Below are 57671 nucleotides of genomic sequence, written 5' to 3'. Positions count from 1 at the left end.
ACTAACTGTTTTCTTGTCTAACAAACTTAAGAACGTAAAGTTGTAAGCTGCATTTTTAGTAATAGTAATTTCATCATGAGTTGTAGCAGCAATATCAGCATATTGTACTTTATAATCATTTCCACTTCTTAAGATTCTAACTTTTTTCCATCCTCTTGAAGGTCCATTAGCACTACCCTCATTTCCAGTTTCCGGCTTAGTTGTCCCTGGGTTACTTCCCATATTAATCACATAAACTTTATTCTCACTGTCAGTAGCTGAGACAGCCGCAATAGTGGTTTTAGTAATATCTCCAGTTGGGTCATCTACTTGAGTTATGCTACCAGATCCTTGATTGAAAATCATAGTTGCATCTTCTGGCTGAACTTCGTCAATATTGATACTGGTCGTTTGTTTAGCAGACATTTTTACAGTATGGTTTATTATTACTCTAAAATCTGTTCCAGAGTAAAATCCTAAATCCCAAGAAACTCTAGGAACAGCTGTCATTTTTCCACTGCTCAAGTCAACAAAAACCTGATTTGGTTCAGTAGGCCCTCCAACCTCAGGAGCCAAAGCATTTCCTAAAGAAGCAGTTTCGTTAAAGTTTACCTGAATAGATTTGTTTTCAGAAATCACGGCATTAATCGTAACGCTGCTGATAGTGAAAACCACATTTTTTACTTCACCTTCTATAGCTTCTTTTAATTTTTTGAAAGTAAAAGATACAGTAGATACATTTTTCTCGAAAGGAACTATTACTTTACTAGCAGCTATTGCAGGTGTTGTACTATAATCTGTACCATTTGCAACGGCTGTTTCAGTGTAAGTTAAAGTTAAAGATCCTGCTACTGCAGTTGGAGATGCAAATTTAATCTCGATCGGAGTAGTTTCCGCAGATAAATTTAACGAAGTCGAAGCAAAAGCTACAGCATTTGGCTGAACCACTTCATCATCGCTACTACAAGCTCCAAGAGCAAGTAATACAAAAGATAGTATTAGAATAAAGTTCTTTTTCATGTTATTGATTTATTAATTAAAATTTAGATTATATGAAAGTTTTAAGAAGTAAGATCGACCATACCCCAGCATCATATCAGAACTTGTGCCCCCTCCATGAGCACCTCCAGACGCATCGCCACTGCCTCCGTTTATAGCTGACTGCAAGTTGGTAACATCGAACAAGTTCCTAGCACCTACTGTTACTTCAAATTTATTTTTAAAGAATGCTTTACGGATAGAAGCATCCATCCAGCTAAACGCGTCAAGTTGATTCAGAAAGAATCCTGTTTTTCCATCGGCGCCAGTTGCTGCTACATATTGCTGTTGCTTTCCATTATATTTGTAAAAAACAGCCAACAAAGTATTCCATTTAGGGATATTATAAGAGATACTTGAATTTAATCTGAACGAGTAGAAAAATTTATCATCAGATACTAGATTTTCAGCTGCAAGATCAAGTCTTCTGGAGATACCTACTACCGCCGCTCCTAACATTACATTCCAGTTTTTATACGTATATTGCTCAACGGTTGAAATGTTCCACATCTTATATTTATTAATGTTGAGATATTTATAATTCCAACTAGGAATCGTTTGTGTTACTACCAAATCAATTCTGTCATCAACATCTAAGAAAGTGACCGCTAGGTTGTTTGCAATCTGAGCACCAGAATCAAAAGTACAGGCTCTTTTAAAACTCACTTCGTAAGAAGTACTGTTTTCAGGAATCAAATCTGGATTTCCCTGCATATTATGATTAGAGTCAACAAAATAAGTGTATAATTCATCAAAATTTGGGGTACGATACGATTTACCCAAAGAAGCTCTAGCCTCTAGTCCTTTATCAAAAAGATATCTTAAGCCTAATGAACTTGCATATTGGTTTTCGAAAGCAGTTTGAAATGAAAATCGAAGTCCCGGACGAATTGAGAATTTATCACTTACACCTATTTCAGCAACAGAATAAACATCATAGTTCTCCAATCTTTTTCTAATATTTTGACCTACCTGATTGTCATCTCTAAAAGCTCCCACTGATGAATCATAAAATCCGTTTTCATTGGTAATTTCATATCCTAGCTGAAAATCAACTTTTTTATTATCAAAGAAATTACTCAGTGTACCTGTTGAGTAAAATACTTCTTTTGACTGGTAAGTTTTCCTTTTGTTGTCTATCTCTTGTTTTGTATCCAATTTATAAACAAAATTCTCCAAGTCACGTTCTTGTTTCTGCTGAGAAACTGAGACATTATATTTTAATTTTGAGAAAATATTTCCACTGGCATTTAAATGGTGGTAATAACGGTTTGTAATATATCTTTTGTCACGAGCAAAATAGGTGTCTGCAAATGGATAATTATCTTGGATATTTATAACTGGATTGTAATAATGAACATCTTCTCCATAATAGTCAAATTTGTAAAAAATTCTAAACGCATCTTTTTGGTAACCCAAAATTGCATTTCCTACCCATTGTTCTTTCGGAAGCTGTGTATATCCTCTAAGTCCATCATTTTGATCATAATCTTTTCCTTGTCTGTTATCATAATAACCGGCCATCGCATTGCGATTTCCTCCTATATTAACAAACCAGTTTTCATTAAAATTATGACCAATTTTAGCCGATTGAATATGACGTCCTTTATCAAAAAAACCAAATTCTTTACCAACTGTTTCTTCTTGAACAGCAGCACCAATCTGCCATTTATATCCACCACCTTTTTTAGTAATAATATTTAAGATTCCGGTAACAGCATTTGCTCCGTGAGTAACCCCCATTGATCCTTCAATGATTTCGATTCGCTCAACATCATCGAGATTAACCTGCGTTAAATCAACATTTGTCCCCATCCCTGTATCACTTACTAAAGGTATATTATCAACCAAAATCTTAAAATACTGCGCATCTAATCCGAACATTGAAACCTTAGAACGCCCATCATCACCATTGGATGTTACACTAATATTTAAATACTGATTTAAAACATCAGCTAAATTATTTGCTGCCAACTGTTTTATATTTTCTTTAGAAATCACTCGAACATTAAAAACTGACTTCTTAATTGACTGAGGTTCTAACTGTCCTGTAACAACCACTTCAGAAAGTTTTTCGTGCGATTTTATAGTATCTCTCTGCTGGGCAAAAGAATAAGTACTAAATAAAAGCACAGCAAAAAGAGTAATTTTAATTTTCATTATTTTTATTGAGTCTTAATAATCGATGCAAATATATAACTATTTTTAACTATTCTAAATTAAATTTATATATTTGCAAAAAATTTAAAAACAAAACAATAAGTTATGATTTCGAAAAGTCTTTTAATGTCAGCCGCTATGGCTTTAACATGCAGTCTTGGTTTTAGTCAGGACAAGAAACAACAAGATATTAAGTCTATTAAATCTATGTGCGGTTGTTATGAAGTGAAATTTAATTTCACAGAAACATTCTCATACCCAAAAGACTCTCTTACTTATAAACCATCTGAGACAAAACATGAATCGGCTTTAGAATGGGTACAATTATTAGAAGACACTCCTAACAAAATTGTAATGCAGCATTTACTTATTGTAAGTCCTGATATGATTATCAAACACTGGAGACAAGACTGGCTATACGAAAACACAGACTTATATTCTTTTGACAAAGGAAATTCCTGGAAATATAAAAAATTAGATAAGAAAGCTGTTAAAGGCCAGTGGACTCAAAAAGTATATCAGGTAGATGATAGTCCAAGATATGAAGGTTCTTCAACCTGGGTACATGTTGATGGAAAAGATTACTGGGCAAACGTTGCTGATGCTCCGCTTCCTAGAAGAGAGCAAACAAAACGTAACGATTACAATGTTTTAAAAAGAAGAAACATTCACGAAATTACAGCTACAGGATGGAATCATGAGCAAGATAACGATAAACTGGTTCGTGACGATGCCGGAAAAGATGTTTTGTTAGCACAAGAAAAAGGATTTGATGTTTACACTAAAGTAGATGATTCTAAATGTATCGCCGGACAAAAATGGTGGGCTGCAAACAATGTTCTTTGGAAAAACGTACGTGACAAATGGCAGACTCTTTTTGACAGACATAAAGACTTAAACTTAGAAGCTAAAGTGGATAGAAAAGCGCTTTATTCCCTATTGTTTGACCTAAAACCAGATACTGCAAAAGCAGAAACGGATAAAATCATTGACAAGTTTGTTAAATAATTAGAATTAGTTGTTATAAGAAAGCCGGAAGTTTTTAGACTTCCGGCTTTCTTTGTTTAAAAAAATTATTTAGGGAATACTATTATCTAGTACCTCCTGCCCACCAAACATTTTCTTTATAAACATAAGTACCATCTCCAAATGCTTCTTTTAAATTCTTGTTAGCAGACACATCAGAATTCCCGTAAGTTAATCTAAGCGGAAACTTAGTGGCATTAAGCGAATTTGACAATTGAATTGGATGTGCGGCGAATGAACCATACATTGCCAACAAACGTCTGTAATCATTATAAGCTTCCACACATTCGTTTTCATAGAATGAAAAATATTTTTGTACAGCAATTTCTTTTAATAAACCAGCATTAGTTGTAATATTTAATCCTGCAACATAACTTGCTGCATTTGTGGTTGAAAAATTAATAGCTTCATCTTTGTTAAAAGCGGCGGTTACAGCAGCAGTTAAACTAGTTGTACTAGTAACGGCAGCCGAACTTCTTGCTTCCGCTTCTGCTTTAATAAACAATAATTCATGGTAGCTCAACATAAATATTGGATTATTTTGATTCATTAATGCAGAATATGAATAATTTTGACTTTGTGGGCTTTCACCGTTTACAAAAAATTCATAGGTAAAAGGTGCTCCCGTTGTTTTTTGAATTTTTTGAAAATAACCAATAGCACGTGGATCATTCGCTCTGGCATTTAATTTGTCAGATAAACTTTTACTTGCAAATAAATATGCTCTGGCAATTTTTAATTGGTAATAAGGATTTGGTATACCAGAATTTTTCATCTTAAATTCGTCACTTTTGCTAGTGAAAGATTTACTAACATAATTTAAAACTTTTGCATAGTCCGGATTCTTAAAAGAAAGACGTAAAGTATATCGCGCCAATAATCCATTAGCCGCCTTTATCCATTTCGCTTTATCACCATTGTATATTAAGTCCTGAGTTCCTAAAACTTGATAAGTTGATGTTTTTTCTAAATTAACAATAGCGTCTTGCAAAGTCGCAAATACAATTTTGTAAAGATCTTCCTGGCGGTCTATTTTAGGTTGAAAAATTATCCCTGGATGAAGAGCTTCAGCGAAAGGAATATCTCCATAGACATCAGTCATCAAAGCTAAATTATAAGCATATAGGATTTGTGCTATTCCTAATGTAGTATAGTTACCCTTTTCTGCCCCAGTTGTACATTTATCGATTATCAGCTTTAAATTATACATTGTCTGATATTGACTGGTCCAGGAGTTATTATAGGTTGTCTGACTTATAGGTTCACCATTTCTTGTTTCAGCATTGTACATCTGCCCCGAACCACCTGCATTTAATTCCATATATACTCCCGCGTAGAAAGATAAATCTGAACCAGTATTACTAAATGCAGTTTTTGTCATCGCATCAGTGATAGCAAAACGAGTTGGCACATCTGTTGGATTGTTTACATTTTTGTTAATATCGTCCATTTTATCCTCCGAACAAGAATTTAATGAAATCGACGCTATCACTAAAAGTAAAATGACTTTATATTTTTTCATGATTTTTAAATTAAATTAATTGATTGTTAGATTCATTCCAACTCCAATGCTAGTTGTTTGTGGAATAGATAATCTTTCAAAGCCTCCAGCCATATTGTTATTTCCTTGTGATGATTCAGGATCTAAATTTGGCATCTTAGCCCATAATAAAACGTTTCTGGCGAATGCTGAAAGGCGTATATCAAACCCTGAAGAAAATTTTGGTAGAGTATATCCTAAAGACAGTTCTCTTAGTTTCACAAAAGAAGCGTCATATATAGCAGTTTCTGCAATATTTGAATATACAGTATAAGTAGCTTCTTTTGTTGCCCCTTTTGTATTTATCTCCCCAGTTTCTGTTACTCCTTGTTGAACCATTAATTCATCGCGGTTGCCTGTTTTAGAACTCAATCCGTAAAGATCTAACAGTGAATTTGTTCCACTATACATTTTACCTCCGTTTTTCCAGTCAAAAGTAGCCGCAAGTGTTATTTTTTTGTATCTAAAAGAAGTTGTTCCTCCTAAGTTAAATTTTGGAGCTACTTCGCCAAGTGATTTAGTTTCTCCCGCAATAGCTAATCCATTTTTATCAACCAAAATATTACCTTTATCATCTCTTGCAAACGAATTTCCGTAAATTACAGGGAAACGTTCTCCAACACTTGCTCTAACTTGGGGAGTAACAAATCCACCTAACATAATATTTGGAACCCCCTCTTTCAATTCATCAACAAAATTATCTATTTGTGTATAATTTGCAGATATCGTCCAATCAAAATCGGCAGTTCTAACTGGGCTAACACTTACAATCAATTCATGGCTGTTAGTATGAATTTTCCCTCCATTCATCACTAAAGATGAAGCTCCTGTTGAACCAGCTAATGGCACTGAAAAAATTTGATCAATTACATTTTGTCTAGAATAGGTATAATCAATACTTACACGATCATTAAATAACCTAACTTCTCCTCCTACTTCATAAGATCTTGTATTTTGAGGTTTTAAGTTTGGATCATACATTATATTGTTTGGTATATATGAATTTACCCCACCTGGAAGCGAATAGCTTATAGGAGCACTTGCCCAAAAACCACCCCCGTAAGTTGGTACTGAATAATAATTGGCATAATAAGTTCCAGCTTGACCTACCTCTGCCCAAGATGCTCTAAGTTTAGCAAAAGATAATGTTTGGTTTCCTTTTAAAGCCTCTAATTCGGTTAGCACTACGCCCAATGAAACTGAAGGGTATACAAATGAACGGTTGTTTCGTGGCATTGATGACACAATATCATTTCGTATTGTACCACCTAAATAAATAAAGTTTTTATATGAAATGTTTACATTTCCAAATAAACCAAAAGTCCTATTTTTATAAACCTCATCTGTAGCAATGGTTTGCTGTGTATTAGCTAAATTAGCCCAGCCGCCAAAATTGAGATTGTTGCCAATCATATCATATACTTTTTCATACTTATCGTTAATTTCATTACCAACCATAGCTGTTAGGTTTAGGTTATCTGAAATTTTATATTCATAATTCGCCGTGAATAATGAATTTATTGTTCTCGATGATATGCCGTAGATATATAAGTGACCAGCCGTAGTTTGTTTGTTGCCATACTCTTCTATATTTCTATAATTAGTACTGTAAGTATCTGCTCCAAGCTGGTAACGCAATGTTATTTTGTGCTGGTCATTTGATGAAATTTTTGGTGTAAATTCAATGAAACTGTTTCCGTAAAAACGATCCGTTTGTTCATCAAATATATTGTGCTTAGCTGCCCAGTAAGGATTGTTCCATCCTGTCGATCTGTAGTAAATTTGTTTGTAAGGATCCGTTGGATTTTCGAATCCATTTCCTTTTAAATCGTAGCTTATTGGAGCCGCAAATGCACCTGCAACAGACGAATCATTTGCTCCTGTAGCCTTTTGGATTTTAGTATTAATATAGTTTCCTACAAACCCTGTTTTCCATTCATCACCTAACTTTGTGCTAAACGATGCTTTTGCATTATAACGATCCATTCCCGTTCCAGGAACAAAACCGTCTTGATTTGATGAGCCTAAAGCAAACGCATAATTACTTTTTTCAGTTGCTTGTGTTATGCTCAAAGAATTATTTACTGTTATTCCTGTTTTAAAGAAATCACCAAAATTATCATATGATCTAGGAGTTACCCAAGGATCTAAACCTGCTGTCGCTCTTTGCGGGACATAATATTTCCCTGCGTGAGCTGTAGTATTCATTCCATTCAAAGTATTGGCAACATTCCCACCGTATTTTGTATCATTTGGTAAGTCAGAAATTTTAGGGCCCCAAGATAATGAGTTTGTTGGATCAAATGCACCTTTAGTTCCTTGCGCATATTCATTTTGGAAATCAATATTTCTAGAGATATTATCTGCTGTAACAGAACTGTTAAAATTGATTGTAGGTTTTCCATTTTTAGAAGCTCCTTTACCACTTTTTGTGGTAATTACTATTACTCCATTTGATGCCTTAAGTCCATAAATTGCCGACGCAGCTTGTCCTTTCAGAATATTGATAGATTCAATATCATTTGGGTCAAGATCAACAGCCCTATTTGCACTGTCTGCTCCTGTAACACTGTTACCTGTACTGAAATCAGCTGTTGAAGCTACAGGCATACCATCAATTACATACAAAGGAGTATTGTCTCCCGTAAATGAACGAGCTCCACGAATTACAATTCGGGAAGAAGCTCCGGGAGCACCACTTGAAGGCGTAATATTTACCCCAGCTAATTTCCCTTGAAGAGCCCCTGCTAAGCTATTATTATTTCCTTTTGTTAATTCTTCGGCTTTAATTTCTTGAGTAGCATATCCTAATGCTTTTTTCTCTTTCTTAATTCCCATTGCTGTCACAACAACACCCTCTAGTTCTTGTGCACCAGCATCCACCATTTTTACATTAATCGTAGAAGAGCTTGCCGCTAATTCCTGAGTTTTCATACCAATGTAACTAAACACCAGAACTTGATCCGAGCTGGCACTAATTACATACTTTCCATCAAAATCAGTTTGAGCTCCCGATTTTGTTCCCTTGACCAAAACGCTAACACCAGGTAAAGGCATTCCTGCATTGTCTGAGACCGTTCCTGTAATTTTTTTCTGTTGCGCAAAAGTAAATTGCATCGCAAACACAAAAAAAAGCACGATTAATCCTTTTAAGTTTTGTTTCATTATTTTTTTGTTTTGAGTTATTAGGGTTCGAACTTAGAGAATTAAAATATTTTTAACAAGAATTTTATACTATTTAACATTATAAAAAGAAGCTTTTATACTACAAATAATACTAACTAATAATTAAAAAGAAATAAATAACCTACAAAAACAGGCAAAACAATAGTAAAAAGTAAGAAAAAAGAAAAATTACCTACTATTAAAATAATTTTTGCAGTACATCTTTGAAAGATCTTAACTGAACGTATTAATGCAAAAAAACCATCTAAATTATTTTAGACGGCTTTCTAATTCCCTACCATTTTAGACTAAACAGGGTACTAATTCAAAATAGTTAAAAATGAATATAAGGAAGATATTTTCAGATAGTGCCGTTTAACAAAGAATCACTATTCTCAATTTGAAATTTATAGTTTGTGAAGAAGTTCTAAGTATCAAATTGAAAGAAATAAACTTTACAATATTTTAAGGAGTGGTATATTGTTTTTCAGAATTCGTAGACAAACATAAACAAAACGAATGTATTTTCTTTCAAAAAAGGGAATTCCTACGTAAATATGTCTTATGATGATACTTCTCTATTTTTTAGGGGTAATTCTAAAATCAAAAAGCCGATAGTAAAATAACTATCGGCTTTTTTTATCTGATTACGTAAATATTTAGTAAATAATATTATTTAGATTCAGCACATTCTGAATAAGTAATCGCATGTTTAGTCAAATCTGTCCATTTTGGTTCAGGAGTTGATGAAATCAATTTATCACAGCCTCCCCATAGTGGTGCAAATTCTTTTTTGTATTCTTTTTTCTTTAATAAGAATGCCGGCGAATCTTTTTTAGCAACGTAATAAGATTTAGCATCTCCTCCAACAAATTTAACTCCACCAATTCCTAAAGAAGCCGTTTCTTTTGCATACGGGTCGCAGTAGATTTTGATTTCTTTACTGAATGCAGGGTTTAATAACTGCATTAATAGTTTTGAAGTTTTTTTCTTAATTTTCACATCAGCTGTTTCAAAATAAGCATAACCTTCTTTGATGTATTCCTGGTTCAATTGATTATCATTCCATTGTTTAAAATCTGAAATAAAATCTAACTTTTTACCTAAATTATCCAATCCGCTTGGTGGTAAATACATATGCTTAATATCTTCCGGTTTTAGTTTGTGTTTTTTTCCGGCTGCATCTTGTAATTTAATAAATTCGATTAATCCTTTGTCTCTGTCAATGTCTCTGATAGTTCCGCTAAGTTCTGTTCCGTCTGCCAGAGTAATGTAAGCTGTTTTATTGTGTGAAAATCCATAAGATGGATTAATTAAATCCTGAGCATTCATTGCAGTAAATGCAAAAAGAAGCATCATTAATAGTAAAGTTTTTTTAATCATTATTTTTGGGTTTAAAATTTTGCCTACTCTTACGATTTTCGGCTTCCTCGCTTATTTTTTAACAGTAAAACAATATTTAGTTCCCTGTATTTATTGACTTTACAAACAGTTATTACTAAAATTTTTCTTACTGTAAACATAAATATAAAAACGATATTCCCAAATGTTATTTATTATTTTTTACACGAAAATTCATTCATTGAATTCCTTTACATTATAATGACATTCTCTTTATTTTTCATTAAAAACAAAATCACATATCTAGATGCATTAATAAAAAAAAGAGCCGATAATTATTTTAATTATCGGCTCTTTTATAATGTATGTACAAAAACTACATTCTCTCCGGCACTTCAATTCCTAATAACTGGAATGCAGATTTTATTACTTCTGCTACCTTTTGAGAAAGCTGTACTCTGAATATTTTTTTAGTCAAATCTACTTCTCCTAAAATATGAACAGATTGATAGAACGAGTTATATTCTTTTACCAAATCATAAGTATAATTGGCAATTAAAGCAGGACTATGATTTTGTGCCGCATTTTGAATGACTTCCGGGAAAAGCTCAATTTGTTTTACCAATTCCTTTTCTTTTTCGTGAAGTTCCTCAATTTCAATTTTAGCAGAAAAATCAAAATCTGCTTTTCTTATAATGGACTGAATCCTTGCATAAGTATATTGAATAAACGGACCTGTATTTCCGGCAAAATCAACAGACTCTTCCGGGTTAAACAAAATACGTTTTTTAGGATCTACTTTTAAAATGTAATATTTTAAAGCTCCAAGACCAATAGTCTTATATAGTTTAGCTTTTTCTTCGTCAGAATAACTGTCTAATTTCCCTAAATCCTCAGAAATCTGTTTTGCGGTATCTGTCATGTCCTGCATTAAATCGTCTGCATCTACAACAGTTCCCTCACGACTTTTCATTTTTCCTGAAGGTAAATCTACCATTCCATATGACAAGTGGTATAAACTTGAAGCCCAGTCGAATCCTAATTTTTTCAGGATTAAGAATAACACTTTAAAGTGATAATCCTGCTCATTTCCAACTGTGTAAACCATTCCGCCAACATCCGGCATATCTTTTACACGCTGAATCGCAGTTCCAATATCCTGAGTCATGTAAACAGCAGTTCCGTCAGAACGTAATACAATTTTACGATCAAGGCCTTCATCCGTTAAATCAATCCAAACAGAACCATCCGGATCTTTTTCAAAAACACCTTTGTCAAGACCTACCTGAACAACATCTTTTCCTAATAAATAGGTATTGCTTTCGTAATAATATTTATCAAAATTAACTCCAAGATTGGTGTAAGTTGTAGCAAAACCGTCATAAACCCATTGGTTCATTTTTTTCCAAAGTGCAATCACTTTTTCGTCACCGGCTTCCCATTTCTTAAGCATGTCCTGTGCTTCCACAATAATAGGAGCTTGTTTTTTAGCCTCTTCTTCTGTTTTACCAGCTTCAATTAAACCGTTAATTTCAGATTTGTAAGCTTTATCAAATTCTACATAATACTTACCCACCAATTTATCTCCCTTCAAGCCAGAAGTTTCAGGAGTTTCTCCGCTTCCGAATTTCTCCCACGCCAACATCGATTTACAGATATGAATTCCTCTGTCGTTGATGATTTGTGTTTTGTAGACTTTTTTACCTGAAGCTTTTAAAATTTCTGCAACAGAATATCCTAACAAGTTATTTCTAACATGCCCTAAGTGCAAAGGTTTATTGGTATTTGGTGAAGAATATTCTACCATCACAGCTTTTTCAGCAGGATTTGACTGAACAAAACCAAATTGTTTACCGTCTTTGATTCCGTTAAAGAAATTCACATAATAACTATCCGAAATTACAATATTCAGGAAACCCGAAACTACATTAAAGCGAGCTACCTCAGAAACATTCTCGACTAAATAATTTCCGATTTTATTTCCTAATTCTGCCGGATTACTTTTAATCACTTTCAACAGTGGAAAAATTACCATTGTAATATCGCCTTCAAACTCTTTTCTGGTAGTTTGAAACTCGATTTTTTCAACAGTAACATCAAATAATGCTTGTATTGCTTTTTGTATAGAAGGTGTTAGAATTTGTGCTAATGACATGTAAACTTATTTTAAAGTGAGCAAAGATACTGCTTATTCATCAATTAGAGAAAATCAAAAACATATTAAATTCAGGAAAAGAATTAGAATTTGCTAAAAAAGTTATTTTTTCATTTGTTAAAATTATCAAAAAATCAAAACCTTAATCTCTTACCTGACAGGGAATGAGAAAATTTTCATGAATTTTTCTTCTATTTCCTGTAACATATCTAATACCAAAGAGTCTTAATAGAGACTTCAAATTTTGTTTGAAGTAATAAAAAGACAAAAAAAGAAAAACTAACAAAACAAAATCATCATCAATCAAATCAAAACAATCAACAAGGAAATTATGAAATTAAAACTCTTTCTGTTCGCGTTATTGGGGGTAATTGCGACAGCACAAGCTCAGAATTCGGGAACCGTTTCCGGAAAAATTACCGAAAAGTCAAACGGTATGCCCATTTCTTATGCAACAGTTTCGCTTAAAGAAAACGGAAAAGTAGTTTCTGGAGTAAATACAGATGACAATGGAGACTATTCATTTAAAAATATTGGTTTAAAGAGCTACACGATCGAAATTCAATATATAGGATTTAGAAAATATATTGGTTCTGTTCTTTTAAGCGAAAACAAAAAAACTGCAACTATAAATATTGCGCTTGAAGAAGAAGCAACACAGCTTAAAGGCGTAAACATTGTAGCAGAACGTTCTACAATTGAACAAAAAATTGACAGAAAAGTGGTAACCGTTGGAAAAGACTTAACCACTGCCGGAGCTTCTGCATCAGACATTATGAACAATATTCCTTCTGTGAATGTGGATCAGGATGGAAAACTTTCGTTGCGCGGAAATGATAATGTTCGTGTATTGATTGACGGACGCCCTTCTAACATTGACCCGGCGCAATTACTGAAACAAATTCCGTCAACTTCTATTAAAAAAATTGAACTGATAACGAATCCAAGTGCCAAATACAACCCTGAAGGAATGTCAGGGATTATTAATATCATTTTGCACAAAAACACGAATACAGGTTTTAATGGTACTTACAGCGGTGGAATCACTTTTGGAGAAACTGCAAAATACAATCAGTCTTTAGATTTAAATTATAAAACAGGGAAAGTAAATTTCTTTGGAAATGTGGGGCAAAACTTTGGAACTTACTTCAATGATGGTTTTATTAGAAGATTTGACCAAAATATCGTTCAGAATATTGATGTTATGAATGATAATGATTCTTATTTGTATAAAATTGGAATGGATTATTTTATTGACGATCACAATACATTGTCCATTTATACCAACCAAAATAAAAATACAGGAAAAGGTTTTGTAGATACTGACATCGATTATAACAATGTAACGAATTCAGACATTTCGAATATTTTTCAAAAATCAAGATACTGGGGACCTGATCAGGTTGGAACTTATAATCTGGCATACAAACATATTTTCAAAAAAGAAGGACATACTTTAGATTTTGAAGGTAATTACAGTGACAATAAAGAAACACAAAATGCTTCTTTTGATACTAAAACAACAAATACTGATAATACCAGTTCAGATTTAGTATACAATGATTTCTTAAAAGGAACTCGAAAGTTAACTACACTTAACATTGATTACGTGAATCCTTTAAATGAAAAAACAACTCTTGAAGCCGGTGCCGAAGCGAGAATTACCCGAACAGGAAATAATTATACCACAGGAAATCCTTTACTTCCTGTTTCAGCCCAGGCTACTAACTATACTTATGATACTGATATTTACTCCGCTTACGTAACATTTGGACAGAAATTCAAAAAATTAAGCTATCAATTAGGTGCTCGTTTTGAAAGTTATAAAATGCAGGCAAATTTAAATAACGGTCAATTTATGTATGACGATGATTATTTAACTTTATACCCTTCTGCTTATTTGACTTATAACTTAAATGAGAAAAACACTTTACAATTAAGCTACAGCCGTCGTGTTGACCGTCCGAGTTTAGAGCAAACTAAGCCTATTCGTGAATTTGCGACTCCATTGGTTACATCTTTAGGAAATCCTGATTTAAGACCTCAGTTTACGAATTCTGTAGAAGTAAATTATACTAAAACACTTGAAAAAGGAAGTTTTACGGCTGGTGTTTTTGTGAGAAGCATCAATGACCAGATTAGCAGAATTTTATATCCTGATGCTGCAGATCCGAGCAATGAAAAACAGATTATGTCTTTTACAAACTTTGATCATAATACCGCTTATGGATTTGAAGTTTCCTTGAACTACAAAATTACAAAGTGGTGGGATATTCAGCCATCGATCGATTTCTCTAGCATTAATCAGGAAGGAATTGTTTACAAATTTGTACCGGGTGAAGAAAGCATACCAGAACAAAAAACGGTTACTGTTGCAGCATTTAATGGACGTATGAACTCTAACTTTAAAGTAAACAAACGTTTAAGTTTCTTATTATTCGGATTTTACAGAGGTGCCGTTGACGGGCTTCAAAATAATAGCCATGAAATGTACAAAATGGATATTGGTTCACGCTACACCCTGTTAGACAACAAAATGAACATCAGTGTACGTTTCAATGATGTTTTCAATACCATGAAATACGCTTTTGATACAATGTCTCCTTATCCGCAAGCCGGTCAGTTTACATGGGAAAGTCAAACTGTTTATTTAGGTTTAACATACAACTTTGGTGGAGGAAAAATCAAAAATTTACAACGTAAACAAAGAGATGACAATACTAATAAAGGTGGAGGAGGAATGTTTTAACCTTTCTTCTTAAAAAGATTTTTTAAATAATTTTTGAATAATTTCTTGTAGAAAAAAAGTCCGGAGTACGCCAACTCCGGGCTTTTCTATTTTATAGCCTACAGAAAATTTTTAAGTTCTTTTATTTCTTCAGGATTTGCAATTTCAGTATTATCTGTAATTGCAGACGAATGATAAAAAGTCAAATCCAGTTTTTCCTGTAACAATTTTATATTTGAAGATCGCAACCCGCCGCCCGGCATAATTTCGATTCTGTCTCCTGCCAGTTCCTGAATTCTCTCCAAAGCCAAAATTCCTTCTGCAACATTTATTCCCTGGCCAGAAGTAAGAATGGTTTTGAAACCACATTCTATAACATCTTCTAACGATTTCTCTACATCTTTAACCACATCAAAAGCGCGGTGAAAAGTACAGGAAAGCGGATGTGCCAAATGAACCAATTCTTTATTCTGTTTTTTATTTACTTTTCCGTTATCCTTCAAAATACCGAAAACAAAACCGTCTACTCCCAGTTTTTTAAACTGCTTAATATCTTGTTTCATTTCTGTCAGTTCTTCATCAGAATAAACAAAATCACCGCCTCGGGGTCTGATAATTACGTGCATTTTAATTTTCAGATCTTCACGAACCTTTACTACTAAAATAGAATTTGGTGTTGTTCCCCCCAGTTTCATATTTTCACAAAGTTCGATTCTGTCGGCACCATTTTCCTGTGCAATTATTGCTGATTCGTAATTAAAGCAAGCTATTTCCAGTTGATTTTTTTTCATTGGGATAAATTCAAAATAATTTCAAAACACGAAAGTATAAAAAAACCTGCTCAGCAAAACTGAACAGGTTTAAAAAATATAATTGTAAGATGATTATTTTACCATTTAATAATAGCACTTGCCCAGGTAAATCCGCTACCAAAAGCTGCTAAGACTACAGTATCTCCTGATTTGATTTTTCCTTGTTCCCAAGCTTCCGTCAAAGCAATCGGAATAGATGCTGCTGTTGTATTACCGTATTTCTGAATATTATTGTGAACCTGATCGTCTGTCAGTTTGAATTTGTTCTGAATGAACTGAGAAATTCTTAAATTGGCCTGATGCGGAATCAGCATATCAATATCTGAAACCTGAAGACCATTGGCTTCTAAACCTTCATTGATTACTTCAGCAAAACGAACTACTGCGTTTTTGAACACAAATTGTCCGTTCATATACGGATAATAACTCTCATCGTTCGGATCATTATCTGCAATAATATCAGTTACCCAACGTGCTCCCATTCCTGGTGCCTGTAAAGCTAATTCTTCTGCGTGTTCTCCTTCAGAATGTAAATGAGTAGAAAGGATTCCTTTTGTCAAATCTTCTTCACGGCTTAAAACAGCTGCTCCTGCTCCATCTCCAAAAATCACAGAAACCCCGCGTCCACGAGTCGTCATATCTAATCCTGTAGAATGTACCTCAGAACCAATCACTAAAACATTTTTATACATTCCGGTTTTGATATATTGATCAGCCACAGAAAGTGCATAAACAAATCCCGAACATTGGTTTCTGACATCTAACGCTCCAACTGTTCTTAAGCCCAAATCTCTTTGTACCAAAACTCCCGGTCCCGGAAAATAGTAATCCGGACTTAGCGTAGCAAAGACTACAAAGTCAATATCTTCTTTGGCAACGCCAGAACGCTCGATTGCAATTTTAGCTGCTTTCACTCCCATTGAAGTAGTGGTGTCTTCTCCACGAATAATGTGTCTACGCTCCTGAATTCCGGTTCTTTCCTGAATCCACTCGTCATTGGTATCCATTATCTTAGACAAATCATCATTAGTCACCACATTAGAAGGAACATAATATCCTAAACCAGCTATTTTTGAATGATACATACTCTATTATTATTTATTAAAAATTTGGATTGCAAATTTACGCATACTTTAAAATATACGTACACAAAATACTATTTTTTTCGTAATTAGCAATTTAATATATTCTAATTATACATTAATTTCTCTTGTTTTATATTCTGAAAACACAATAATTAGCATCAAATCTTGAAGAAAATCTAAAATCAGCATCTCGTTTGTTTAATGTTTCCAAAATTAATATTATTAAAAAAAGAAACCCGGCAATCTAAAAACTGTCGGGTTATTTTTTTATAAATAATTTAAGGCTAAAAAGACTTCCTGTTCAATAGGTAAATCTATTTCGCTTTCAAAAAAGATCAATTGTCTTTTATAAACGGTTTCAATTAAATAATGACTTCCTCTAAAATAAGTTCTCCTGATTTTCACCATTAATCTGGACTCAGACACCATTTTAAACTGATGCGGATAAACCAATGTTTTATGAGTCTCGTCTTCGTATGACAACAATAAATGCGTTGGAATCTCATTCACTTCTCCAAACAATGAAGCTACATATTTTACTTTTGGATCTTCATAAATCTTAGAAGGGTCATCTTTAACAAGCATTTCTCCATTTCGCATAACAATAGCCTGATCTGCAAAAGATAAGGCATCTGTACTGTCATGTGTTGCAATGATACAGGTAATTCCTTTTTGTTTTAAATAACGAAACAAATTACGACGAAGTGCATTTTTTCTAAAAGCATCAATTTGACTGAACGGCTCATCCAACAAAATAACTTCCGGTTCCAAAGCTAAAACTCTAACCAGAGCCACTCTCTGCTGTTGTCCACCACTTAAGAATTTCGTTTTCACATTTGCAAACTGATCCATTTCTACCATTTCCAGTAATTCCTGAACACGAAGCTTTTTCATGTTGGCAAAACCGTTGGAAAGAAACTTCCCTACATTCTCGGCCACAGTTTCATATGGAGACAAATCGAAATCCTGCGCCAGATACTTCATATAAGGCATCCCGGGAATTAAATTGAATTTTGGACCTAAAACAGGTTTATCGCCGTAAAAAATTTGTCCTTCGTCTAAGTCGTACAAACCGTATATAAGCTTAAGAAGCGTACTTTTTCCGCAGCCACTTTCACCAATAATAGCAATATTCTGTCCTTTTTCAATAGAAAAAGAGATGTTTTTTATAACGGGGCTTTCGGTATAAGTAAAAGATATATTTTGAATGTCAAGCATGAGTTGTAATATGAGAGGTCAAATTTACAATGTTTAATTTCTAATGTCAAAAAAAATAAAATTTAGATTGGTATTTAAAATTAAACAATTAATAAAAAATAAAAACAGTAATATTGTAAGAAAATAAACACTTGAAAATCTTTTATTAGTTCTATATAAACATGAAAAAATATCTATTTATTGCATTTTTGTTTATTTCACAAATGAGCCATGCAATTTGGTACACTTCTTTTGAGGAAGCGCAAAAAATTGCTTTAACGACCAACAAGTTAATTATTGTAGATTTTACAGCAAAATGGTGCGGTCCATGCCTGCAAATGGACTTAAAATCCTGGAATGATCCACAGGTTGAAAATGTACTTCAAAATTACGTTCAGCTAAAAATAGATGTTGATCAAAATAGAGATTTTACTATTAACTATCAAACTAAAGTTCTTCCAGATATGATTATTATGGATGCCAATGGTAAAGTTTTCCATCGTTTCTCTGGTTATCAAACTCCGGCAAAACTAAAAAATGAGCTATTACAGTTTTGTTTATCCACTGAATATCTATCAGTCGAACTAACTAATTTCTATTCTTCGAAAAAATACAACACAGCAATCAGACTGGCACAAAAATACTATAATTACTCTTTAGTAGCAGATAAAAATATAAAGGGTAAAATTATAAGAGTAGGTTCTGATTATTTGAGAGATGCTAAAGAAGAATTAAAAAAAAATGAAGATGATTATAGAGACAAGAAACAAAAACTGGAGCTTCTCACCTTATATGAACTTGCTTATCATTTTGATTTCGAAAAACTACATAAAAAAATTTCAGAAATAAAACCGGAATCAATTGCTAAGCCTAATCAATATCAGTATTGGTTTCTAAAATATTTATCTACTAAAGATAAACTGGAAGAAGCAAAAATAACTGAAACATTCTTAAAAGAAAATGATTTGGAAAATGTTATTGAAAACGGCAATCAGTTATATGGATTTTACGAAAAATCAATGATTAAACATAATTAGAAAAACATAATGATCTATGTCAAAAAAAAGCTGCTTCATTTAAGAAACAGCTTTTTTTATATTTTATTTTGTCAGAAATTATTTTCCAGCTTCCGCTTTTGCGTCATTTACCATTTTGTCGTTTGCTGTAATAGAGAATTCAACACGACGGTTTTGCGCTCTTCCTTCCGGAGTATCATTTGTTGCAATTGGATCTGCAATTCCCAAACCTGAAGTTTTAAAACGGCTTGATTTTAATCCTTTAGAAACTAAATAAGACTGAACAGAAGCTGCTCTTTGTCCGGAAAGAGTCAGGTTATATTCCGGCTTACCTGTATTATCAGTATAACCAAAAATCTGGATATCTGTATCTCCGTATTCATTGAATACAGGAACCAATTTATCTAAGTTTGCTTTTGCCTGAGTTGTTAAAGTCGATTTATTAGTATCAAAACGAACTGCATTTTCATTCAATGTCAAGTGAATACCTTCACCAACTCTTTCTACAGAAGCCCCTGGAAGCGCCTGATCGATTTCACGAGCCTGTTTATCCATTTTGTTACCAATTAGCGCTCCTGTACTACCACCAACGGCAGCACCAATTGCAGCACCTAAAGCAGCGTTCCCGCCACGACCAATATTATTTCCCAAAACAGCACCAATTACACCACCGGCAACAGCACCAATTCCAGCTCCTTTTTGAGTATTATTTGCATTTTTCACTGAATCACAACTAGTAAAAAAACTAGTTAACACAAGCAAACTACATAAACCTAAAACAGTTATCTTTCTCATCTTTTATCTCTTTAAAATATATTAATTAGCTCTTTGAAATTGGTACGTCACATCTTTTACCTGACCTCCGACATTGATATTGTCAACTAACTGAAATGAAGATTCAGTTACACCTGCAACCTTAAGTAAATAACCATCTCTTACTTTCTTAGCCTTTTCTCCTGCATCAAGAATTTTAAGTACAAACATTCCCTGATTGTTGATACTCCATACAATTGGAGAAGAAAAACCTGTACAGCTTGGCGAAGTTAAAGCCATTGATCCTTTATTATTATTTGAAATAAAACTCCAGGTACTCCCAATAAAACATTTTGAATCTGCAAGATCAAATGAGTTTACTTTAATATAATCTGAACCTGGATAAGACACATTGGTAAGCACCCAATTTCCCTTTAAAGCTACCTGGGTTTTCTTGTCAAGTTTAGTTGAAAGTGTAGTAGCTTCAGAAGATGAAGCTGTTGTGGACGAAGATGATTTACACGCAAAAAACAGGGCGGCAATCATACATATTAAAATACTCTTCTTCATTTTGTACAATTTTTTTAGATTAATAACTTGTCTTTTTAACAATTATTGTACCACAAATATACGATTCATTGAGATAATTTCCGTTTTAGAATCCATTTATTTTCTTTCAAAATTAACACTTGCGCCATTTTGTCACCTTAAAATAATTGGTATTTTATTTGACAGAATGAAAATCATCAAGTTAAATCAAAAAATAATAAATATGACAACAGGTAAAATTAATGTTTCAGTAGAAAACATCTTTCCCTTAATCAAAAAGTTCTTATACAGCGACCATGAAATCTTTCTTAGAGAGTTAATTTCGAATGGAACTGATGCTACTTTAAAACTAAAACACCTTATTAGTATTGGTGAAGCTAAAGTGGAATATGGCAGTCCAGTTATCGAAGTTAAAATAGATAAAGAAGGTAAAAAAATCCACATTATCGACCAAGGTTTAGGTATGACAGCTGATGAAGTTGAAAAATACATCAATCAGGTTGCTTTTTCTGGAGCTGAAGAATTTCTGGACAAATACAAAGATTCTGCTAAAGATTCCGGAATTATTGGTCACTTTGGTCTTGGTTTCTATTCTGCTTTTATGGTTGCAGAAAAAGTAGAAATCATTACAAAATCTTATAAAGACGAACCAGCTGCACACTGGACTTGCGACGGTAGCCCTGAATTTACTTTAGAGCCGGCTGACAAAACTTCACGTGGTACCGAAATCATTCTTCATATTGCTGAAGATTCTCTTGAGTTCTTAGAAGATTCTAAAATTAGCGGATTATTGAATAAGTATAATAAATTTATGCCTATTCCAATTAAATTCGGAACAAGAACAGAAACGCTTCCAAAACCGGAAGACGCTCCGGAGGATTACGTTAATGAAACTGTTGAAACTGACAACATCATCAACAATCCAAATCCAGCCTGGACAAAACAGCCTTCTGAATTATCTGACGAAGATTACAAAAACTTCTACAGAGAATTGTATCCAATGCAGTTCGAAGATCCGTTATTCAACATTCATTTAAATGTAGATTACCCATTTAACTTAACTGGTATTTTGTATTTCCCTAAATTAGGAAGTGATATGCAAATCCAGAAAGATAAGATTCAATTGTACCAAAACCAGGTTTACGTTACGGATAACGTAGAAGGAATTGTACCTGAATTCCTGACAATGTTAAAAGGTGTTATCGATTCTCCGGATATTCCATTAAACGTTTCTCGTTCCGGTTTGCAGGCTGACGGTGCTGTTAAGAAGATTTCAAACTACATTACTCGTAAGGTTGCCGATAAATTAAAAGCTTTATTTAACGAAAACCGTGCTGACTTTGAATCTAAATGGAACGATATTAAAATCGTTCTGGAGTACGGAATGCTTTCTGAAGATAAATTCTACGAAAAAGCAGGTGCATTTGTTTTATACCCAACTGTAGATGACAAATATTTTACTTTAGAGGAATTAAAAGAAAAACTAAAAGAAAACCAAACCGATAAAGACGGCAAATTAGTTGTTCTTTACGCAGGAAACAAAGATGCACAACACTCTTATATTGAAGCTGCAAAAGAAAAAGGCTACGAAGTATTGCTTTTAGATTCTCCAATTATTTCACATTTAATTCAGAAAATCGAAAACGACAATAAAGAGGTAACTTTTGTACGTGTTGACTCTGATCATATTGATAATTTAATTAAGAAAGATGAAAACACGATTTCAAAATTATCTGAAGAAGAAAAAGCGACTTTAAAAACTTCGTTAGAGGCGTATATTCCAAAAGCATACAGCGTTCAACTGGAAGCTATGGACAGTCAGGCCGCTCCATTCATCATTACGCAGCCGGAATTTATGCGCAGAATGAAAGAAATGAGCCAGTCAGGCGGAGGCGGAATGTTTGGAATGGGCAATATGCCGGAAATGTACAATTTGGTTGTAAACACCAATTCTGATTTAGCGTCAAGTATTTTAAATACTGAAGATAAAGTACATCAGGAGCATTTGGTAAAACAAGCTTTAGATTTAGCTAAATTATCTCAAAACCTTTTAAAAGGTGAAGCTCTTACTGCTTTCGTAAAAAGAAGTTTTGAAATGATAAAATAAGCATTCGAAAATACTATTTTAAAAATCCTGCAAATTCAATTTTGCAGGATTTTTTTTGCCCTAAAAATACCCTCCAAAAAAGGGCAATTCTCCCCTTTTTCACAAAAAAATCTTTCTATATTTTTGATTACCAATAAATTAATAAAAATAAAAAATTCTAGAAATCATGGATAAAAGAAAATTTACGGAGAACGGAACAATTCTAGCAATTATAAAAGATTTAAAGGAGCAGATTAAAGGGAAAAAAATTTCTGACATTACAGACAATAATAATTATCAATATGTAGACCTTGTACAGGAGGGCGGCGGCGTTCTCGGAATTGCTTTGATTGGATACGTTTATGTTTTGGAAAAAATGGGAATTCGTTTTCTAAGTCTGGCCGGAACTTCTGCCGGAAGCATCAACACCATGCTGATGGCTCCGCCGGAACCTGTGATGAAGAAAAATCGGAATGGATTTTAGATTGTCTCTGCAATAAAAATTTATACGATTTCGTGGATGGAGACCGTGATGCCCGCGAATTTATTGACGCCTTATTGAGCGACGCAGGTAATCTAAAACTGATTATGAAAGGCTATCAGGTTGTAGATAATTTTAAAGATGACTTAGGCTTAAATCCCGGGAATAATTTCCACCAATGGATGACCAATTTGCTTTCGCAAAAAGGAATTAAAAATTACGCTGATTTGGAAGCATTACGCAAAAAAGGAGTTTCAGATAAAAACAAATTATTCCGAATAAATGATCAAGGCAAAAAAGACGAATACAAAAGAGAAGATCATTGGAGTGAAATGGCCATTATAGCCGCAGATATTACAACGGAAAGCAAAATTGTTTTCCCAAAAATGATGGATTTATTTTATTCAAATCCGGAAGTTCAAAACCCAGCCGATTTTGTTCGTGCTTCCATGTCAATTCCTTTATTTTTTACTCCGTTTAAAATTAAAAACATTCCCGGCGGAGTAGATTCTTGGAACAGATGGAATGAAGCCACTTGTCTTAGAACCTCAGTCCCATCGGAAGTTATGTTTATGGATGGCGGAATTATTTCAAATTTTCCAATTGATATTTTTCATGAAAATTTAAACGTCCCAGCCTCTCCAACTTTCGGAATTAAATTGGGTTATGATAAAAACGAAATCAATAAAAACGAAAAATTCTCTAATTTAATAAGTTCCATGTTTGACACCGCGAGATATGGTTATGATTCTGAATTTTTAAGAAAAAATCCGGACTTCAAAAACCTAATCGGCTACATAGATACGGGAAGCCACAACTGGCTGAACTTCAATTTGACAGATGATGCAAAAATCGATTTATTCATACGTGGAGCGCAGAACGCAGCCGATTTTTTAAACCGATTTAATTGGGACGAGTATAAAAAAATCAGAAAGGCAAAAAGCGATTACTACAAATCTGTTTAAGATTTTCAACAATAAAACAACAATTTATGCGTTACACATACTTTTTTCTTCAAAAACCCGTTATAATATCCTGTAATAAAAGCTTACAGGATTTTTTTATTAAGGAGCCACTTTTTCACTAAATTTGATTGCCTTTTTATCTAACACAAAACACTAAAACCATCATGAAAAAAAACGCTATATTACTAACAACTATCTGTGCAGCAGCGCTTTTATTGTTTTCCTGCTCAAATGACAGCAATGAAGGCACAGCCTCGACAGATTTAACAAGTATTGGTGCATCAATCGCAATTGACACCTCTAACGAAATGGATATTAATACCGGTTTAGCAGTTGCAACCTCAACGGCTACAGCAAAAACAACTGAAACCGTTGTTGGAATCTGCGCTACAATCACTATAACCACACCAACAGGAGGAGAATATCCTAAAGTATTTTTAATCGATTTTGGGTCTGGCTGTAAAGACGACAATAACTTAACAAGAAAAGGAAAATTAGAAGTTACTCTTTCCGGCCCAATTACTACAACCGGAAGCAAAATGACAATTAAAAGAACAGACTACTCTATTAACAATATAAAACTTGAAGGCACTATAGAATACACTAACACTACAACTGTTGCTACTGTACCAGAATGGACCCGAAAAGTAACCAATGGCAAATTAACAGATTTGCAAGGAGGAGTTTATACCAATTCAGGAACTTATACCACAAAGCAAACTGCAGGAGTTGAGACGCCTTACGTATTATCTGACAATGTTTATGAAGTAACCGAAGGCACACACACAGTAACAACATCAACCGGCACAACACTTACTTTGACAGTCAAAGAGCCTTTAATCAAAAAATACTCTTGCACATTTATCTCTAAAGGCCAGTTAAAAATCCAGGGAGGAATTTTAAACGGTGTAGTAGATTATGGAAACAATGATTGTGACGAATTTTATACTTACACCCATGAAAACGGCGCTTCATTCAATTTAAAGATGTAAAGTCTTTTCGCACTATACTTTAAATCCCAATTTAGAAATAGATTGGGATTTATTTTTTTTACAAAAATAAAACTGCTTGCCCATTACTTTTAAACTATTTTCTTTATTTTGCACCCAAATCTAATAAACCACCAATGAAAAAAACATTTATTGCTTTTGTTACGCTTGCCCTGCTGGCATCATGCAGCAAAAAAGAAACTACTGGTAATGTACATATTACCGGAAACATTAAAGGATTGAAAAACGGAACGCTATATATCCAAAAGATTGTCGACACTTCTCTTATTGCTATTGACAGTATCAAAATAGACGGGAACTCAGCGTTTGAAAGCAATATTACATTGGACTCACCACAAGTATTATACTTATTTTTAGATCGTGGTGTAACCAATTCATTGGATAATAACATTTTATTCTTTGCAGAACCTGGAAACATCAATATTGATACTAATCTGGATAATTATATTGCAGGCGCAAAAATCACAGGATCCAAAAATCAGGAATTGTATGAGCAGTATGCAAAAATAAACGGTCGTTTTGTTGACGAAAATCTTTCATTGGTAGAACCTCGTTTTAAAGCACTAAAAAGACAAGATCAAAAAGCGGTAGACAGCATCACCAAATTGCAAGAATCTAATATCAAAAGAAAATACCTGTATGCTACAAACTTTGCTCTAAACAACAAAGACTATGAAGTTTCACCATATATTGCGTTAGCCGAGATTTATGACATCAATTTAAAGTTTTTAGACACAATTCAGAAATCAATGACTCCAAAAGTAGCCAAATCATTTTACGGAAAGAAACTAACAAAATATGTTGACGAATTGAAAAAGCAGGAACAAACGCAAAAAGCAGAATAATTTTCCCTCTAATTACCCAAAATAAAAAAGCCCTGAAATTTCAGGGCTTTTTTATTATATATCATCTGGAGATTTATCTTGCCATTAAACCTCCGAGAATTGCAAATAAGAATACAAAAGCATATACAGCCAATAAAACAATCATAAGAATACCTATAAATTTATAATGCGATTTCAAATACCCCAATGAAGATGTTAGAGCTTCTGAATCATTATCTCTAAATGCTTTTTTTGCATTTGAACTAAATTTAAATAAATAATAAACCGGAAAGAAGTAAAAAGCAGCCATTAAAAAATAAACCGCTCCCATTGCCGCTCCAAAAGAACCTCCGTAAGCCCCCATTCCCGGCATTGACCCCATTGCAGAAAATATAGTACCTGCAAAAACTGCAATTATAAGCAAAAGCCCAATTCCTATAAAACCAATAATAGACAAAAAATAAGCCCATTTTGCTATTTCTTTAATAAAATCTTTTGCTGTGGTATCCAGCTGTAATTCAAATTTTTCAAATGCAGATGCTTCTTCCATTAGTTAAAGTTTTTTTAGGTTATCTAACAAACATAGGAAAAACATTCTTAAATAGAAATTCTAATCAAAAAAAATCCAAATTCCAAACCTAACTTGGAATTTTTTCAATCAAGGGATACATTCTTATACATTATGTTCCCGTGGTTGAAACCACGGGCTATATTTATTATGAATCTAAAATTAGAATTAAGCAAAAAAATCACAAAGCTTTCTCAATTATAAGCTTTGTGAACTTTGCATTCTTAAAAAATATCTTGATGCAGTTTGCGTAAATCTTAGCGCTCTTTGCGTTATTTTTTCAATCCACAGGTTTTTATTGATCCTTTTTAATGATGATCTATTTGAAACCTCAAACTTGGAATTTGGATTTTTTTGATTGGAATTCGAGCAAAAAAAAAAAAAACCACCACATTTCTGTGATGGTTTTTGAGCCGATAGAGGGACTCGAACCCACGACCTGCTGATTACAAATCAGCTGCTCTAGCCAGCTGAGCTACATCGGCCTATTTTGCGAGTGCAAAGATATAAATGTTTTTTAATATTACAAAAAAAAATCACACCTCTCTCTATAATTTAAAAAACCATCACATTTCTGTGATGGTTTCCGTTTTTTGAGCCGATAGAGGGACTCGAACCCACGACCTGCTGATTACAAATCAGCTGCTCTAGCCAGCTGAGCTACATCGGCCTCATTACGGGTGCAAATATAAAGCGGTTTTTCAATTTCCCAAAATAATTTTGCACTTTTTTACACTTTTTTTTGCTTATAGTGCGTTGATTTTTTCAACCAATTGATTAGCAGTTTGTTCTAATTCAATATTAATTTGCTTGAAGTGTGCTTTTTTATTTTCAACGTTTTTTGCGTTCACTTTTGTAATCAAAGTATCGAATGCAGCAATAGCTTCATCGATCAAAGCATTCGTTTCCGGAGTCGGATTTCCTGTTGTTGACATCTCAAACAAGTAAACTGCCTCAATAATATCTCCTAATACGAAGTTGATGTCTTTCTTTAAATTTTTAACGTTTGCCATTTTTATTTATAATTTTAATTTGCGTTTGCAAAAGTACATATTATCTTTAAAATATGTGTTAAGAAATGTAAATTTCTAAAATTGAAGCATTTCCAGTCAAATTAAATGCATTAATCTCAGCAGGAACCAAAACGGTATCTCCTTTTTTATACGAATTTTTAAAACCGTTATATTCAATTTCAAAATCTCCTTCGATACACATGTATACCGTAAAAGTTTCTCCAGTCTTAGAAACTTCCAATCTATTCTCTAATGGAAGGAAATTAGTGGTAAAATAAGGACAATCTACAACTGTATTTGATGTATTTACTTTAGACTCGTATTTCTTCTGCGTATCTACTTTATTGTAGTTAATCGCATCAAGTGCTAAATCTACATGTAGTTCTCTTTTATTTCCCTGAGCATCTACACGATCAAAATCGTACAATCTGTATGTAATATCAGAAGTCTGTTGAATTTCGGCAACAACCAGACCAGCTCCAATTGCATGAACTGTTCCTGTTTCTAAAAAGAAAACATCTCCAGATTTTGCTTTCACATCATCTAAGATTGAAACCAAAGTATTGTCATTTAAGTGTTTTAAATATTCTTCTTTACTAGAATCTTCTTTAAAACCTACAATAATTCTTGCATCTGCATCTGCTTGCATTACATACCACATTTCTGTTTTTCCGAAAGAATTGTGACGTTCTTTAGCTAATTTATCGTTTGGATGAACCTGAATAGAAAGATCTTCTCTGGCGTCAAGGTATTTAAAAAGTAGCGGGAATTGTTTTCCGAAACGCTCGTAAACTTTAGTTCCTAAAACAGCATCCGGAGTTTCATCAATAAGTTCCATCAAAGATTTCCCTTTTAGATCTCCGTTTGCTACCACACTTACATCTCCTTCTACAGTAGATAATTCCCAGCTTTCACCGGTAATTTTAGACACGATTGGTTTATTCAGAATTGTTTTTAGTTTTTCTCCTCCCCAGATTCTTTCTTTCAAAATCGGTTCAAATTGCAAAGGGTATAAGTTTTGACTCATGTTTTTAGGCTAATATATTTGTTTAATTAATTTTGTTGTGTGTTATTTATGATACTAATTCTTTAATAGTTTCTAAGGCTTTCGGTATATGTTTAGCAGCATTTACACTGTCAAATATTGAAATCACCAAGCCGTTCTTATCAATAATGTAAGTAACACGCCCCGGAAGAAGTCCAAATAAATTATTTCGGACACCAAAAAGCTTTCTTAATCTTTTATCGCGGTCTGAAAGCAAAATAAAAGGTAATTGATGTTTAGCAGCAAATTTGTGATGTGACTTTACACTATCACTGCTAATCCCGATTACCTCAGCTCCCAAATCTTTAAAATCTTCATATTGATCCCGAAAACTGCAGGCTTCTGTTGTACAGCCAGGTGTATTATCTTTTGGATAAAAATAAATCACCAATGGTTTTCTTCCTAAAACGCTTTGGCTTTCAAAAGTTTCTCCGTTATTGTCTTTCGCAGTAAAATTCGGAACAATATCTCCTATTTTTAATGACATTTTTTATTCTCCTTTATAAGTTACAAAATTGCGGTCCGTTTCATTCAGCACGACTTCTAAATCAAAGTCGACATGAATTCTTTTTCTAATTTTATTCCATATCACAACAGCAATATTTTCTGCAGTTGGATTTAAATCTAAAAATTCCGGGACATCCAGATTTAGATTTTTGTGATCAAACGGAATTTCTACTTCTTCTCGTATAATATCCGCTAATACTTTCACATCTAAAACAAAACCAGTTTCTGGGTCAATTTTTCCTGTAACACTTACTGTTAAACCATAATTATGACCATGGAAATTAGGATTGTTGCATTTGCCAAAAACAGCATCGTTTTTTTCAAATGACCAATCTTTTCGATGTAGTCGATGTGCAGCATTAAAATGCGCTTTTCTTGATATGGTTACTCTCATTCTAGGTTTTTGGTTCGTTTGGATTAAAGTTTATGATCTTCTAAATAATGATAAAATTCATCGAAAATTATTTTAAACCAAACCGTATATATTTCGGGCTGTTTTTCTATATCTGCTTTTACATCTTCAATCTTCATCCACTTCCAGTCTTCGACTTCTTCAATATTGATATTTGGATCTTCATTGTAATATCCAATCATCACATGATCCAATTCATGCTCTGTCAATCCGTTATCAAAAGGTGCTTTGTAAATAAAATGAAACAGTTCTTTCAAATCTGTTTTAAATCCCATTTCTTCAAACAATCTTCTGCTTCCCGCTTCGATATTGGTTTCACCTTCTCGCTGATGACTACAGCAAGTGTTAGTCCACAACAAAGGAGAATGATATTTTTGATGCGCACGCTGTTGTAACATTATTTCGTTTTGTTCATTTAAAACAAAAACTGAAAATGCACGGTGCAAAAGCGCTTTTTCATGTGCTTCTAATTTTGGCATTAAGCCAATCTGCTCATCGTTTTGATTAACTAATATTACGTTTTCTTCTGTCATAAGGCTTCTTAAGCAAACAAAAATACGAAAAAAGAAATGGCTTAAAAATCCTTATTTTAATTGTCAAAATATCAAATCTTAACTCATTTTCTATTTTTCTGATTTACAATATTATAAATCGCGTTAAAAATTAAAAGCTGTTAAAATTAAGACATAAAAACTAGATTGTCTTTATTTACGTAACTAATAAAAAGTTAAAACACACTTAAAAAAATCTCAATTATTTTAAAGTCAGTGTTTCGGGATGAATCTCAGCGTATCTTTGATTGATAAATTCAAAATCCTAAAGAATACTGATTTAATACAAAATCCACTATTTGTTTATGAAATCTAAAACCCAATTTCTCAGTCTTTGTTTTTTACTGCCACTTTTTATTTTACAGGCGTGCGGACAAAACAATAAAAAATACATCAAACCGACTTCTATGAAAAATGTCATCGAAAAACCCGGCAATCCTTATTATTCTAATACAGACACTACAAAACTAAATGTGACGGATGCCGAATGGAAAAAAGTGCTTCCGGAAGATGTTTACGCTGTAATGCGTGAAGCCGACACTGAAAGACCTTTTACAGGGAAATATTGGAATACCGATGAAAAAGGAACTTATTATTGTGCTTCTTGCGGAAATAAACTTTTTAGATCTACTGCGAAGTTCTCTAGCAGTTGTGGCTGGCCAAGTTTCTTTGAGCAGGACAGTAAAAAAAGCATTGTTTTTAAAGAAGATAATTCTATTGGAATGGAAAGAATAGAAACACTCTGCGGGCGTTGCGGCGGACATTTAGGTCATATTTTTGACGATGGGCCTGAACCAACCGGAAAGCGCTACTGCATGAACTCGATTGCTCTTGATTTTATTCCTGATTCTAAATAATTTACTATGAAAAATATACTTTTAATATGTTTTTTAGCGCTTTCGCTAAAGGGAATTTCACAAACCAAAAAAGCATCTAATCTGGAAACCATTACACTTGGCGGAGGATGTTATTGGTGCGTTGAAGCAGTTTACGAAGATTTAAACGGAGTAAAATCGGTTGTTTCGGGATTTTCCGGCGGAAATGTGGCCAATCCTACTTACGAAGAAGTTTGTACCGGAGAAACTGGCCATGCCGAAGTCGTTCAAATTACTTATGACAAAACGGTGACCGATATTAATGAAATTTTCAAAGTCTTTTTTACCGTTCATGATCCAACAACTTTAAATCGTCAGGGAGCAGATGTGGGAACACAATATCGTTCAGTGATTTTCTATAAAAATGCCGAACAGAAAAAAGCAGCCGAAAGCATTATTGCCGATTTGAATAAAGCAAAAGTTTATAAAACACCGATTGTAACCAAAGTAGAACCTTTTAAAGTGTTTTACAAAGCCGAAGATTACCATCAAAATTATTATGCAAACAATAAAAATCAGCCGTATTGCAAAATGGTGATTCAGCCAAAACTGGAAAAGTTTGAAAAGGTTTTTAAAGATAAACTTAAAAAACATTAAGCATAAAAAAGGGAAATGAAAGTGATTCATTTCCCTTTTCTTATCATAAAGTTATATTATTGTTTTGCTACTTTTTTGAATCGCATTACTGGAATATCTCCGTTGATTAAATTCAGTTTTCCGTCTTTATCAATAGAATAACTTGTTATTTGTTTTATTTGTTTCATAAACTCTTGTTCTCCTCCACCATCACAATACATCATGGTTGTTGGGCCAGCTTCTCCAAAAGTCAAAGATTTCCCTTTTAAAGTATACGGAGCACTATAACCATTACATCCATTATTACCAAAAACCCTTGTTTCTTTTTGATCAAAAGTAAGCTGTGGTTTTTTATTCGGATACAAGCCATTGAAAGCAATTCTTGGCCCGGAAATATATTCTAATTCCCAGGTTGTATCAAATAAGTTTCCTGCACTTTTGTCTTTTGTTGCCATACATGAAGTCAATAATAAAGTTAAAACTGAAACGACTGCGAGTGTGTATTTTTTCATAAAAATGTTCTTTTAAAGATTATTATAATTTGTTTTTGAAGATTAAAATTGATCTATAAACATTGCTTTTCTCAATATCCGTGCCCAGTTACAAGTTTATTGAAGTTTTATTTTTGGCACAAACTGTTTTTTTTTATCTCTAAGTTACTACAAATCATTTAAAGTTTTATGAGTCAAATGTTTAAAATAAAACAAGAGACATTATTTTTTTGTATTTTGCATCAATCACAAAATCAAAATCATCAATCAAAAGCCAGAAAAATGAAGCAAATTTTATTTTTGTTTGTATTAGCATTAACGACTACACTTGCTCAATCGCAAGAAAACCTTCCAACAGATTATCTCACAAAAGAATTTCACCAAGGCCGTCGCGAAGCTTTTAGAAACTTAATGCCTTCCAATTCAGTTGCAGTAGTTTTCTCTTACCCGGAAAGAGTGTTTTCAAAAGACATTAATTATACTTACCATGCAAATCCTGATCTGTATTATTTAACGGGCTACAAAGAACCAGATGCCGTTTTATTACTTTTTAAAGAACCTCAGGGAGACGAAAAATATACTGAAGTCCTTTTTGTTAGAGAAAGAAACGCTGCTCAGGAAACCTGGACAGGAAGACGTTTAGGCATTGAAGGAGCAAAATCGAAATTAGGTTTTACAACAGTTTATAACGGAAAAGATTTTAATGCTTTTTCAATAGATTTCAAAAAATTTGATAAAATTATCTATGACAAAATTCCAACAGATCTTGGAAAAAACAAATCAGGTTTTGATCTTTTTGGTTTAATTGAATCTTTCAAATCTAAAGCTACAATTAAAGTTGATGACGAAGCTCCTGCATTACTATTTAACAATATCACGAATTCTTTAAGAGAAATAAAAACTCCAGAAGAATTAGATTTAATGCGAAAATCGGTTAAACTTTCCTGCATTGCGCACAACGAAGTAATGAAAGCCGTTGGTCCTGATATGAGCGAAAATGAAGCAGACGGAATCCACAGATATATTCACAAACATTATGGAGCCGAAGACGAAGGTTATCCACCAATCGTTGGCGCTGGTGCAAATGGCTGCATTTTACATTATGGAGAAAACAATGCGACTAAAATAGACAATCAATTATTACTAATGGATGTTGGTTCTGAATATCACGGTTATTCTGCCGATGTGACCAGAACAGTTCCGGCAAACGGAAAATTTAGCGAAGAACAAAAAGCAATATATCAACTTGTATACGAAGCACAGGAAGAAGTTTTCAAGATTTGTAAAGCAGGAACTCCTTTTCAGGATTTAAATAAAAAATCGAAAGAAATAATTGCGGCCGGGTTAATCAAGCTGGGAATTATCACAGATCCAAAAGATGTCCGAATTTATTATCCGCATGGCTGTTCTCATTTTCTTGGTTTAGATGTTCATGATAAAGGAAATTACATGAGTATTTTAAAAGAAAACATGATTTTCACCGTTGAACCGGGAATTTACATTCCGGCAAACAGTAAATGTGATAAGAAATGGTGGAATATTGGTGTTCGTATCGAAGATGATATTTTAATAACAAAAGATTCATACGAAAACCTTTCTGCAGAATCTCCAAGAAAATGGCAGGATGTAGAAGCTTTAGCTAAACAAAAAAGCGCTTTTAACGAGATGAAGTTTCCTAAGATTTAGTTTATTTTTTGCCACAGATTAAAAGGATTTCCACAGATTAATTTTTTTTTAAATCCTTCTAATCATTTTAATCTGTGGCTAAAAAAACCTTTCAATCTAAGAATGTTTTTTCCCTTACTTTGTATTCTTAAACAATTTAAAAAATGAAAGCACTTACCTTCTCTACTTTTGGAGATTCAGATGTTTTAGAATATATAGAAATTCCAAATCCGCAATTGAAAAACGACGAGATTTTGGTTGAAATGAAGGCCATCGGATTAAATTTTGCAGATGTTTACCGCAGAAAAGGAAATTATCATTTAAAAGGAAATCCGCCATTTATTGCCGGTTACGAAGGTGCCGGAATTGTCGTTGATGCGAATAATCATTCGGAATATAAAATTGGTGATCGTGTGGCTTTTGCCGATGTTCCTTTTGCCAATGCAGAATTGGTTGCCGTTAATGTAAATCACGTTTTACCATTACCTGAAAATATTTCATTTGAAACTGCAGCATCGGTTTTATTACAAGGTTTAACGGCTCATTATTTAACAACTGACAGCCATAAAACAACAAAAGGTGAAACCGTTTTAATTCACGCCGTTGCTGGTGGAGTTGGACAAATTCTAACACAAATCAGCAAACTTTTGGGTGCGACTGTTATTGGTTTAACCTCATCTGCCGATAAAGCAAGAATCGCATTTGAACAAGGCGCTGATCATGTTTTTCTTTATAATGAAGATTGGAAATCTAAAATTTTCAAAGTTTTACCAAGTGGCGTAGATGTCGTTTATGACAGCATTGGAAGCACTTTAATGGAAAGTTTTGAAGTTACCAAAGAATGCGGACAAGTCGTTTTCTTCGGAATGGCGGGTGGAGATCCAGCACCAGTTGATCCAAGAATGTTAATGGATGGTTCCAAAACCTTAACCGGAGGCGATTTATGGAGTTATTTAAATTCTAAAGAAGAAAGAATCAAGAGAGCAAGTCAGTTATTTCATTGGATTATCGAAGGAAAAATCAAACTTTCAGAACCGACTTCTTTCAAATTGTCAGAAGGGAAACAGGCACATGATTTTCTGGAAAGCAGAAAAAGCACAGGGAAAATAATTTTGATACCGTAACACAACTCTCTTTATTTTGTCATCCTGAGGAACGAAGGATCACACTAGTAACTCTACAAGGATTGGCGACATACTGTACGGAGTTTCGCGTATGATCCTTCGTTCCTCAGGAGGACAAACTAAACCGATTAAATTAATTTATAGCTGGTTAATTTCAATCTTTGTCAATTCAGACAATTCTAGAATTCTTTCCACTTCATCTTTATTGGCTATAAAAAACAGATAATTATCACCAAAAGTCTCATAAGTCAATAATTCCAGATTGGATTTTGCTAACTCTGACTGAATATAAGGAAACAAATCGTGGCTGTAGGTTTCTTCGGGATAATCGAATTTGAAATCTTCGCCAAGCATTTCAGAAATGAAGTATTCTGCATCTTCAGGATCAAACTTCCAGTCGCTGTTCCAGGCATCAATACTTTCAAAAAAAGCAAAATGTTCTTCTGTGCTTTCATAATCTTCTTTGGTATCATCATTGAAGTTTTCAAAAAGATTTTCAGCATATTCATTAAGTTCCTCTTCTTCAATAGTGCCTCTCGAAACCAGATTAATAAACTCTTTAAAATCATTGATAGTAGCATTTTCATCAAATAATACACTTTCAGAAGAAGGAAGTTCTACTGTTTTAGGAATTTCAAGATTTAAATATTCACAGATTCCCTGTAAAACCAATTTAAAATCTTTGATACCAATTTCCTGAGTTTCATTTTTAGGCGCGTTAAAATCAAGAAAATCAGAGTCTAATAATCCTTTTGTATAATCTAAAAAATGACTGCCGGAATATAAAATTCTAATATCGTTTATCTCTAAACTATTGGTACAACAAAAGAAAATCATGAAGTTATTGATAACACGCTTAAAGTGTTTCTTCATTTCCTGACTCGGCTGAGAATAAAACTGAATATGAATAAAATCATACTCTAATCCTTCCTGAATCATTTCTTCCGTTAAAGTTCCAATATTCAGTTTTTTATAAAGTTCATTTAAAACCTCATAAGCATTATTAAATCCTGCTTTTTTAACTTCTGCTCTTCCCTCTTCATGATCTAATGAATACGGAATAGAATATAAATTAACAAAAATGGAATCCTGCATTCCCTTTACCTTAAATTCCAGACTATTCGACTCATTATATAAACAATTGTAAATCGGATTTATAACATCAAAAGAAATTATGGATTGTGGATCGTTATTTCTATTAAATATATTAGCAAAGAAATTTTTCATGAAAGGCTTTATTCGTTCGAATATTTAAAACTTTTGTTCATTTTATCAAAAGGAATCACTTCATTAACGATGGATTCTAATTCATGATCTGTCAACAGACCTCTTGCTGTCTCTACTATTTTTGGAGAAACATTAATTTCGTAATCGATAATTTCTCGCTTTAAAATAGATTCCAGAATCTCGTTCTGACGCTCTGTTAGATACTTTTTATGAGATTTAAAAACCGATTCTAAGTCATTTCTAAATTCTTCGTCACTCAGTTCATTATACAAATCCTGTTGTGACATATCGATCAATAAAACTTTAAAAATAAAATCCTGAAGGTTTTTAGCTAGATAATTGACTTCATTAGAATCGTGCCATACAAAAACAATTGGCACCTCACCATTTTCTTCTTCGTTTAGAAAAAAACAATAATGATCTCCACCGCCACTTTTTGCAAACGGAATAAATTTAAATTCAGGATTTATATTTCGATAATCTTCAGGATCTCTAAGTTCCTCTATTTCCTCGGCAACCGATTTTAAATTAAGAGATTCAAAATCGTAAGAATGCAAAAGCAAAGGCGGATTATCTTTTAAGGTTGGATAAACTTCTGTAAACCAATTTGGACCGTACTCTCCAACATCAAGCATGCCATCGGCAGCCAACTGTTTGTATAGAGGTGGGAATTCGAATCCGTATTTTGTTTCTATTTCTTGTACTGTCATCTTTGGGGCAATTTCTATTAGAATCAAACCACTAAGATAACAATCTTTTTACTACATGAAAAATGTTGAGGTCAATTATTTCAAGGACTCCGCGATCATCAAGGCACATTTTTCACCATCAATGGCCGCAGAAATGATTCCACCAGCATAACCTGCACCTTCTCCGCAAGGGTATAATCCTTTGATTTGCAAATGTTCTAAAGTCATAGGATCACGCGGAATTCTAACCGGCGATGAAGTTCTACTTTCGGGCGCATGTAAAATCGCCTCGTTGGTTAAATAACCTTTCATTGATTTTCCAAAATCCTGAAATCCTTGACGCATAATCTGAGTTAGAAAACCCGGAAAAACCTGTCCCAATTCTACTGAAGTTGTTCCTGGAACATAAGAGGTTTTTGGAATATCTGCCGAAACTTTGCTTTTTGTAAAATCAATCATTCGCTGTGCGGGAACTTTTTGGGTTTCCCCAGCCAAATGCCATGCTTTTTGCTCGATACTTTTTTGAAATTCCATTCCGGCCAAAGCACCAAATTTTGCAAAAGGTTTGAAATCTTCCAATTTCAATTCGACTACAATTCCTGAATTGGCTGTAGATTGGTCACGTTTAGATGGCGACCAGCCGTTTGTAACCACTTCGCCCGGACTTGTAGCGCAAGGTGCAATTACACCACCCGGACACATACAGAAAGAGTACATTCCGCGTCCGTTAACCTGCTTTACAATTGAGTAAGGCGCAGGAGGTAAATGTTCTCCGCGATAATCACAGCTATACTGAATACTATCAATAAGTTCCTGTGCATGTTCTGCACGAACTCCTAAAGCAAAAGGTTTTGCTTCTATTAAAATTTTCTTTTTATCTAATAATTCAAAAATATCACGCGCCGAATGTCCCGTTGCCAGAATTAATTTATTCGCATGAATTTTATCTCCGTTTTGCGTTACAATTCCTTCGACTTCATTATTTTTTACTAAAATATCATCGACACGAGTTTCAAATAAAACCTGTCCGCCAAATTCTCTAATTTTTTCACGGATATCTTCGATAATTTTAGGTAATTTATTGGTTCCTATATGCGGATGTGCTTCAACCAAAATATCTTCTGAAGCTCCAAAAGCCACTAAAAGTTCTAAAATTCGAGTTACATCACCACGTTTTTTAGAACGTGTGTATAGCTTACCGTCAGAATAAGTCCCTGCTCCACCTTCTCCAAAACAATAATTCGAATCTTCATTAACGATATGTTCTCTATTTATTGCTTTTAAATCGCGTCGACGTCCGCGAACGTCTTTTCCTCTTTCGAGTACAATTGGCTTTAAGCCTAATTCAACCAATTGTAAAGCAGCAAAAAGTCCCGCTGGACCAGCACCGACTACAATTACTTCTTGTGCGTTTGAGACGTCTTTATATTTTGGAAATTCAATTTTCGTTTCCTGAAAAGGTTCGCCTTTCAAATAAATAACCACTTTCAAGTTGATTTTAATCGCTTTCTGACGTGCATCAATAGAGCGTTTTAAAATAGAAACATGCTGAATTTCTTGAACAGAAACTTTAATCTGCTTAGACAAATGGTCTTTTAGCAATGATTCATTTGCAGCAATTTCGGGTGTAACTTGAAGTAAAAGTTCTTTAGGCATTGTTTTGTATTTATTCTATTAGCTTTTCTTTCTATGAAAAGAAGATGCAAAAGTACTATTTTGAACTGACTTTATGTAATTAACCGCAAAGTACGCTAAGATTTAATTTTCCTTTACGCATAGAAAACACAAAGTTCGCAAAACTACATCGACACAAAGCTTTGCGAACTTTGTGTTTTTCGAAAACCATACTAAAAAAAACTTAGCTCACTTTGCTATTAATTATGCAACAAATTTCTTCTTCCTAAAATCTTTACTTTTTTTTCAGCCACAGATTATTTGGATTAAAAAGATTCTCTTATGAGTAGCTTAGACGCACTGCAGTGCGTCCCTACAGAAAAAAACTCAGACCCTTAGTTTCTCAGAATCTTAGACCCTTTAAGAAAGACTTTGTATCTTTGCTACTTTGAACCTTTGCACCTTAGAAAAAAATGTCTAGAAAAATAAAACTAATTTGGGATTTCCGCGGACCCGCTTCAGCTAAGACTGCTGAACATCATGAAATCCATCTGAAAGAATATATTGTAATTGAAAAACTACCTTTAAATATTACGGGATTCACCATCATAAACGATATGCATGCCACCGCTTTTATGGTGGTTACCGACGAAAATATGATTCAGGTAAGAGATGCTTTGAAACCTCATCGAGGGGAACTCTACGAGTAGTTTTAAGTTTACAGTCACAGTTTACAGTTTTATACTGAGACTAAATTCAAGTCGCAGTTTACTGAGACTGCTAACTGCGACTGAATACTTTTTTAATTAGCTACTTCACTAATAAATTTAATTCGCATTAAACGCAATTCATCAATATCGTAATCGCCATCAAATTCTTTTAACGCGTCTTCGATTTTATCCGATTCTGATTCCATGAAGTAATCGTGAATTTCTTCCTGCTGATCATCATCAAGCATATCATCAATCCAATATTTGATATTCAATTTGGTTCCAGAATATACGATTTGCTCCATTTCTTTAATTAAAGCATCCATAGTAAGACCTTTTGCAGAAGCAATGTCGTTCAATGGTAATTTTCGGTCGATATTCTGAATGATATATAATTTATTGGCAGAATTGACTCCTGTAGATTTTACAACTAAATCGTCTGGACGAATAATATCATTATCCTCAACATAACGAGCAATTAAAGCCACGAATTCACTTCCGTATTTTTTAGCTTTTCCTTCTCCAACACCGTGAATATTATATAATTCCTGTATGGTTATTGGATATTTTAAAGCCATATCTTCAAGAGAAGGATCCTGAAAAACAACGAATGGAGGAACTCCCAATTTTTTAGCGACTTTTTTACGAAGCTCGCGAAGCATTCCTGTCAGAACTTCATCGGCTGTCCCGGAAGATTTACCTCCAGTCACAATAGTTTCATCGTCAGCTTCAGTATATTCATGATCTTCAGACATCATGAACGAAGATGGATTTTTGATAAAATCTAAACCTTCCTGAGTAATTTTAATCACTCCATAAGTTTCAATGTCTTTTGACAATAGTCCCGTTACCAAAACCTGTCTCAATAACGCCATCCAGTATTTTTCGTCATGATCTGAACCTGAACCAAAATAAGGCTGTGTATCGGTTTTGTGTGCTTTAATAACCGCATTTATACGGCCAATTAAAGTAAACACAATTTCTTTTGACTTGTAAATGTGTTTGGTGTCGCGAACAATTTCAAGCAATTTAACCACTTGTTCTTTCGCTTCCACCTTATGTTTTGGATTACGAACGTTGTCATCCATATCGGCTCCTTCACCAGTTTCGCTGTCAAATTCTTCTCCAAAATAATGAAGAAGGAATTTTCGGCGTGACATTGAAGTTTCGGCGTAAGCCACAACCTCTTGTAAAAGCGCAAAACCAATTTCCTGCTCCGCAACTGGTTTTCCGGACATGAATTTCTCTAACTTTTCTACATCCTTATAAGAGTAATAAGCTAAACAATGCCCTTCTCCTCCGTCACGGCCTGCACGACCTGTTTCCTGATAGTAACTCTCTAACGATTTAGGAATATCATGATGAATTACAAAACGAACGTCCGGTTTATCAATTCCCATTCCGAAAGCGATTGTTGCTACAACGACATCTACATCTTCCATCAAAAACATATCCTGATGTTTGGCGCGGGTTTTAGCATCCAATCCTGCGTGATAAGGAACAGCGCTGATTCCGTTTACTTGTAAAACTTCGGCAATCGATTCTACTTTTTTACGGCTTAAGCAGTAAATAATTCCGGATTTGCCTTTATGCTGTTTGATAAATCGAATAATATCCGATTCAATATTTTTAGTTTTTGTACGAACTTCATAATACAAGTTCGGTCTGTTGAATGATGCTTTAAAAGTGTTGGCATCAGACATATCAAGGTTTTTCAGGATATCTTCCTGAACTTTTGGGGTTGCCGTTGCAGTAAGTCCAATAATTGGCACTTTACCCAATTGCTTGATAATATGTCTCAGATTTCGATATTCAGGTCTAAAATCATGACCCCATTCTGAAATACAGTGGGCTTCATCGATTGCAACAAAAGAAATAGGCACACTTTGCAGGAAAGAGACATATTCTTCTTTAGTTAAAGATTCCGGGGCTACATACAAAAGCTTAGTTAATCCAGAAGTAATATCTTTTTTAACCTGAGCAATTTCTGTTTTGGTAAGAGATGAATTTAATACGTGTGCAATTCCATTTTCAGACGAAAGACTTCGAATGGCATCAACCTGGTTTTTCATCAAGGCAATCAGAGGAGAAACAACAATTGCCGTTCCGTCCTGAATTAAAGCGGGTAATTGATAACAAAGAGACTTTCCACCGCCGGTTGGCATAATTACGAAAGTATTCGTTTTACCTAAAATACTCGTAATGACTTGCTCCTGCAAGCCTTTAAATTGGCTAAAGCCGAAATACTTCTTTAATTCTTTATGTATTTCAATTTCGTTTGAATTCATTCTCTATATTAACTGTATTTTGTATAAATTTGCAACACATAAAGATACAACTTTCTTTTATACATACAAATTTTAAATATTCTGATTTGATCTCAAAAGAAAATATATTGGCGATAGCTAAAAAAACAATACTCTCTGAAAGTGAAGCAATTACAAAACTAATTGATTTTCTGGACGAAAATTTCTACGAAGCAGTTCAGCGTATCTATGAAACCAAAGGCCGTCTAATCGTTACCGGAATCGGAAAAAGCGCCATCATTGCTCAAAAAATGGTTGCTACTTTTAACTCTACGGGAACACCATCAATGTTTCTGCATGCCGCAGAGGCCATTCATGGTGATTTAGGAATGATTCAAAACGAAGACATTATTATATGTATTTCTAAAAGCGGAAACAGTCCTGAAATTAAGGTTTTAGTCCCGTTATTAAAACGATTTGGAAATACCCTGATCGCTATTACAGGAAATACCACTTCATTTCTGGCAAAAGGTTCTGATTTCGTTTTAAATACAACTGTTAATACCGAAGCCTGTCCTATCAATTTAGCTCCAACAAACAGCACAACAGCACAGCTTGTTATGGGTGATGCATTGGCAGTTTGCTTAATGGAAATGCGAGATTTTAAACCTGAAGATTTTGCGGTTTATCATCCTGGAGGTGCTTTAGGAAAAAAACTTTTGCTTCGTGTAAAAGACATGATAGAGCATTCCTTAAAACCAGCTGTTACTCCGGATACTTCAATCAAAAAAGCAATTTTCGAAATTTCTGAAAAGAGATTGGGAGTTACTGCTGTAATTGAAGACAATAAAATTATCGGAATTATTACAGATGGAGACATCCGAAGAATGCTAAACGACGTAGATACTATAGCAGATTTAACAGCAAAAGATATTATGTCTAAGAATCCAAAAATAGTTTCGTCTGAAACTATGGCTGTGGATGCTTTAAACATTTTAGAAGACTTTTCGATTACACAATTAATCGTTGCGGATAATGGAGAATACAAAGGCGTATTACATTTACATGACATTTTAAAAGAAGGAATAGTATAATGGCAAAGAAAAATCTTGGCGAAATGTCATTTTTGGATCATCTTGAAGAATTAAGATGGTTATTGGTTAGAAGTACACTTGCAACATGCATCATGGCATTTGTTACTTATTTTATTAGTGATTATTTATTTGATCAGATTATTTTAGGTCCAATTAGACCAACGTTTTTTACTTATGTTTGGTTCTGCGATTTATCCCATTCATTAGGATTTGCGGACAGCATCTGTATTACGGAGCTGAATTTCATTATTCAGAATACCGAAATGGAAGGTCAGGTCAATATTTTTGTATGGATGTGTCTTCTGGCAGGTTTTATCTTAAGTTTCCCTTATATTTTATGGGAAATATGGAAATTTATCAGTCCTGCGCTTTATGAGAAAGAAAGAAAAAATGCAAAATTATTCATCTTCGTTTCTTCTTTACTTTTCTTTTTAGGGGTGTTATTTGGGTATTTTGTGGTGATTCCGATGTCTGTAAACTTTGTTGCCACTTTCTCTGTGAGTGATGTCGTAAAAAACCAGTTTACACTTGAGTCTTATATGGGAATGGTAAAAACAAGTATTCTGGGAAGTGCCATCTTTTTTGAACTTCCAATTGCTATTTATTTCTTGACCAAATTAGGATTAGTAACTCCTACTTTCTTAAGAAAATACTGGAAATATGCTGTCGTAATTATCTTGATTATCGCCGCAATTGTAACTCCTCCAGACGTTGTGAGTCAGACTATTGTTGCAATTCCGATGTTAATCATATACGAATTAAGTATATGGATTTCGAAAGTTGTTTATAAAAATAAAATGAAAGAAAATGTCTGATATAGTTCAAGAATTTAACGACTACCGTTCTAAAATGAACGAAAAACTGCTTGCTGACAACAATAAAATTGTAAAGCGAATTTTTAATCTTGACACTAATGCTTACGCAGAAGGCGCTCTTGATGTAAAAACGAAGGAACTTCTTGGATTAGTTGCATCAACAGTTTTAAGATGCGACGACTGTGTAAAATACCATTTGGAAACGAGTTATAAAGAAGGCGTTTCTAAAGAAGAAATGATGGAAGCGATGGGAATTGCTACTCTTGTCGGAGGAACAATCGTAATTCCGCATTTAAGAAGAGCTTACGAATTTTGGGAAGCGCTGGAAGAAGCTGGAAAATAAATAATTGTTAATACGTTTAACTGTTGAATCGTTTATTTGTTAATTTGCAACGAATAAACGATTTATCGATTAAACGATTAAACTTTAAAAATGAAATTAAGAGCCGATAATTTAATCAAAACTTATAAAGGACGTAGTGTTGTAAAAGGAATTTCTGTTGAGGTAAATCAGGGAGAAATTGTGGGACTTTTGGGGCCAAATGGAGCAGGAAAAACAACTTCGTTCTATATGATTGTGGGATTGGTAAAACCAAATCAGGGAAACATTTTTCTTGACGACTTGAATATTACCGATTATCCAATGTACAAACGTGCACAGCAAGGAATTGGTTATTTAGCACAGGAAGCTTCTGTTTTTAGAAAATTAAGTATTGAAGATAATATTCTGAGCGTTTTACAATTGACAAAACTTTCTAAAGAAGCCCAAATTGCCAAAATGGAAAGTTTGATTGAAGAATTCAGTTTAGAACATATTCGTACCAACCGAGGCGATTTACTTTCGGGAGGTGAGCGTCGTCGTACCGAAATTGCCCGTGCATTGGCAACCGATCCAAAGTTTATTTTATTGGATGAGCCTTTCGCTGGCGTTGACCCTGTTGCGGTTGAAGATATTCAGAGAATTGTAGCACAGCTAAAAAATAAAAATATCGGAATCTTAATTACCGATCACAACGTTCAGGAAACTTTAGCCATTACTGATAAAACATATCTAATGTTTGAAGGAGGAATTCTAAAAGCAGGAATCCCAGAAGAATTAGTAGAAGACGAAATGGTTCGTAGAGTGTATCTGGGACAAAACTTCGAACTTCGTAAAAAGAAACTTGAATTCTAGTATTTCAGTGGTCAGTTTTTTAGTCATCAGTTTGAAGCTGAATACTAAGAAACTGATTTTTTTTGACATAAACTGATTACTTAAAATCTGAATCTGAACACTTTTTTAAGCCTGAACACTGAACACTATTCTACAGTAATAAAATGCAATTGCTCTAAATCGCCGTTGTAAATATTAACATCAACTCGATGTTTAATTCCCGGCAAAGAAGCTTTTTCTGTGAATTGCCAGAACAACCAGTCATCTTCAATTTTTTCTCTATAGAAATTATAATTGGCTATCCAGAATAAATAATCTCCGAATTCTTCTTTTAAGAAATCAGCATAATATCTTTCTCCTGAATAAATAATTGGGCGAACCTGATAATGTTTTTCTACTTTATTCAACCAACGTTTCAATCCCTTTTTCAAACTGTCTAAAGGCTGATTTTTAGGCAATTTTTCGATATCCAAAACGGGAGGAAGATCCCCTTTTTGCAATTTTACAGTTTTAATAAAAAGATTGGCCTGTTCTATAGAATTTTCGTTTGGACGATAATAATGATAAGCGCCGCGCATAATTTTGTTTTCTTTTGCACCTTTCCAATTTCTTTTAAATTGCCTGTCAACTCGGTCATTCCCTGCTGTTGCACGAATAAAGACAAACTGAACAGGGTATTTTTCGTCCAGAATTTCAACTTCTTCCCAATCGACTTTTCCCTGAAATTCAGAAACGTCAATTCCAATTACTTTTCCTTTGTGATTTTCGAGAACGCGAATATTTCGAACATCCGAAAGATGTTTATCTACGGCATCTTCATCTAAAACTTTTTCTGATTTAAATCCGAGATAATACGCTAATCCTTTACGATAATGGTAAACGATTCCAATAAATAGAAGTGAAAATAATATCAATAAAAGCCCACGAAAAAGCCTGCTCAGAAAAGATCTTCCTGCTGGTTTTCTGGAATATGTTTTACGATAACTTGTTTTTCTTGCCATTACAACAGAACTACTTTTTCAAAAACAAATTATTGATGACAGATAATAAAACATAGAAAACAATAATCAACGGGATTGCAATATAATGAAGCAAAACCACCATCAATACAGAAATAATCAAAAACACGATTTGAAGTGCATTTTCTTTGAAACTGAACTTTTTAATTTTCAAAGAAAATAGTGGAATTTCAGCATTCATAATGTAGGCACTACCCAAAGTAACACACAATAAAACCCATTGATTGGTCAATAATTCAAGAATTAAAAGCGAAGAATCTGCATACATATCCAGCACAATTTGCAAACTAATTATAAAAATAGCATTTGCAGGAGTTGGTAAACCGATAAATGAATCTGTCTGACGAGTATCAATATTAAAGTTGGCTAATCTGTAGCAAGCACCTAAAGTTATTATAAATCCCAAAAAAGGAACCATTTCTTGATTTCCTAGTTGATCACCTCCTCTTGCAAACATACTGTACATTACGTAACCGGGTACAACCCCACTTGTAACCATATCAGCCAAAGAGTCCAACTGCAAACCAAGCGGACTTGAGACTTTGAATAATCTGGCAAAAAAACCATCAAAGAAATCAAAGAAGATTCCCAAGCAAACCATATAAAAAGCCATTAAAAAATCTCCTTTTGAGACAAAAACAACTGCGACACAGCCACAGAAAAGATTAATTAATGTAATTAGATTTGGAATGTGTTTTTTGATATTCATAGTTTGAAATTTTGATAATGGCAGAGAACAAATTTAGCATAATAACTCGATGCAAAACGAGTTTTTTTAATAGTTTTTTATTTCTGTTTGCTACTTTCAGAATATTTGAAGAAACGAACTTAATAGCTGAGTAAAATATTATATTTTTGATAAAAATTTAAAACCTTTACAGGTTCATAAAAAAAGATCTTTTGAAAAAAATTTTAGTATTTTTATTCTTTTGGAGTTTTACTTCACAATATGCTCAAACCATCCGGAAATATTCGAATGAGTTTATGAATATTGGTGTAGATGCTGCAGCTCTCGGAATGTCTAGTGCTGTAACTGCTTCCACAAATGATGTTAATGCTGTGTATTGGAATCCGGCGGGTTTGACGCACTTGGAAGATCATCAAATCGCTTTAATGCATGCCAGTTATTTTGCCAATATTGCGCAATATGATTACATTGGTTATGCCAGTCCAATTGATGATAGAAGCGCCTGGGGAATTTCGATGATTCGTTTTGGAGTGGATGATATTATGGACACCACACAATTAATCGATAATCAGGGAAATATTGATTACAACAGAATTAGTCTCTTCTCTACTGCAGATTACGGATTTACTTTTTCGTATGCCAGAAAACTTCCTGTAGATGGGTTTCAGTATGGTGTAAATGCAAAAGTAATTCGAAGAGTTATTGGAAAATTTGCCAATTCCTGGGGATTTGGATTTGATATCGGTCTTCAATTTGAAAGAAATGACTGGAAGTTTGGATTAATGCTTCGCGACATTACCACAACTTACAATGTTTGGAATATTGACGAAGAAGAATATGCAAAAATTGCCAATGCTATTCCGGGAGAAAATAATACTTTACCGGAAAGTACCGAAATTACATTACCCAAAGCACAATTAGGTGTTTCAAAACGATTTGATTTTCATAATGAATGTAGTTTGGTCACTTCTGCTAATTTGAATATGAGATTTGAACAGACCAATGATATTATTTCATCAAAAGTAGTAAGTATAGACCCAGCTCTAGGGTTTGAATTTGGCTATACCGATTTAGTTTTCGTAAGAGCCGGCGCAGGAAATTTTCAAAATGTAACACAATTGGATAATACTGAAAAAGTAAATTTCCAGCCTAATATTGGTTTAGGATTTAGATACAAAGGAATTCAAATTGATTATGCGTTAACTGATCTTGGAAATCAAAGTACGGCTCTATATTCTAATATTTTTTCGCTGAAAGTAGATTTAGGAATCTTTAGATAATCATAAAACCACAAAATCTTTAAAATTTAAAACATGAAAACTGTAATGTTTAAAAAAGCACTTTTTATTTTATTATTCTTAATGAGTTTTATTGGTTTCAGCCAAAGTATGCCTTTATCTAAAGATGCCAAAATAAGTGTACTAACCTGTGGACTTGGAAATGAGACTTATTCTTATTTTGGACATACAGCTATTCGCGTTTTTGATCCTTCAAACAATATCGATATTGTTTATAATTATGGCGCATTTGATTTTAGAACACCAAATTTCGTTGCCAAATTTGCTAAAGGTGATTTACAATATTTTATCATCACCCATCCTTTTTCTGATTTTATAAGCGAATATGATAATGACAAACGAAGTGTTTACGAACAAGAACTTCTGGTTTCTCTTCCTTTAAAACAAAAAATATTTGATAATCTGAATCACTCTTTATTTTCTGAAGAAAGATATTATACTTATAAATTTATTGATAAGAACTGTACTTCGATGGTACTTGATGTGATCAATAAATCCTTAGGTCAAGAGTTAATAAATAAAAAAGAAGACACTGATAAAACATATCGTTCTATTCTTTTTCCTTATTTTAATGACCATTTCTACGATCAATTAGGAACAAGTATCATTTTCGGAACTAAAGTTGATCAAATGGGAACCAGAATTTTTCTTCCATTTGAATTGAAAAATAGTTTAGAGAAAACCACATTTCAAAACCGTCCTTTAGTTGAAAAGTCAAAAACCTTATTAGAATTCACAAAAGAAACTCCAACATCCTGGTGGAATAACATTTATACTTATCTTTTCATTCTAGCTTTTGTAGTTTTAGCAAGAAATAAAACAGTGGATAAAATCTATCTCCTGATTTTATCTTTAGTAGGGATATTTTTTGTAGCAATGGGATTTTATTCTTTTCACAAAGAATTGGCGATGAACTATAATGTATTGCTTTTCAGTCCTCTTTTATTAGTTTTAATTCTGTTTTCGGTATTCAAAAACAAATTATGGACGTATCGATTTTCTTTAATCAACTTTGTCCTTCTGGTAATTTACTTTTTGTTTTTGATCAATAAAGCGCATTTCTTTATCACTTTACCATTGATTATTACAAGCGGTATAGTTTTAGTAAGAACCGGAATCCGTAATAAAAGACCAATTCCGATTATCATTTAAGATTATTGTCCACGGTAGAATAAAACTGTAGTAATGGTTTTGAAAGTTATACTTAAATCCAGAAAAATGCTTCTGTGTTTGATATAGTATAAGTCATATTGAAGTTTAATCAAACTCTCATCAATTGATTCTCCGTAAGAATAATTAACCTGGGCCCAACCTGTAAGTCCTGGTTTAACAACATGACGAGTTTCATAAAAAGGCATTACGGATGCGATTTCTTCTACAAAAAAAGGTCTTTCCGGTCTTGGTCCAATTACGGCCATATCCCCTTTTAAAACATTAATAAATTGAGGAAGTTCATCAATTCTTGATTTTCTCATAAATTTACCAAAAGGAGTGACTCTTTTATCATCATGAGCGGCAAAAACTGCTCCGTTGGTTTCAGAATTTGCAGTCATGGTTCTAAACTTATAAATCTTAAAAACAACTCCATTTTTACCGACTCTTTCCTGTGTATAAAAAAGACTTCCTTTATTAGCAAAGAAATTACAAACTGCAATTATTGGCATAAAAATACCACAAAATACAAGTCCAATGAAAGAAAACAAGAATTCCATTATACGAATCAAGAGCAAATACAGTCTGTTATTATTACTTCTGCTGAAAGGGAAAAACCGGTAAAAATCCCTGCCTATATAATGTACCGGAATTCGCTGTGTTTTATTTTCGTAAACCTGAGTATATTCGCGAATTACATTTCCATTTTCTAATAAATGAAGTAATTGCTGATATAAATCAGCAGTAATACCATCTGTTTTCTGCGATGCAATAATAATTTCAGAAACATTATTTTTGGCAACAAACAATTCTAAATCTTGTTTCTTGACTTCCCTTACATAGTGAAAATCAAAATCTTCTACAGATTCTGTATCTGAATTCACAAAACCAATTATCTTATAATGTGGATCGACATTTTCGAGTCCCATTACCAATTCTTCCACTTCACTTTGGTCACAAATTAAAACTACATTTTGTGAAAAGCGATGAGAAGCCAGAAAATAAACGTAAAATAGCCGCCAAAGTAATAATGAACTTAAAACGGCAAAATAGAAAATAACAATTACTAATCGTTGTTTAGGAAGTTCCGGCGATAAAACAGGTGTAAACAAATATACTGTAACGGCAGTAATTGAAGTTAGAATAACGCTTCGTAAAATCTGAAAGTGATTACTGGCAGTTTGAAGATTATACATTTCGAAAATGGTTCCAAATATGAAAACATATCCAATCAATAGAAATGATTTTATATACTTACCATCTTCTAAAACATAATAATGATAATCGAAAAGCAAGCTGAGCAACAGCAAAGCGCTTAGTATAAATGCTGCATCAAAAAGAGAAAGCAGAACTTTTCTTTCTGAAATTTCGAAGTGCATTTTTCTTTTTAAAAACATTTTTACAGTTTGTTAGGGGCTTAAACTTGAGGCAAATGTATTATAAAAAAACAGAACTAATTTATTATTTTTTCGGCTTCGTCTGGTTTTTTGACCTGAATAAAAAGAAGCGTCATAGCGTATATAAATGCTGGCGCAGCAGTTCTCATTGCTGCGTGGTTGATGGTTAGTCCCCAAAAAACAAAAAAAGACAAAAGATATAGATGCTGCTTATTATTAATGTATAAAGCAAATGGAACAATACATAATGTTAAAAAAGCAAAAATTCCAAATAATCCATGTTCAGAAAGCAATCTTGTGACCTCATTATGAGAGGCAATTTCTATTCCTAATTCATCAGATCTTTTAGTTTTACTTAATCCGGCTCCTACTCCAAAAATAGGATTTTCCAAAAAAAGGTGCATATCTGCATCCATTATTTCTTCCCTGCCTCCTAATTTGTCGTTTTTAATTCTCCCTCGTGCATCTTGATTTGCATATCTTTTATTTATAAGCCCACCAGTTTGAAGGGAACTATAAGTCCAAACCCCAATCACTAATAATCCTGTTAGAACAAATACTAATGTAAATTTCTTTTTCCCCTGAGCATTTGAAAAATAGTACAATAAAGCTAAAAGACAAACAATCATTGCAGCTCCTGTAATAATTCCTCCTCTTGAAAAAGTAACTATTCCTCTGTAACTTATAAAGATAAATAAACTTCCATTGATGAATAATTCGATTTTGGATTTTGAAAAAAGCACCAATTGTGTAAAGAAAATAAACATTCCAAGACCTAGTATTGTAGAAACCTGATTAGGCCCAAAACCTCCTGAAGTTTCAAAATTTGACTGAGTTCCTGTTACCACATCTTTTATACTGGGTGTATATAAAAATAAATATACTGTCGTTGTAATAATGGGCAAACTCATTACAGTTAAAATATTCTGAAGTTTATAAAATGAAATTCTTCTACTGAACATATATATTGAAGATACTGCAAGACAAACTGGTCCTGATAAATTAAAAAACAAAACCTTTTTTATATCAGTGCTAAGATCAGCTTCGCTATTTGTTATGAAAATACCAGGCACGAGTAACAATAAAAAAAACAAAAATATGAGTGCATTCTTAGAAAAATTACTATAGACCATACCGCATAACATAAAAAAAACGACCGTGAATTTAACATATTCGTTATTAAAATTCCCTCCAGTCATTCGAAGAAATACTTCTGCCCCAACTAAATAAGCACTTACAAATAATACTTCATTATTTTCATTTTTGCTTTTATAGACGATAAAAAAACCTAATAAAGGAATTAATAATGCGTAAACTTTGGATAAAAAAGGGGCAATAAAAAGAACCACTGCAATTAATGCATGAAAAATAATCAACGCTATATAATTAAATTGTGTATTTTTCATTATAAAATTTTACTTTGTAAAAGTAATCAAAGATTTCAACCATGTGATGTACTCTTTTAAAATTGATTTTTCACTAAAATTTTGATCAACAAAAATATTCAAATTCTTGCCTAATAATTTTCGACTATCTTCATCCTCAATTAATTTCTGAACTGAATTTATATACTGCATTAAATTATTGGAGTCAATTACCAAACCTTCTTTAATAGAAGGAATAACTTTTGAAATTTCGCCCACATTTGTTGCAACAACGGGTAAACTTGCCAGTCCGTACTCTAATAAAGCTAATGGAAGCCCTTCTGACAGAGAAGTTAAAACCGCAATTTCGCATTGTTGTAATAAATCCCGAGTATTATTGAGCGCTCCATAAAAAAAAACAGTTTCAGAAAGGCCAAGTTCTTTTACTTTTTTTATAAGACTTACACTATATGAATCATTAAAATCTTTACCTACTAAATGAAAAGTCCATTCCGGGAATTTTTTATGAATCTCTGCTGCTCCATTGATGAGTAATTCATGATTCTTTTGAGGGCGTAAATTGGCAACACAGATTATTCTTCTTCCTTCTTTTCCTTTTAACTGAGAACATCCCAAAGAAACGGTTGGTGCAATTATAAAATTAGGAAAGTATGTTACATTTTGACAATACAAATAGTTATTAGCCCATTTCTTTAAAGCATCATTTACAGAAATAATTCCTAAAAAGAAAAAAGATGAAAGTTTTAATGTCAAATTTTTTCTTAGTGATAAATCCTGTGAAACCCCATAATGATCATGCCAGACAATATCAGTTCCAGGTGTTATTAACTTTACTAAAACTGCTATAAAAAAAGAAGAACTATGTGCATGAATTATTTTGACTTTATTTTTTTTGAGATAATTCCTCAATCTTAAAACAGCATTTAAATCAATAGTGTGCTTTTTTTTTAAGAATAAGTAAGTAACTTTTTGATTTATATGTTCTAAAAGTAAGCCCTCATTTCGTGTTGCAATTAATCCTGAAAACTCAATTTTTTCTGCAAGTGAATTTGCGTAATTTACTGCCATACGTTCTGCACCACCAACCTCCAAAGAATCTATAATTTGTACAATCCTCATTTCATCAGTAATTTTGCAATTTCCTTTTCAAAAATATCTGTAGTATAAGTACGCGACCAATTCATAGCCTGTTGGCTTTTGTTCAAAAAAATGTCTTGATTTATAATTAAATACTCTACCTGTCTGATATCTTTCTTCAGATCCATCTCAAGTAAAATACCGCGTTTACTATAATCCAACATATAGGGAACACAGGATACTTTTGTTGCGATTGGGATACAGCCCCAAAACATTCCTTCAGCAATAGCCTTTGGCCATCCTTCACTTTTTGATGGCAAAATTACAAAATGACTTTCTTTATAAGCTTTTTTTAAACTTTCCTTGTCCTGATTTCCCCTTAAAAAAATATGATTTGCTAATTTATTTGTTTGAAGATAATTTTGTAAAGAACTTCTTTCCGCACCTTCACCATACAAATCTAATTTCACATTATAACCATCTTTTATTAATCTCTGGATTAATTTAATTGCATACATTGGTTTTTTGCCTGTTACTAAACTTCCAACAAAAATAAATCTAATTCCATCTTTGAAATCATTTTTTTTGACATTCTCTTTTTCAGATTCGGAATATGTTGCTGTAAAAAAAGGTTTTATGTTTTTTGATTGATTTTCCCAGTCTCCATACACCAAAACCTGCATCTTTTTAGTTAAAAAAGTATTTGCTAAAATCCATTTTTGCAATTTATAGGTCCATGGTTGTTTACTTTTAGGATCCCAGTTTCCGGCATATTTTGCCGTTTTTGTTTTTTTTGGAAAAAGAACCTGAACAAAACATCCTATCAATCCCATGTTCCCAGGACATCTTAAATGAATATGATCTGATTTTTTCATCGCAATAAATATCCTAAAAAAGATAACTGGCAATTTAAACAACGACCGGACTCTAGTTCTAAATGAGGTAAAACTAAAATCAGGAACTTCATTAAAAACAATATTATCACAGTCATAGGCTAAATCAATATCTGTAACACCCTCTAATTTTAACGAAGCTGTTATTGATACCTCATCAACATATTTTAGCCAAATATTCATTTCACGTATATACGGAGAGTAACCATAATACAGATTATCTTCCTTAATGTGATTGACATGTGTTATTATTGCAAATTTCATTGTTCCTCCAAAAATTCCTATTCTATATTTTTATAATGCATAAAATTTGACTCATTAGTAATCTTCATATTCTTTTTATAGAGCTTAGAAAGAAAATCTGATACTATATTCCTATTGACATCATCTTTTATACTTTTCCCAATGAATGCTTTCTTATTGTAATATTTATCACCACCTACTCCCATATCTAAACCGTAAATTTTCAATTCTTTATTATTTTTAAAAGCAAGAACTGAAGCAATTAACAAAGTATTAAATCCCGAGTTTATACTTTGATAAGAAAAATCAAAGTCGTCTTTCAAAGTTTCTATTAATTCTGAGTTTAGTTTTTTTGAACTATCACAGTAATCAAAATTTGTAATTAAAAATTCTTTTTTTTTTCTGGATCGGTTCGTTATATAACTTTGAGTTAAATCAAAAGACTGGTAATTAATTTTTGAATTGTTGTTATAAATCCAAAATAAAGTACCAAACCATTTATCTGTTTGTTTAAATGATTTTAAATATTTTGTCAAATAAAACGGATCATGAACAACATATACGTGAGGTTTAGATTTTACAATATTTATTGAATCATTACAACAAAGATAAAGTGCATCATCTTCAAGTAAAATATTTGCTGCACTTGGACCACTTGCTACAACAACGATTTTATTAAAACCTTCAAGGTTAAAATACTCACTTAAAGCTGCTAATGAATGATAACCAGAATAGTCTTCAGGTTTATTTACTGAATTCGTACATGGTTTTAATTTATGATAAAGAAATATATAATTTCTTTTCTTAAATAGCGAACTTAAATTCATTGTTAAAATGTTCTTTTGGGAGGATTAAAAAGTATAGAAAACCAACCATAAATTCTACCTGTAACTTCAGTAAAGGCTTCTTTCTTTTTGGTGCTATTAAAAATATTTAAGGCTCTAATTACGATCAATAGAAAAGCAGTCAAATTCCATTTTAATCTTGCTTTTAAACTTGGTTTAGGAAATCTTACCCTCCAAACATACCAACCGTTTCTTAAAACCATTTTTCCATAGTTAAATTTATTTGGCCTTCCTGCCTCATCATGATAATGCCATAATCTGGCAGAAGTATTGACATATAAATTTCCTAATCTGGAAAGTCTGATTGTAAAATCGGTATCTTCATAAAGACCATAGCCTTTAAAATAATCCGAAAATTTAATTTTCTCAAAAATCTCTTTTCTAAAAGAGGAAACTCCTCCCGAAAAAGATTCGGTTGGATAAATTTTATTGGTTGGAGGAAAAAAACTCAGCGCTTTACCATTGCCTGACTCAGACATAAATCCGGGGGGACAATCATCTAACAAGCCCATTTTTTTTCGCAGAACATATCTTTGAGAATACTTACGCTTCCAGTTATCAAAATAAAAATAATTATATTTAAGTGGTTCATCTTCTAAACTTAAACTCCAACTAGCATTATTATTTATAATATATCCTGCAACTCCCAAAGCTTGTGGAAAAATCTGGTACGTATGTAATAAATGCTCAAAATAGTCCTTTTCTAAAATTATATCATCATCTAAAAAACATATAATTTGGGAATCTTTGTCAACTTTAGAAATTCCAAAATTACGTTGTTTGGTCAATCCCCGATTTTCCTCAGAAACCAAAAAATATTTCAAATTCTGAAAATCATTAGCTTCTATAACAGCTCTGGTTTTAGTATCCGGTGATCCATCAATAATTAAGATTTCATCTGGACATAAAACCTGATCCTGAACTGACATCAACAATTTCATTAATGGCTCAGGGCGCATGTAGGTACAGACAATTAAAGAGAATTTCATTTCTTTTTTAAATATTCATTACTAATTTGAATAAAATAATCCATCCTGTTTAATTTTTCCAACATCAATTTTCTATTATTTTGTTGCATTTCTTTAAGTTCATTATCTGTCTTGGATGCATGAAAACTTATTAAATCCGGAATTATCGAATTTTCAGAAACGATCAGGCAATGCTGTTTCCAGTCTATTTTAGACTCTAATGGTAATCTTACATCAGTATCAATTAAAACCGGAATTCGTCCCATTATTAAAGCCTCATAAAAACGAACAGAGAAATTTCCATTTCCTCTTAAACAAAAAACGTATAAATTATTTTGAATATTTTTAAAAAACTCCAAGGTAGAATCTTCTTTAGAACCTGCATTTTTATCTTTTGCCCTGTATTTATTCCTAAAAATAAAATTACTTTCAATTCTATACTCTTTCAATATTCTTTGTAAAAGCCTAAATCTTTTCCAGCCTGAAGGATAAAATGGATGATATTCTTCCGGATTTTTAAATATTACATTAATAAAATTCCTTCTGACATATAACAAAAATTCTTTGCAAAATTTTAATACAGATCCATTAGCATTCCCAACAAAACCTATACTTGGCCGGTCTTTTTTTGATACTAAAAAAAAATCTTCTCCCAGTATTTTATTATAAGGATCTACAATAAAAGAAGGCATAATATGAGTTGATGTTTTAAACTTCGATTTAAAACCTCCTAATCGAAAAGTTGTAACATTGAGTTTATCTAAACTAAATCCAAAATCACCTGCTGCGTATACCCAAATCGGAAGATTGTATTTTGATACCATATGAATCCAGCTATTCAAAAAATTATTCTTATCATTTTTTATGAAAGAAATAATATCGACAGGGAAAATTGCTATATCGGCATCTGAAACTAAATCTGTAAAACAAAAGTTATCCTTAGTTTTTTTGTTAGGTACATAAACCAAATCAAAAAGCATTGGAAAAACCTTTTTTCTGTTTTCCGGAGTTAAAAATCGATGTTCTGTGTATATTTTCAGCATTATAAAACTAGTCCTTATTTTATTGTTTTTATATTCTCTTAGACCATTTTACACTTAACTGCCAGCTATCATTAAATTTAGGAATATCAAACAAATTACCTTTATAAAATTTAAAAAATAAAACTGTTTTATATCCTAATAATTGCTGAATAGTTGAATACTTTGATTTAACATACATTATATTTGGTGAAGGTTTAGGAGAATCTCCTTCTACTTCCCAAGAAGAAATGAATTTATTTCTAAATCCTCCTATTGGTGCTTTTAAATGTAAAATGCTTAACTCCGGAAAATAAATTATATCAACTCCTAAATTACGCAACTGCAAACCAAAGTCGGTATCTTCACCATAACCAAATTCCAGTGATTTATTAAAAGAAACAAAATTCAGAAAATCTGCTTTCAAAAAACTATTTCCGGAACCAAAAATTCCGGATTGATGAATGGCATTATATTTTAAGATTTCTTTTCCCTGAAGATAGGAAGTAGTCAAACAATTAATCCCGTAAAATGATGCTTTCTCTAAAACTTTCTCAAGCAAATCTGATGAGAATCTGTTATCATCATCATTAAGAAAAACCCATTCACTTTCTACTTCTTTCAAAGCTAAATTTCTTGCATTGCATACACCTGCCTGTCGCGTAAAAGTATGCTTTATATTGAATGGCCAACTCTCATTATTTAAATAATCTAGTTCTGATACACTTTGTTGATTAGGGTTCTGTTCTATTATAATAACATTTTTTGGCAAAAGGGTTTGTGCCGATAAATCTCTTAAAACATCATACAGAAATTCTTTTCTACCAATGGTAGGAATAATTACATCTATAGTACCTTTTTCAACAGTTTTATTTGTTGATCGAACTTGAATTTTATCCAATAATTTTTTAGGAAGTTTTCGTTTAGAATAAAAAAAGCTCCCAAAAAGAGGGCTTAACAGAAACTTTCTTTCGTATAAAAATAAATTTAGAAATAACAGAAATATCCATCGTGTTTTATAATGTTGCTTAACAAAACGAAACAAAAAGAATGAGCTTGAAGTATTATTTAGAATTATTTCCGAAGAATCTTTTAATAACTTAGGTTCAGAATAACAAAATAATCCAATAGGCATTGCTTGTTTTGCAAACGACTGTAAAAAATAGTCGAAATTTTGATCCTTTTTAATCTCATCTTTCAAAATATTCAGTACAGAAGCGTGAACTCCTCCAACAGCACTACTCATTAGCCATGTAGGATAACTTGTTTTTTTATTAATCTTCAAAAACGGAGAATCCTCAACATAACCAATTGCATCCGATAAAAAAGATCTTTCTTCAGGATTATAAGATACCATGATTTTATGATGATGAAAAATCTCATAAAAATACTCTGGATTTAA

General features: G+C 33.0%; 51 protein-coding genes and 2 tRNA genes (2 of these 53 running past the window's edge). 19 read left to right on the top strand and 34 right to left on the bottom strand.

The annotated features are described in order from the left end of the window. Positions 1–999, bottom strand: partial view of an HmuY family protein gene (locus tag ACFS3A_RS06310; protein WP_379824574.1) — the 5' portion only. The gene continues 417 nt to the left of window position 1, outside the view; 999 of the gene's 1416 nt are visible here — the first part of the coding sequence; the start codon lies at positions 997–999; its stop codon lies off the left edge, out of view. A gap of 12 nt (positions 1000–1011) precedes the next feature. Beyond that, positions 1012–3177 (bottom strand): TonB-dependent receptor plug domain-containing protein, encoded by a 2166-nt coding sequence (locus ACFS3A_RS06305; protein ID WP_379824573.1) that lies wholly within the window; start codon positions 3175–3177, stop codon positions 1012–1014. Between the two features lie 105 nt (positions 3178–3282). Between ACFS3A_RS06305 and ACFS3A_RS06300 the strand changes: the two genes are divergently transcribed. Then, positions 3283–4185, top strand: coding sequence for a DUF6607 family protein (locus ACFS3A_RS06300; protein WP_379824572.1), 903 nt, complete (start codon positions 3283–3285; stop codon positions 4183–4185). Between the two features lie 82 nt (positions 4186–4267). Here ACFS3A_RS06300 and ACFS3A_RS06295 read toward each other — a convergent pair whose 3' ends face one another. From ACFS3A_RS06295 to argS, 4 genes are all read right to left on the bottom strand, one after another. Further along, positions 4268–5725: a SusD/RagB family nutrient-binding outer membrane lipoprotein gene (locus ACFS3A_RS06295; RefSeq protein ID WP_379824571.1), complete on the bottom strand. Its 1458-nt coding sequence runs from the start codon at positions 5723–5725 to the stop codon at positions 4268–4270. 15 nt (positions 5726–5740) lie between these two features. Further along, on the bottom strand, positions 5741–8908 hold the full coding sequence (locus ACFS3A_RS06290; RefSeq protein WP_379824570.1) for a SusC/RagA family TonB-linked outer membrane protein: 3168 nt from the start codon (positions 8906–8908) through the stop codon (positions 5741–5743). A 672-nt stretch (positions 8909–9580) separates the two neighbouring features. Next, on the bottom strand, positions 9581–10291 hold the full coding sequence (locus tag ACFS3A_RS06285) for a hypothetical protein (RefSeq protein ID WP_379824569.1): 711 nt from the start codon (positions 10289–10291) through the stop codon (positions 9581–9583). A gap of 334 nt (positions 10292–10625) precedes the next feature. Next, positions 10626–12404, bottom strand: a complete 1779-nt coding sequence (gene argS / locus ACFS3A_RS06280) for an arginine--tRNA ligase (RefSeq protein WP_379824567.1) — start codon at positions 12402–12404, stop codon at positions 10626–10628. 331 nt (positions 12405–12735) lie between these two features. Here argS and ACFS3A_RS06275 point away from each other — a divergent pair, with 331 nt between their 5' ends. Further along, the gene (locus ACFS3A_RS06275; RefSeq protein WP_379824566.1) at positions 12736–15153 is read left to right on the top strand and encodes a TonB-dependent receptor domain-containing protein; all 2418 of its coding nucleotides are present in this window, start codon (positions 12736–12738) and stop codon (positions 15151–15153) included. 98 nt (positions 15154–15251) lie between these two features. Here the strand turns inward: ACFS3A_RS06275 and ACFS3A_RS06270 are convergent, their stop codons facing one another. From ACFS3A_RS06270 to ACFS3A_RS06260, 3 genes are all read right to left on the bottom strand, one after another. Further along, entirely contained in the window at positions 15252–15923 is a 672-nt protein-coding gene (locus ACFS3A_RS06270) for a copper homeostasis protein CutC (protein WP_379824565.1), read from the bottom strand. A 98-nt stretch (positions 15924–16021) separates the two neighbouring features. Continuing rightward, positions 16022–17029 (bottom strand): 3-oxoacyl-ACP synthase III family protein, encoded by a 1008-nt coding sequence (locus tag ACFS3A_RS06265; RefSeq protein WP_379824564.1) that lies wholly within the window; start codon positions 17027–17029, stop codon positions 16022–16024. A 267-nt stretch (positions 17030–17296) separates the two neighbouring features. Further along, complete coding sequence (locus ACFS3A_RS06260; protein WP_379824563.1) at positions 17297–18247, bottom strand: ABC transporter ATP-binding protein; 951 nt, start codon at positions 18245–18247, stop codon at positions 17297–17299. Between the two features lie 161 nt (positions 18248–18408). On the opposite strand from ACFS3A_RS06260, the gene ACFS3A_RS06255 reads away from it, so the two are divergent. After that, a complete protein-coding gene (locus tag ACFS3A_RS06255) occupies positions 18409–19263 on the top strand; it encodes a thioredoxin family protein (RefSeq protein WP_379824562.1) in 855 nt (284 codons plus the stop codon). Positions 19264–19341: 78 nt separating this feature from the next. On the opposite strand, the gene ACFS3A_RS06250 is transcribed toward ACFS3A_RS06255, so the two are convergent. Then, positions 19342–20037, bottom strand: coding sequence for an OmpA family protein (locus tag ACFS3A_RS06250; protein ID WP_379824561.1), 696 nt, complete (start codon positions 20035–20037; stop codon positions 19342–19344). Between the two features lie 21 nt (positions 20038–20058). Beyond that, a complete protein-coding gene (locus ACFS3A_RS06245) occupies positions 20059–20565 on the bottom strand; it encodes a lipocalin family protein (RefSeq protein WP_379824560.1) in 507 nt (168 codons plus the stop codon). Positions 20566–20767: 202 nt separating this feature from the next. On the opposite strand from ACFS3A_RS06245, the gene htpG reads away from it, so the two are divergent. The 5 genes from htpG (at position 20768) to ACFS3A_RS06220 (ending at position 25931) form a co-directional block, all read left to right on the top strand. Continuing rightward, positions 20768–22651 (top strand): molecular chaperone HtpG, encoded by a 1884-nt coding sequence (gene htpG / locus ACFS3A_RS06240; protein WP_379824559.1) that lies wholly within the window; start codon positions 20768–20770, stop codon positions 22649–22651. Between the two features lie 166 nt (positions 22652–22817). Next, positions 22818–23114, top strand: a complete 297-nt coding sequence (locus ACFS3A_RS06235; RefSeq protein ID WP_379824558.1) for a patatin-like phospholipase family protein — start codon at positions 22818–22820, stop codon at positions 23112–23114. 32 nt (positions 23115–23146) lie between these two features. Next, positions 23147–24076, top strand: coding sequence for a patatin-like phospholipase family protein (locus ACFS3A_RS06230; protein ID WP_379824556.1), 930 nt, complete (start codon positions 23147–23149; stop codon positions 24074–24076). Positions 24077–24240: 164 nt separating this feature from the next. Further along, a complete protein-coding gene (locus ACFS3A_RS06225) occupies positions 24241–25068 on the top strand; it encodes a hypothetical protein (RefSeq protein ID WP_379824555.1) in 828 nt (275 codons plus the stop codon). 134 nt (positions 25069–25202) lie between these two features. Beyond that, complete coding sequence (locus ACFS3A_RS06220; RefSeq protein WP_379824554.1) at positions 25203–25931, top strand: DUF4369 domain-containing protein; 729 nt, start codon at positions 25203–25205, stop codon at positions 25929–25931. 73 nt (positions 25932–26004) lie between these two features. Here ACFS3A_RS06220 and ACFS3A_RS06215 read toward each other — a convergent pair whose 3' ends face one another. From ACFS3A_RS06215 to idi, 8 genes are all read right to left on the bottom strand, one after another. After that, positions 26005–26460 carry a hypothetical protein gene (locus ACFS3A_RS06215; protein ID WP_379824553.1) on the bottom strand — a complete coding sequence of 152 codons (456 nt, stop codon included), beginning with the start codon at positions 26458–26460 and terminating at the stop codon, positions 26005–26007. Positions 26461–26889: 429 nt separating this feature from the next. Further along, a tRNA-Thr gene (locus tag ACFS3A_RS06210) sits at positions 26890–26963 on the bottom strand. 111 nt (positions 26964–27074) lie between these two features. After that, positions 27075–27148: transfer RNA gene (locus ACFS3A_RS06205), tRNA-Thr, on the bottom strand. A 76-nt stretch (positions 27149–27224) separates the two neighbouring features. Next, positions 27225–27491 carry a hypothetical protein gene (locus tag ACFS3A_RS06200; protein WP_091496454.1) on the bottom strand — a complete coding sequence of 89 codons (267 nt, stop codon included), beginning with the start codon at positions 27489–27491 and terminating at the stop codon, positions 27225–27227. A 58-nt stretch (positions 27492–27549) separates the two neighbouring features. Beyond that, positions 27550–28518, bottom strand: coding sequence for a type I phosphomannose isomerase catalytic subunit (locus ACFS3A_RS06195; protein ID WP_379824551.1), 969 nt, complete (start codon positions 28516–28518; stop codon positions 27550–27552). Between the two features lie 46 nt (positions 28519–28564). Continuing rightward, positions 28565–29023, bottom strand: coding sequence for a peroxiredoxin (locus ACFS3A_RS06190; protein ID WP_091496459.1), 459 nt, complete (start codon positions 29021–29023; stop codon positions 28565–28567). Positions 29024–29026: 3 nt separating this feature from the next. Continuing rightward, positions 29027–29437, bottom strand: a complete 411-nt coding sequence (locus ACFS3A_RS06185; protein WP_379824550.1) for a 6-carboxytetrahydropterin synthase — start codon at positions 29435–29437, stop codon at positions 29027–29029. Between the two features lie 23 nt (positions 29438–29460). Continuing rightward, on the bottom strand, positions 29461–29988 hold the full coding sequence (gene idi, locus ACFS3A_RS06180; RefSeq protein WP_379824549.1) for an isopentenyl-diphosphate Delta-isomerase: 528 nt from the start codon (positions 29986–29988) through the stop codon (positions 29461–29463). Between the two features lie 323 nt (positions 29989–30311). On the opposite strand from idi, the gene msrB reads away from it, so the two are divergent. Beyond that, positions 30312–30863, top strand: a complete 552-nt coding sequence (gene msrB / locus ACFS3A_RS06175; RefSeq protein WP_379824548.1) for a peptide-methionine (R)-S-oxide reductase MsrB — start codon at positions 30312–30314, stop codon at positions 30861–30863. 6 nt (positions 30864–30869) lie between these two features. After that, complete coding sequence (gene msrA, locus ACFS3A_RS06170; protein WP_379824547.1) at positions 30870–31478, top strand: peptide-methionine (S)-S-oxide reductase MsrA; 609 nt, start codon at positions 30870–30872, stop codon at positions 31476–31478. Positions 31479–31534: 56 nt separating this feature from the next. Here the strand turns inward: msrA and ACFS3A_RS06165 are convergent, their stop codons facing one another. Then, positions 31535–31969 (bottom strand): META domain-containing protein, encoded by a 435-nt coding sequence (locus ACFS3A_RS06165; RefSeq protein ID WP_379824546.1) that lies wholly within the window; start codon positions 31967–31969, stop codon positions 31535–31537. Between the two features lie 261 nt (positions 31970–32230). Between ACFS3A_RS06165 and ACFS3A_RS06160 the strand changes: the two genes are divergently transcribed. Both ACFS3A_RS06160 and ACFS3A_RS06155 read left to right on the top strand, forming a co-directional pair. Then, positions 32231–33634, top strand: coding sequence for an aminopeptidase P N-terminal domain-containing protein (locus ACFS3A_RS06160; protein WP_379824544.1), 1404 nt, complete (start codon positions 32231–32233; stop codon positions 33632–33634). Positions 33635–33777: 143 nt separating this feature from the next. Then, the gene (locus tag ACFS3A_RS06155; protein ID WP_379824543.1) at positions 33778–34737 is read left to right on the top strand and encodes a quinone oxidoreductase family protein; all 960 of its coding nucleotides are present in this window, start codon (positions 33778–33780) and stop codon (positions 34735–34737) included. A 138-nt stretch (positions 34738–34875) separates the two neighbouring features. On the opposite strand, the gene ACFS3A_RS06150 is transcribed toward ACFS3A_RS06155, so the two are convergent. The 3 genes from ACFS3A_RS06150 to ACFS3A_RS06140 all read right to left on the bottom strand — a co-directional run bounded on the left by ACFS3A_RS06150 (position 34876) and on the right by ACFS3A_RS06140 (position 38309). Beyond that, positions 34876–35964, bottom strand: a complete 1089-nt coding sequence (locus ACFS3A_RS06150; RefSeq protein ID WP_379824542.1) for a DUF6630 family protein — start codon at positions 35962–35964, stop codon at positions 34876–34878. An 8-nt stretch (positions 35965–35972) separates the two neighbouring features. Next, positions 35973–36674 (bottom strand): SMI1/KNR4 family protein, encoded by a 702-nt coding sequence (locus tag ACFS3A_RS06145; RefSeq protein ID WP_379824541.1) that lies wholly within the window; start codon positions 36672–36674, stop codon positions 35973–35975. A gap of 75 nt (positions 36675–36749) precedes the next feature. Beyond that, the gene (locus ACFS3A_RS06140; protein ID WP_379824540.1) at positions 36750–38309 is read right to left on the bottom strand and encodes an NAD(P)/FAD-dependent oxidoreductase; all 1560 of its coding nucleotides are present in this window, start codon (positions 38307–38309) and stop codon (positions 36750–36752) included. 431 nt (positions 38310–38740) lie between these two features. Between ACFS3A_RS06140 and ACFS3A_RS06135 the strand changes: the two genes are divergently transcribed. Beyond that, positions 38741–38977, top strand: a complete 237-nt coding sequence (locus ACFS3A_RS06135; RefSeq protein WP_379824539.1) for a hypothetical protein — start codon at positions 38741–38743, stop codon at positions 38975–38977. A 92-nt stretch (positions 38978–39069) separates the two neighbouring features. Here the strand turns inward: ACFS3A_RS06135 and recQ are convergent, their stop codons facing one another. Beyond that, on the bottom strand, positions 39070–41265 hold the full coding sequence (gene recQ / locus ACFS3A_RS06130) for a DNA helicase RecQ (protein WP_109190573.1): 2196 nt from the start codon (positions 41263–41265) through the stop codon (positions 39070–39072). Positions 41266–41351: 86 nt separating this feature from the next. On the opposite strand from recQ, the gene ACFS3A_RS06125 reads away from it, so the two are divergent. The 4 genes from ACFS3A_RS06125 (at position 41352) to lptB (ending at position 44306) form a co-directional block, all read left to right on the top strand. Next, the gene (locus tag ACFS3A_RS06125; protein WP_179007818.1) at positions 41352–42317 is read left to right on the top strand and encodes a KpsF/GutQ family sugar-phosphate isomerase; all 966 of its coding nucleotides are present in this window, start codon (positions 41352–41354) and stop codon (positions 42315–42317) included. Next, positions 42317–43132: a twin-arginine translocase subunit TatC gene (gene tatC / locus ACFS3A_RS06120; protein ID WP_379824538.1), complete on the top strand. Its 816-nt coding sequence runs from the start codon at positions 42317–42319 to the stop codon at positions 43130–43132. The genes ACFS3A_RS06125 and tatC overlap by 1 nt, the downstream gene beginning before the upstream one ends. Continuing rightward, positions 43125–43475 (top strand): carboxymuconolactone decarboxylase family protein, encoded by a 351-nt coding sequence (locus ACFS3A_RS06115; RefSeq protein ID WP_091496500.1) that lies wholly within the window; start codon positions 43125–43127, stop codon positions 43473–43475. Before tatC ends, ACFS3A_RS06115 begins: the two co-directional genes overlap by 8 nt. 90 nt (positions 43476–43565) lie before the next feature. Beyond that, entirely contained in the window at positions 43566–44306 is a 741-nt protein-coding gene (gene lptB, locus ACFS3A_RS06110) for an LPS export ABC transporter ATP-binding protein (protein ID WP_177212107.1), read from the top strand. 125 nt (positions 44307–44431) lie between these two features. Here lptB and ACFS3A_RS06105 read toward each other — a convergent pair whose 3' ends face one another. Both ACFS3A_RS06105 and ACFS3A_RS06100 read right to left on the bottom strand, forming a co-directional pair. Next, positions 44432–45286, bottom strand: a complete 855-nt coding sequence (locus tag ACFS3A_RS06105) for a glycoside hydrolase family 25 protein (protein WP_379824537.1) — start codon at positions 45284–45286, stop codon at positions 44432–44434. Between the two features lie 10 nt (positions 45287–45296). After that, a complete protein-coding gene (locus ACFS3A_RS06100) occupies positions 45297–46013 on the bottom strand; it encodes a CDP-alcohol phosphatidyltransferase family protein (RefSeq protein ID WP_379824536.1) in 717 nt (238 codons plus the stop codon). Between the two features lie 191 nt (positions 46014–46204). Here ACFS3A_RS06100 and ACFS3A_RS06095 point away from each other — a divergent pair, with 191 nt between their 5' ends. After that, positions 46205–47272, top strand: coding sequence for a putative type IX sorting system protein PorV2 (locus ACFS3A_RS06095; protein WP_449267442.1), 1068 nt, complete (start codon positions 46205–46207; stop codon positions 47270–47272). 33 nt (positions 47273–47305) lie between these two features. Continuing rightward, positions 47306–48442, top strand: a complete 1137-nt coding sequence (locus tag ACFS3A_RS06090) for a lipoprotein N-acyltransferase Lnb domain-containing protein (RefSeq protein WP_379824535.1) — start codon at positions 47306–47308, stop codon at positions 48440–48442. 2 nt (positions 48443–48444) lie between these two features. Here the strand turns inward: ACFS3A_RS06090 and ACFS3A_RS06085 are convergent, their stop codons facing one another. The 8 genes in view from ACFS3A_RS06085 to ACFS3A_RS06050 are tightly spaced (at most 56 nt apart) and all read right to left on the bottom strand, a layout consistent with a single transcriptional unit that may run on beyond the window. Continuing rightward, positions 48445–49839, bottom strand: coding sequence for a sugar transferase (locus ACFS3A_RS06085; RefSeq protein WP_379824533.1), 1395 nt, complete (start codon positions 49837–49839; stop codon positions 48445–48447). A 56-nt stretch (positions 49840–49895) separates the two neighbouring features. After that, on the bottom strand, positions 49896–51245 hold the full coding sequence (locus ACFS3A_RS06080) for an O-antigen ligase family protein (RefSeq protein ID WP_379824532.1): 1350 nt from the start codon (positions 51243–51245) through the stop codon (positions 49896–49898). A 9-nt stretch (positions 51246–51254) separates the two neighbouring features. Beyond that, the gene (locus tag ACFS3A_RS06075; RefSeq protein WP_379824531.1) at positions 51255–52343 is read right to left on the bottom strand and encodes a glycosyltransferase; all 1089 of its coding nucleotides are present in this window, start codon (positions 52341–52343) and stop codon (positions 51255–51257) included. Continuing rightward, positions 52340–53458 (bottom strand): glycosyltransferase family 4 protein, encoded by a 1119-nt coding sequence (locus ACFS3A_RS06070; protein ID WP_379824530.1) that lies wholly within the window; start codon positions 53456–53458, stop codon positions 52340–52342. The genes ACFS3A_RS06075 and ACFS3A_RS06070 overlap by 4 nt, the downstream gene beginning before the upstream one ends. A gap of 17 nt (positions 53459–53475) precedes the next feature. Beyond that, on the bottom strand, positions 53476–54264 hold the full coding sequence (locus ACFS3A_RS06065; RefSeq protein ID WP_379824529.1) for a hypothetical protein: 789 nt from the start codon (positions 54262–54264) through the stop codon (positions 53476–53478). Positions 54265–54266: 2 nt separating this feature from the next. Next, positions 54267–55271: a glycosyltransferase family 2 protein gene (locus tag ACFS3A_RS06060; RefSeq protein WP_379824528.1), complete on the bottom strand. Its 1005-nt coding sequence runs from the start codon at positions 55269–55271 to the stop codon at positions 54267–54269. Beyond that, on the bottom strand, positions 55268–56293 hold the full coding sequence (locus ACFS3A_RS06055) for an exostosin domain-containing protein (protein ID WP_379824527.1): 1026 nt from the start codon (positions 56291–56293) through the stop codon (positions 55268–55270). Before ACFS3A_RS06055 ends, ACFS3A_RS06060 begins: the two co-directional genes overlap by 4 nt. 28 nt (positions 56294–56321) lie before the next feature. After that, positions 56322–57671 carry the 3' portion of a glycosyltransferase family 2 protein gene (locus ACFS3A_RS06050; RefSeq protein ID WP_379824526.1) on the bottom strand. It continues 162 nt past the right edge of the window, so the window shows 1350 of its 1512 coding nt (coding positions 163–1512); the start codon falls outside the window, past its right edge; the stop codon is at positions 56322–56324.

Origin of the sequence: Flavobacterium notoginsengisoli (genome assembly GCF_042686225.1) — a bacterium.
Lineage (GTDB): Bacteria > Bacteroidota > Bacteroidia > Flavobacteriales > Flavobacteriaceae > Flavobacterium > Flavobacterium notoginsengisoli.
This window is presented reverse-complemented; position numbering and strand designations above follow the sequence as displayed.

Bases quoted from the DNA above. Each gene is read 5' to 3' on its own strand.
- ACFS3A_RS06305 (WP_379824573.1), bottom strand. From the start codon at position 3,177: ATGAAAATTAAAATTACTCTTTTTGCTGTGCTTTTATTTAGTACTTAT.
- ACFS3A_RS06300 (WP_379824572.1), top strand. From the start codon at position 3,283: ATGATTTCGAAAAGTCTTTTAATGTCAGCCGCTATGGCTTTAACATGC.
- ACFS3A_RS06295 (WP_379824571.1), bottom strand. From the start codon at position 5,725: ATGAAAAAATATAAAGTCATTTTACTTTTAGTGATAGCGTCGATTTCA.
- ACFS3A_RS06290 (WP_379824570.1), bottom strand. From the start codon at position 8,908: ATGAAACAAAACTTAAAAGGATTAATCGTGCTTTTTTTTGTGTTTGCG.
- ACFS3A_RS06285 (WP_379824569.1), bottom strand. From the start codon at position 10,291: ATGATTAAAAAAACTTTACTATTAATGATGCTTCTTTTTGCATTTACT.
- argS (WP_379824567.1), bottom strand. From the start codon at position 12,404: ATGTCATTAGCACAAATTCTAACACCTTCTATACAAAAAGCAATACAA.
- ACFS3A_RS06275 (WP_379824566.1), top strand. From the start codon at position 12,736: ATGAAATTAAAACTCTTTCTGTTCGCGTTATTGGGGGTAATTGCGACA.
- ACFS3A_RS06270 (WP_379824565.1), bottom strand. From the start codon at position 15,923: ATGAAAAAAAATCAACTGGAAATAGCTTGCTTTAATTACGAATCAGCA.
- ACFS3A_RS06265 (WP_379824564.1), bottom strand. From the start codon at position 17,029: ATGTATCATTCAAAAATAGCTGGTTTAGGATATTATGTTCCTTCTAAT.
- ACFS3A_RS06260 (WP_379824563.1), bottom strand. From the start codon at position 18,247: ATGCTTGACATTCAAAATATATCTTTTACTTATACCGAAAGCCCCGTT.
- ACFS3A_RS06255 (WP_379824562.1), top strand. From the start codon at position 18,409: ATGAAAAAATATCTATTTATTGCATTTTTGTTTATTTCACAAATGAGC.
- ACFS3A_RS06250 (WP_379824561.1), bottom strand. From the start codon at position 20,037: ATGAGAAAGATAACTGTTTTAGGTTTATGTAGTTTGCTTGTGTTAACT.
- ACFS3A_RS06245 (WP_379824560.1), bottom strand. From the start codon at position 20,565: ATGAAGAAGAGTATTTTAATATGTATGATTGCCGCCCTGTTTTTTGCG.
- htpG (WP_379824559.1), top strand. From the start codon at position 20,768: ATGACAACAGGTAAAATTAATGTTTCAGTAGAAAACATCTTTCCCTTA.
- ACFS3A_RS06235 (WP_379824558.1), top strand. From the start codon at position 22,818: ATGGATAAAAGAAAATTTACGGAGAACGGAACAATTCTAGCAATTATA.
- ACFS3A_RS06225 (WP_379824555.1), top strand. From the start codon at position 24,241: ATGAAAAAAAACGCTATATTACTAACAACTATCTGTGCAGCAGCGCTT.
- ACFS3A_RS06220 (WP_379824554.1), top strand. From the start codon at position 25,203: ATGAAAAAAACATTTATTGCTTTTGTTACGCTTGCCCTGCTGGCATCA.
- ACFS3A_RS06215 (WP_379824553.1), bottom strand. From the start codon at position 26,460: ATGGAAGAAGCATCTGCATTTGAAAAATTTGAATTACAGCTGGATACC.
- ACFS3A_RS06200 (WP_091496454.1), bottom strand. From the start codon at position 27,491: ATGGCAAACGTTAAAAATTTAAAGAAAGACATCAACTTCGTATTAGGA.
- ACFS3A_RS06195 (WP_379824551.1), bottom strand. From the start codon at position 28,518: ATGAGTCAAAACTTATACCCTTTGCAATTTGAACCGATTTTGAAAGAA.
- ACFS3A_RS06190 (WP_091496459.1), bottom strand. From the start codon at position 29,023: ATGTCATTAAAAATAGGAGATATTGTTCCGAATTTTACTGCGAAAGAC.
- ACFS3A_RS06185 (WP_379824550.1), bottom strand. From the start codon at position 29,437: ATGAGAGTAACCATATCAAGAAAAGCGCATTTTAATGCTGCACATCGA.
- idi (WP_379824549.1), bottom strand. From the start codon at position 29,988: ATGACAGAAGAAAACGTAATATTAGTTAATCAAAACGATGAGCAGATT.
- msrB (WP_379824548.1), top strand. From the start codon at position 30,312: ATGAAATCTAAAACCCAATTTCTCAGTCTTTGTTTTTTACTGCCACTT.
- msrA (WP_379824547.1), top strand. From the start codon at position 30,870: ATGAAAAATATACTTTTAATATGTTTTTTAGCGCTTTCGCTAAAGGGA.
- ACFS3A_RS06165 (WP_379824546.1), bottom strand. From the start codon at position 31,969: ATGAAAAAATACACACTCGCAGTCGTTTCAGTTTTAACTTTATTATTG.
- ACFS3A_RS06160 (WP_379824544.1), top strand. From the start codon at position 32,231: ATGAAGCAAATTTTATTTTTGTTTGTATTAGCATTAACGACTACACTT.
- ACFS3A_RS06155 (WP_379824543.1), top strand. From the start codon at position 33,778: ATGAAAGCACTTACCTTCTCTACTTTTGGAGATTCAGATGTTTTAGAA.
- ACFS3A_RS06150 (WP_379824542.1), bottom strand. From the start codon at position 35,964: ATGAAAAATTTCTTTGCTAATATATTTAATAGAAATAACGATCCACAA.
- ACFS3A_RS06145 (WP_379824541.1), bottom strand. From the start codon at position 36,674: ATGACAGTACAAGAAATAGAAACAAAATACGGATTCGAATTCCCACCT.
- ACFS3A_RS06140 (WP_379824540.1), bottom strand. From the start codon at position 38,309: ATGCCTAAAGAACTTTTACTTCAAGTTACACCCGAAATTGCTGCAAAT.
- ACFS3A_RS06135 (WP_379824539.1), top strand. From the start codon at position 38,741: ATGTCTAGAAAAATAAAACTAATTTGGGATTTCCGCGGACCCGCTTCA.
- recQ (WP_109190573.1), bottom strand. From the start codon at position 41,265: ATGAATTCAAACGAAATTGAAATACATAAAGAATTAAAGAAGTATTTC.
- tatC (WP_379824538.1), top strand. From the start codon at position 42,317: ATGGCAAAGAAAAATCTTGGCGAAATGTCATTTTTGGATCATCTTGAA.
- ACFS3A_RS06115 (WP_091496500.1), top strand. From the start codon at position 43,125: ATGTCTGATATAGTTCAAGAATTTAACGACTACCGTTCTAAAATGAAC.
- lptB (WP_177212107.1), top strand. From the start codon at position 43,566: ATGAAATTAAGAGCCGATAATTTAATCAAAACTTATAAAGGACGTAGT.
- ACFS3A_RS06105 (WP_379824537.1), bottom strand. From the start codon at position 45,286: ATGGCAAGAAAAACAAGTTATCGTAAAACATATTCCAGAAAACCAGCA.
- ACFS3A_RS06100 (WP_379824536.1), bottom strand. From the start codon at position 46,013: ATGAATATCAAAAAACACATTCCAAATCTAATTACATTAATTAATCTT.
- ACFS3A_RS06090 (WP_379824535.1), top strand. From the start codon at position 47,306: ATGAAAACTGTAATGTTTAAAAAAGCACTTTTTATTTTATTATTCTTA.
- ACFS3A_RS06085 (WP_379824533.1), bottom strand. From the start codon at position 49,839: ATGTTTTTAAAAAGAAAAATGCACTTCGAAATTTCAGAAAGAAAAGTT.
- ACFS3A_RS06080 (WP_379824532.1), bottom strand. From the start codon at position 51,245: ATGAAAAATACACAATTTAATTATATAGCGTTGATTATTTTTCATGCA.
- ACFS3A_RS06075 (WP_379824531.1), bottom strand. From the start codon at position 52,343: ATGAGGATTGTACAAATTATAGATTCTTTGGAGGTTGGTGGTGCAGAA.
- ACFS3A_RS06070 (WP_379824530.1), bottom strand. From the start codon at position 53,458: ATGAAATTTGCAATAATAACACATGTCAATCACATTAAGGAAGATAAT.
- ACFS3A_RS06065 (WP_379824529.1), bottom strand. From the start codon at position 54,264: ATGAATTTAAGTTCGCTATTTAAGAAAAGAAATTATATATTTCTTTAT.
- ACFS3A_RS06060 (WP_379824528.1), bottom strand. From the start codon at position 55,271: ATGAAATTCTCTTTAATTGTCTGTACCTACATGCGCCCTGAGCCATTA.
- ACFS3A_RS06055 (WP_379824527.1), bottom strand. From the start codon at position 56,293: ATGCTGAAAATATACACAGAACATCGATTTTTAACTCCGGAAAACAGA.